Source organism: Rhizobium sp. WYCCWR 11146, from assembly GCF_013591995.1.
Lineage (GTDB): Bacteria > Pseudomonadota > Alphaproteobacteria > Rhizobiales > Rhizobiaceae > Rhizobium > Rhizobium indicum.
On record NZ_JACCEY010000022.1, the window covers coordinates 272240 to 326619 of the forward strand.

Below are 54380 nucleotides of genomic sequence, written 5' to 3' on the forward strand. Positions count from 1 at the left end.
GGGTATGCCCTTCGCCAATCGCCTCTGCCCTGACGAAAACCTGCTCCGGCAGAATGCTTCAATCTAACCCGGAAAGGCTCTAGCCCTGATCGCGTGCGAGTGAGGCTGCATTTGTCTGGCACTTCGTCTGCGACATCCGCGCAGCCACCAGGCTTGAATTCGTCGCATCGCAACACTACCTCGTGACAGACCGAAGCGCTTAACCCCTCCGAGCCGCTTCGGTCCGATGGACAGCCCTCCTCCTCCCAGGCTGTCGGTCACTATCGAAGCCCGGCGCACCTCTCCCGCGCCGGGCTTTTGTCATTCTGGCAATCGCCGCCGGACGGGCAACGATTCCTCCTTTTCCATTCGTGTCGATCCGGTCCTGGCGAGATGTGCCGACATCGGGGTATCCGGGGCCGGCGACTGGTTATCTGTGTCGCCAATTTGTGCCGCGACGGCGGCGCCGCCTTCAGCAGTGAGCGATGAGTGCTTGTTTCATGGGATCGCTGGCGAGCATGAGCCAAGGCACTGCCGATCAGCTATGGTGTGGCCGCGGCCGTTTGCTGATCTTTGCCACCGGTCTGAGCGGCGCCTTCCAGGAGGATGTGTCAAATGCCCTGGTCGGATCGCGTCGGCGTCGCGGAAACAGCAGGTCTGCTGTCGGCGCACCGTATCCCGCACATGCGGACCGCAGATTGCAACAAGCCGTCGGCGCTCAATCCCGTCTCGACCTCCGCCGGCGTGGCCGTCGCTCGGATCCTTGACGCCCTTGGTCCGATCATCAAAGATGAAGGCCGGCAAAAATTCAGCAGCAGACTTTCCGGGGTCGGAGAGGGCAGGGCGCAGGTGGCGAGCTTGCAAGGGTCTTTGAGATGGCCAAGTTCCGAGCCGGCTTTTGAGCGCGTTGCCACGCATGCTTAAGAAAGTGCGGCGAGCTGATCGCGTCGATCGAAAGGCAGGATGGCGCCGAGAACATCGAGCTCTTTGGCGAGCTGCGCCACATCGCTCTCGTTCCTCGCGGACGTCAGACAGTCGACTTTCGCGGCGCGGATGGTTCAGACGTCATCATAGCAGAGCGCCCATTGATCGCCGATATACCAGCAGCGTCCTATCCGCGGTTCCGTTTTCCAGAGCAGGCTTTTGACGAACTCGATGCCGCCGCGCCTGAATGCGGCTGTCAGCGCCTCGATCTCGTTGTCGTCGATCGACAATCCACCATTGGCGCAGACGAAATAGGCTGTGCCGATCCAACGCGCCGCAAATCCACTCTCGCCGCGCTCAATCCGAAGTGCAGCGCCATGGGATGCATGACGGCCGCCCTTCGGCGGTCGGTCCTGGCGCGGTACGCCGAGTGGCAGCACCAGGCGCCCTCCAGGCCGAAGCCTTTCGATCCAGGGTTCCGCGGGCCGCGCGACGGCAAAATTCACATAGACCGCATCCACCTGTTGCTGCGGCCATTGGCTGCCGTCGGCGTTAATGACGCTGACATTGGCCCGATCGGCAAGCGCTGTTTGAGCTTGGGCAGCCAGATCGGGATCCATCTCGACGGCGTAGACATGACCGGAAGCGCCGACAAGCTCCGAAAGAATGGCGCTGTAATAGCCGGTGCCGGCACCGATATGGGTTATGCGATCGCCGATTTGTATGTCCAGCTCCGCCAGGAGTCGGGCATGCAGCGAGGGACTACCATTGTTGACACCCTTCTCGGACTGCAGCGCGAATAGCACGTCCTGATAGGCCAGAACCAAGTCGGAGGAGGTGAGGGGGCGATACCCGCCGCCCAGATTGGCGATCTGCCATGGTGGAGCACCGAGAAATTTTTCGCGCGGGACGGTGGCAAAGGCAGCTTCAATCCGCGGGTTCGTCGTTGCGGCGGTTGCCGCCACCTGATGGGCGTAAGCGCGGCGGATCACCGCCAGTTCGTCGGCCGTGAACATCGCAGTCGGCATGGGCAAATCTCCCGGCATGGCTTTGATCCGTTTCTTTTTTACGTCCTTGCGGCTCCAAACCCATCTCTACCCCGAACGGTTGACTCACGGGGAAGGAACTCGTGACGGAAGCTAATTGTCACTTCTCTTCCGTTATGGAAAACTACGTTGTTACTTCATGAGGTTAATATTCCGCAGGCTGTAAAATTCAACTTCGTCGCCGCACATCAAAGTGTAGCTGCAAAGAGGCCGCATCGGCTTGTCGGTCCCTTGCAAACAGGCGACGCTGGGCAAGGCTGAACCGGTCCGGTCCGGTCCTTGGATGCCCAGCGCTCCCGCAGCGCCATCGAACAGGTTTCAGGCGTCGAGTATCGTGTGGTGCCTGGCGTCCACTCTGAAACGCTTCTTGATCCTGTCGACGGGCGTTCCATCCTGAAGCGGAACCTGGACCAGCCGGTCATAGGTCTCGAAGCCCAACTTTGCGTAATAGCCAAGGCCGCTGACATTGTCGGCGCGAATGGTGGCATTGATGAATTCGAGCCCGAGCTCTTCCGCCGCGGCTCGGGTTGCGGGGAAGAGAGCGCTGCCGGCGCCTCGGCTCCTCAGGTTCATGCGGGCAAAGGTCGCGATGTCGGCGAAGCCTTTCGGCGGATCGCCGTATAAGCTGAGCGATTGAAAGCCGACGAGCGACTGATCGTGCTCTGCAACATGGCAGGTAAGAGGAAACTCGCCGTCGATGAACCAGTCCGCGAACTCGGCAGCCGAAAGCGGCGTCTCGAGTGCGGTGGTTCCGCCGGCAAGGATGATTTCATTCAAAAGACTGCTCAGCTCCTCCGCGTCGGCGGAGACGGCTCTTCGAATGTGCATGTCTTGGCTACCTCATCTTGGACGAACAGCCTATCGGCGAGATCAGAGATTACAAGTCTCCAATTCGCTCCGAAGACGAGGAATCATCAAGAACTCCATGCCGTCAAATTCCGGTTCCGCGTTCGACGGACCTGCTGACGCGCCTTGTTCAGGCGTTCAGGCGTTGCTGCGTCTGCCGATCGAAGAAGTGAACCTTGGCCGTTTCGAAAGAAAGCTTTACCGGCTGTTCCGGCACCAGCTCGACACGTTCGCGAACGACCCATGTCAGCTCCCTGCCTTCGAGTTCCACGGCGACATGGGTTTCGGATCCCGTGGGTTCGACCACCTTGACCACGGCATCCACACCGTTTTCGCCACCGAAAGTGATGTCTTCGGGACGGATACCCAGCGTGAGCGGTCTGTTGGTGGAATTGGCTGGAGCCCGCGAAAGCGCTACGCGTGACCCACCCGGCAGCGACAATGCCGGCTTGCCTGCGCCCTCAAGAGTTCCCTCGAGAAAGTTCATCGCGGGGGAACCGAGGAAGCCGGCGACAAACATATTGCGCGGTCGGTCGTAGAGCTCGAGCGGACTGCCGATCTGTTCGACGCGACCGCCGTGGAGCACGACGATCTTGTCAGCCATGGTCATGGCCTCGATCTGGTCGTGGGTGACGTAAACGATCGTGGTCTTCAGGCGCTGGTGCAGAGCCTTGATCTCCGCTCTCATCTTCACGCGCAGTTTCGCATCCAGATTGGAGAGCGGCTCGTCGAAGAGAAAGACTTTCGGATCGCGAACGATGGCCCGGCCCATGGCGACGCGCTGTCGCTGTCCGCCCGACAGCTGAGCCGGCTTTCGATCGAGAAGCGGCTGCAATCCGAGAATTGCCGCAGCCTCACCGACCTTCTGTTCTATTTCCGGCCGCTTGGCACCGGCGAGCTCGAGCGCAAATCCCATGTTCTGGGAGACCGTCATCTGCGGGTACAACGCATAGTTCTGGAAGACCATCGCGATATCGCGATCCTTCGGCTGCAGATTGTTCACGACCCGGCCGTCAATGCTGATTTGACCGGCGGTGATATCCTCGAGCCCGGCAATCATGCGCAGCAATGTCGACTTGCCGCAGCCGGAGGGGCCGACGAGAATGGTGAATTCACCGTCGGCGATCTCGACGTCGACACCATGAATGATATCGACAGTGCCGAAGGATTTCTTGACGTTTCTGATGCTCAAGCCAGACATTTCGTACCCCTTGTCATCTTCTAGCGCTTCCTGCGCACGCGCAGCGCCTGGTACGGCTTGCGCGGAATTTTCACGCCGAAGGCCGCGTCCGGCTTGCCGCCGCGCACGACCGAGCCATGGCGCGTCGGATGCGGAACGGGAGCCGCCACCTTCTCCACCGGCGTGATCGTCATCTCCCAGGTGTCGATGAGATCGACATCATAATCGTCACCGTCCACGGGCAGACCCGTGGACCAGATCACCGGCTGATGCTCGCCGAAATAGATCAGGCGGAAATCGCCGTCGCCGTCGCGCGCGCCCGACACGCGGGACCAGGGCCATTCGCCGATGATGCCCAGCGGCTCGAGGCCGTGCTTGACATCGGCTTCCAGGAGGTCGCGGAGGAAGGCGATGCGCTTCCACGCTTCGCCGCGCAGTTCCCCGCCTTTGGCCCACCAGATCAGATCCTCGGGATGAGAATAGGTTTCGCCATGCCCGGCATAGCCGCCGCGCGCCATCGTAATCCAGAAGCGATGCACGAGCTCCTGCGCATTGAGATTGCCCCATGACTGCAGGATGTCGCCCTCATATTCCGGCTCGTCGTTGACGACAGGCTTGCCGTAGGCATCGCGCCATTCCTGTGTCCGCTTGACGTCAGGGTTTTGAATGCAGGTGTGCGTTACCCACGGCTTGCGATGATCGAAATTCGCCGTCACGTCGCCATTATGGATGGAGCGCAGGTGCTGGTAGGGGTCGTTCTCTTCCAAGATGTGGAAGTAGCGATCCCACTGCTCCATCGGCTTCGTATCGATGAGAAAATCATATTCATTGGCAAGCGACCACCAGACGTTCCGGTAGGCGGCGAGACGAGCGGCCAGATATTCGACATAGCGAAAATCCTGTTCGGCCGACATGTCGGCATAACCCCACCGGTCATAGGGGTGGAAGATGATGATATCGGCTTCGATCCCCAGCTGGCAGAGCGCTGCGACCTGCTTCTCGAAGTGCTGGAACGAGGCGGGGTTCGGACGATCGAAGTCTTCCTTTCCGTCCGCTCCGCGTTCGAAGGAGGCGTGCAGCGGCTCGTTGACGTTGTAGGGATAATACTTCGGAAACACGCCCATCCGCATCTTGTTGAAGCGGGCCTTCTTGAGGGTTTCGAGGGTCTGCTTCTGCATGTCGAGCGGCTGGTGCGTCCAGGCGTAGCAGGTCGTTCCGAAGGATAGGAACGGGGTGCCGTCCGCATAGGCGAAGTGGAATTTGTTGCGCACGCGCACCGGGCCGTGATTGCCGGCCGAAGGCTCGGTCGCGGTCAATGCGCCGGTCTTGCCGTCGAGTGCAGCAGTCTTGGAACGGGTCAGAAACGACCATTCGCCTTCGATGTCCGGCATGAAGCGGATACGGTAGGCTCCGTTGCCGTCATAGAAGCCCGGCACGCGGACTTCGCGGCTCTTGTGGGTGAACACGGCATCGAATGCCACGTCGAGATAGGGATTGCCGCCGGAGGGTCCATCAAAGGAGGCCTCGAACACGCCCCATTTTTCGACTGTTGCATCAGACATAGAATATTCTCCTCGTGAAATGCTTTTCGTGGCCCTAGCCTTTGACGGCGCCAGAGGTGAGGCCAGAGACGAAGTAACGCTGGAAGATGAGATAGACGATCGTTGCCGGCAGGACGGTCATCACGATGGCCGCATTGAGCTGGCCGTAATTGCTCGAGAACTGCCCCTGAAACGACATCAGGCCGAGCGGCAAGGTCCACATGTGCTGATCCTGGAGCAGCACCAGCGCCATGGCGAATTCGTTCCAGGTGGAGACGAAGTCGAGGATGAGCAGTGCGGCGAGCACGGGCAGGCACACCGGCAGAAAGATCCGTCTGAAGATGATGAAGTGGCTTGCACCGTCGATCAGTGCTGCTTCCGACAGCTCCTTGGGAATGCTCTTGAAGAAGCCGTGCAGGATGAAAACCTGATAGGGAACGCCGAAGGCGATGTAGGGAAGGATGACGCCGGGGTAGGTGTCGATCAGGCCGAGTGAATTCACCAGGGTAAAGAGCGGCGCAAGCATCACCTGGAAGGGGATCATCGTGCCGAACACGACGAGCAGCAGCAGGGCCTTGGTGATCTTCAGCTTGATCTTGGCCAGGGCATAGGCGGCCATCGCCGAAATGAACAGCCCGAGCGGCACCTTGATGACGGTGATGATGACGCTGTTGAAGAAGGAGTTTGCGAAGTTGCCGCGGCTCCATGCGGCGCTGTAGTTTTCGAAAGCGAGCTCGGTTGGCGGCACGAAGGCGCCCGTACCCGTCACCGCCGCCGGCGTCTTCAAGGAGGTGAAGACGATGAAGACGAATGGCGCGACCCAGACGAGCGCCACGATGACAAGCGTGATCCAGAGGCCGATCAGAATCGGATCCCGCTTCATCGACGATGGTTCGACCTGCAGATGCACTGCGGTCTGGTCGGTCGGTACTGCTGTCACGATTCAACCTCCTCGTGCTTCTGGGTCCATTTGAGATAGGGAATGACGACGGCCATGGTGATCAGCAGCAGCACGACCGAAATCGCCGCACCTCGTCCGAAATCGAAGATCTGCATCGCCTGCGTGAATGCCCAGAGCGCCAGCATCTGGGTGGACTGCGCCGGCCCGCCGCCGGTCAGGCCATAGACGATGTCGAAGGCCTTCAGGGAGGAGATGACGGAAAGAACGAGAACGATCGTGATCGTCGGGCGCAAGGCCGGCAATGTCACATGCTTGAACACCGCCCAGCGGCCGGCGCCATCGATGCGGGCGGCCTCGACGAGTGTCTGGGAGACGTTCTGCAGGCCCGCCAGGAACAGGACCATCGAGAAGCCAACCGTCTGCCAGAGATAGGCGACGAAGACCGAATAAAGGGCGATATCCCGGTTGCCCAGCCAGTCGTTGATCCAGCCTTGCATGCCCCACGAGGTGAGCAACTGGCTGAAAAGGCCGAAGAACGGATCGTACATCCACTTCCACATGGTGGCCACCGCGATCGGCGCGATGATGACAGGCAGATAGAAGATGGCCCTGAGGCCATTTCGGCCGAATATCTTCTGGTTGAGGCTGAGCGCCAGCAGCAGTCCGACCATCGGCGGGAAGATCAGGCTCATCAAGGTCCAGATCACCGTGTTGCGAAAGGCAACCCAGAACACAGGATCTCTTGTGAAAATCGCCTGGTAGTTCGCAATCCCCACGAATTGTCGATTGGGATCGAGCCCGTTCCATTTCTGAAAGCTCAGGATCACGACGTTGAGCATCGGGTAGAGCGCGAAGACCGCGTAAATCGCGAGTGCTGGCACGAGCAGGATGAGCGCTTGTACGCGCGGATCATGTGTCGATTGTCGAAGTGACATGCTTTCCTCCTGGCAGTGAAGCGGCTGCCAGCTGATGAAAGAATGTGCCGGTCGATCGACAGCTGGGTCGATCGACTGGCACCTCGGGAGGAATCAGGTTCGGCTTGCGATGAAGCTCTGCAGTTGCTTGGCGGCATCGGCCGGCTCGGTGTTGCCGGAAGCAACATCGTTGATGACCCGGAAGTACTCCGTCGTGACGTCGAGCGGGAACGCCTGGTCGCCGTTCATGTACACTTTGCCGTATTTCTGGAAGATCCCCAGCCATTCCGCCTCAAGCGGCTTCTGGTTGGCATATTGTACGTTCTTGTTGACGGAGGTCGAACTCAGCTGGCCGAGCAGGTCCTGCTGGACTTTCGTCGAGAGGAAGTAGTCGAGGAACTTCGCCGCTACGTCAGGGCTCTTGCTCTTGGTGCTGATGTAATTGTACTCGGCGAAACCGTAGAGACGATCGGTGTTGGTCGGGAAGGGGAAAATGCCGTAGTCGTCGAGATTGGCCCCGGAGCCGTTAAGCTGGCTGACCAGCCAGTCGCCTTCGAGCATCATCGCCGCACGGCCTGCGGTGAAGAGGCTATAGGACTGTTTGTTGTCGATGCCCATGAACGGCTGCAGCGTATAGTCCTTCGTCCACTTCGCAAACTCCGCGAAGGATTCCGTCGCACAGGGTTCCTTGGTCCAGTCCAGCGTCATCGCCTTCAGTGCATCGTGTTTCTCAGCACCGCACTTCGTTTCAAGGATGACGTCCATGAGGCGCATGACGTGCCAGTTGACCGTGCCGCCGAAGGTGAAGGCAGGGATGCCGGCAGCCTTCAGCTTATCGGCCGCGGCAAGGAATTCCTCGTAGGTCTTGGGCTCTTCCTTGATGCCGGCCTGTTCGAAAAGCTTCTTGTTGTAATAGACGGCCTCACCCTTGAAGGTGAAGGGGACGCCGTGTTTGCCGCCGGGATAGAGGTCGGCAAAAGCCGCTGCCGAGGGCAGCAATTCGTCGTTCCACTTATACTCGGCATAGTATTTGTCGAGGGGCAGGGACAGACCGGCCTTCACATACTCACCACCGAGACCGAGGCCGGCCCAGCTGAAATAAATATCGGGTCCCTTGTCGGAGCCAGCAGCGACACGCAAGGCGGTCTTGTGCTCGTCGACGGCGCGCTGAACGATCTCGACATGCGTCCCGGGGTTTGCCGCTTCGAAGTCCGTCGCCACCTTCTTCAGGGCCGTATTGGCGGCATTGTTGTCGAAGTTGAGGGTCCAGAGCGTGATGTCTTCAGCAAGAACCGGCGTGGCCGATAGTGACGCCACGGCGATCGCAACGATGCTCGCGGTCTTCAATTTCGCAGAAAGGGTCAGCATTACCGTCCTCCTCTTGTAAAGCCGGGCCCCTTGTTGCAGATAGTCATTGACATGTCAACTGGTATGATGAGCTAACCATCGTGGTGCTGAGCAAATTTGGCCATCGCGGCGATGATGATGACGGCCGAGGCGGAGCCGGGATCGATGTGCCCGATCACACGGTCCCCCAATCGCGAAGCCCGTCCCTTGGCCGCCGTCATGCTACTGGTCGCTTCGCAGCCCGTGCGCGCTGCCCGCTCGGCCGCCTCGAAGCATTGGGAGAGGGGCTTTCCTGACTGCCGGGCAGCGAGTGCTGCGTCAGCCGCGGGCCTCCAGGCGTCAACCATCGTCTTTTCACCAGGCTCGGCCTTTCCGCGTTCCTGGATTCCCTGTGCCATTGCCGCAAAGACACGCAGGAAATCGTCATCGCTCAATGTCTGCTTGTCTTTGGCGGCTGCTCCGGCGCGCATGAAGGCCGTGGCGTAGAGCGGGCCGGACGAAGCGCCGACCGCATTCAGGAATGCCTTAGCCGCGACGTTGAATGCGGTTGTTGGGGCAATCCCGGCGTCGAGCTCGCCGACCGCTTTCGCCGCGGCCTGGCAGCCTGCATCCATGGCAAGGCCATGATCTCCATCGCCGATGGCGCCGTCCAACGCGCAGAGATGGTCGCTCTCTGCCGCAATATCCTCGGCAATCCCGGCAAACATGCGCTGCAGGTCTTCGGTCGTAAACGTCATCGATTACCTCGCAAACATCGCGCAATCACAGGGGTGGTCGATCAATCGCTGAAGCTCGTCGTCGAGATGCATGATCGTGATCGACGCGCCTGCCATTTCGAGAGAGGTGCAGTAGTTTCCGACAAGCGATGTATGGATGACGAGCCCGGCATCGTCGAGCCGGGACTTCACGCGCCGCATCATGATGTAGAGTTCCATCATCGGCGTCGAACCCAGCGAATTGACGAGCACGGCGACACGATCGCCCCGGTCTGCTTTCATTTCGCTAAGAATGCTGTCCATGAGTTCGTCGGTCACCGCGTCGGCCGGCCTCAGAGGTTCGCGAGCCACGCCAGGCTCCCCATGGATGCCCATTCCGATCTCCATCTCCCCTTCGCCGATCAGGAAGTTTGGCCGGAGGGTCTGGGGCAGCGAACAGGGCGAGAGCGCCACACCCATCGTGTAGGTTCGCGCATTGGCATGGCGGGCCGCGCGCTCGACATCGTCAAACGAATAGAGAAGATCGCAGGCCGCGCCGGCGGCCTTGAAGATGAAGACGTTGCCCGCCACGCCCCGCCGCCTGTCTCGCTGATCGGCAGGGGCGGACGCCACATCATCCGTGGTGAGGACGGTGCGCACCTCGATCTCGTCAAGCGCCAGCATTTCGGCGGCCATGTCGAAGTTCATCACGTCGCCGGCATAGTTGCCATACATGAACAGGACACCGACGCCACCGTCGACCGCCATGGCGCAGGCGACAATCGGATCGGGCGGCGGCGAGGCGAAGACGTTGCCGATTGCGGCCGCGTCCGCCAGCCCCTTGCCGACAAACCCCAGAAATGTCGGTTCGTGCCCGGATCCACCACCGATGACCAGCCCGACCTTGCCCCGCCGTGGTCCGTTTCTGGCAATGATCGCGCGGGGCATGTCTTCTACCGCGTAGAGATGGCGTGGATGCGCCGCCAGGATCCCCTGCAGCATCTCATCGACGGCATCTGCGCCTGAATTGATAAGCTTCTTCGTCTTCACATCGATCCTCCCAAGAGCGAGTTCCGATCGCATAGATGCAGCTGCTCTGCTGGAGGTCAATCCGCCAGCGCGTGGTGTTCCAGCGGCAAGACGGCGACAGCCAATGGGTCAAGCAGCAGATCCCCGCTTGAGTCCTTCCCGGTCGGCCCGCATGCGCCGCAATCGACCTTTCGTTTTTCGCTCGTCAGATTGACGACGTAAAGCCTGGCGCCTGTAGTATCCCTTGCAACGAAAGACAGGACCTCGGAGGGAGAGGAGGAGACGCATTCCCGCCAGGTTGCACCAGCCAATTGACACAGTGTCCGCACGGTATCGAACAGCGGACGACGCCTGCCCGGTTCGATCGGTTCCCCCGGACCAGCGATCAGGCCGAACGGACCGGTCAAGGCTGATAACGTCAGGCATTCCAGATCGGCATCCAGCACTCGTATTGCATAACCGAACGCGAAGGCCTGTCCGAAGCGTCCATTATGGCGCGGGTCACGATTGGCCATCGGGATGCGTGCGCCCACCGGATTGTCCATCGTGCGGCTGCCATAGGGGTTCTGCCGCATCGGGATCGTCGACGGGCCGATCCGGTAGGGTTTGTCGCCGTAGATCGCACGCACCGACCGCGTGATGAAGGGCAGCGCTTCCAATGTCTGCATGACGCTGAGATCGTCGGCGGCGTGCACGATCGGATTGGTGCAGTGGCTGACGAAGTCGAGCTGCCCATCCGGGACGCGCTTCCGGTTGAGTTCGGTGAAATAGCTCAGCATGCCGCCGCCGATGCGAATGCCGGGAAAGGCGGCGCGGGCGGCGGTATAGACTTCATCCAGCGGCGGGCATTCCGGCCATTTGCTGCCGGGCGGCGTCGATTGCCGGTCGACGGATGGCGATATCATGATCGCATCGGGCCTGAATTCCGCGAGCTGCATCTGGCGGGCAATCTCGGAGGTCTCGCTCGCCGGGACCGATTTGCAGGGAAGGGCGATCTCCAGCGTCGAGCGGCCGCGATGGAGTGTGGCGATCGCAGCAAACCGCCTGAACGCCTCGACGCCGTGCCCGGCATCGGGATCGAAATGGAAGAGGAGTTCCTGGGGAGCGATCTCCGTCAGGACGGACTTTGCCGAGAGGCTCGCATCGGCCTCTTCGGGTGTAATGATCACGCCGATATCAGGCATGGTGCCGGTGCAGGACCCAAGTTCAAGTTTTATGGCGCCGCCTGACACCCCAGGAGAATGCCGTGTCGAGCCGCCGATATCCCTGATAACAAGCGACGTTTTCTGCCGGACAGGCTGATTGGCGGCAATCTGGTAGGGCCAGGGCAGGGCGAGCGGCCTGACATAGGTCTTATAGGATGCGTCCGACCAGTTCCTTTGATCTTCCATTTCAAAGGTGTCGCCCTCCATCCGGCATTCCGCCTGAACATCAGGCATGACCGTATGGGTGATGGCGCGCATGTCCTTGAACGGCTGCCAGGGCTCGATGACATCGGGAAACCGTGTCGCCACGATCTGCCCGCCGACATGCTCGACCGTCGCGAGTGAACCCGCCACGCCGACGATCGGATGCAGGATACAGAAGCCGCAGCGATTGGTCTCGAAGCCGGTTGCGGCGACGGCTTCGGCCTCGAAGTCGAGCCGGTCCGCATATCCGGTGATGCGAACATCGATGATGAGTTTGGTATCATCCGGTCCCTCGCAGCTGGCCCGATAGGCGACCGCGAAACGATCGTCACTCTGCTCGATCCGGAGATCAACAATTTCAGGGTTGTAGGTGCCCCAGTCCCGGTCGCGAACGAGGTATGAAATCGCTCGCAGCACCTCGGTCCCATCGTAGCGGATGGTGCGGAGGTTGCCGTTGGTGAGATCGGCTTCCAATTTTCCGGCTCTCAGCCGAACGGGCGGCGTTTCGGCGAAGCGAGTGCCGTAGAGCTGGAACGCATCGATCGTCATCGCAGCATGGCTCCGACGTCGATCGTCTGTCCTCTGGCCGCACTGTCATAGGCAGCCTCGACGAGCGCAAAAGTTTTCAGATTGTCGGCCCCTGACGTCGAGTGTTCGGCGCCGCGCTCCAACTGATCGACCCAATGCTGCTGGATCGCGTAGACGCTCTCCTGGATGTTGTGCCAGGGCCGCGAGGCCCATGACAGCAGCTTCGGCGACACGTCCGTGGTGATGGTGCCCCTGGCGTTGGTGATTTCCAGGCGGTAACCCTGGGTCAGACGGATCGTGCCCTCAGAACCGTCGAGCTCGATCAAGGTCTCGGGGAATGGCTCCCTGGAAAGCCTGGTGGCGTAGCTGACGTCGACGACCGATGTGGCGCCGTTTTCATGATCGAGCAGAATGGTCGCGACATCCTCGCCCTTGATTCCGGGATTGACCCGCTTGGTGCGGGCCGTGAGCGAGCGAACGTCGCCTAGGATATAGCGGGCGATGTCGAGCGTATGGATGCCGAGGTCTTCAATGATGAACCGCTCGCCCTCGGCCAGATAGGGCTGGCCGGAAAATACGTCGTAGGCCGAACGGAAGGAGAAGCGCCCCCAGAAGGGCGTGCCGATGCCATCCTCCTCGAGCGCCTTCCGCACCGCCTGGATCGGCGTCTGCCAGCGAAAGTTCTCGTGCACCATCAGCGGTATGCCGGCATTGCGACACGCCTCGACCATGGCCTTCGCGTCCGACAAGGTCTTGGCGAACGGCTTCTGGCAGATGGCCGGCACCTTGTTCCGAGCCGCCATTTCGACGAGAAAGCGATGGCTTTGGACCGTTGTGGCAATGTCGACGAAATCAAAACCGCCATCGGCGAACAAAGCCTCGGCATCGCCGTAGCGACGATCGATGCCGAACTGATCGCCGACGATCTTCAGCCGCTCCGGATCGCGATCGCAGATCGCGACGATGCCGGCGCCCCGAACGTCGTTCCAGGCATGCATCTGGTTGATCGCAAAGAAGCCGCAACCGATCAAAGCCCCTTTCAATTCCGTCATCTCAACCTGCCTTTGCCATCTGCATGAGGGTAACGCGCTGCTGCAGGCGGCGCTGGGCCTGGTCGACGACGACAGCAATGATGATGACGAGGCCCTTGATGACCATCTGCCAGAAGGAGGAAACGCCCATCATCACCAATCCGTCGGAGAGGATGCCGATGACGAAGGCGCCGATGATCGTGCCGCCGATCGTGCCGCGTCCGCCCGACATCGAGGTGCCGCCAAGCACGGCTGCGGCAATCGCATTGAGTTCGAAACTTTCACCGGTCGCCGGATGGGCTGCCATCAGTTCGGAGGAGATGATGACGCCGACGATGGCGGCGCAAAGTCCGGAGAACATGTAGACGAAGATCTTCACGACATCGACCCGGATACCGGACATGCGCGCGGCCCGCTCATTGCCGCCGACGGCGAAGATGTGACGGCCGATCGGCGTCGAGCGGGCGACATAGGCGGCCAGCAGCGCAAGCACGATCAGAATCCAGATCGATACCGGCAGACCGAGGATGCGCCCCGCGCCGAAGAAATCGAAGCCGGTCGTGGCATATTCAGGCCGGCCGACAAGGTTCGGAAACGTCTGGCCGTCCGACGACAGCAAAGCGAGGCCGCGGGCGATATAGAGCGTGCCGAGTGTGGCAATGAAGGGCGCGACGTTGAGCTTGGTGATCAGCAGGCCGTTGATCAGACCGATAAGCAAGCCGATCGACAAGGTGATCAGCACGATCTCGAAGAGATTAAAAAAGATCGTGTAGCCGATCGGCAATTCGATGCCGTAAAGGATCAGGCCGCCGGCGACCATGCCGCAAAGCCCGACGATCGATCCGACCGAGAGATCGATGCCGCCGGTGATGATGACGAAGGTCATGCCCATCGCCAGGAAGGCGTTCAGCGCCACATGCTTCGACATCAGGATCATGTTCGCCGTCGAGGTGAAGTTCGGGGCGAAGATCGCAAAGAAGATGATGACCGCGAATAGCGCGATGAACGTCCTGAGCTTCATCAGCGTCAGAAGCGCTGAGCCGTTGGCGCCCTTCGGCGCAAGAGTGGTTGATGTAGCCGCCATCATGACGCGAGTTTCCCTTGATGTCCGTGTCCCTTGGCCGAAGCCGCGATAATGGCTTCTTCCGTGGCCTCGTTGCGGTCGAAGACGGCGATCAGCTGGCCGTTGCTCAAGACCGCGATGCGATCGGAAAGCGCCATGACCTCTTCGAGGTCGGAAGTCGAAAACAGAATGGCGAGCCCGTTTGCCGCCAGCCGCCGCATGGTGCGAAAGACGTCGGCCTTGGCACCGACATCGATGCCACGGCTCGGCTCGTCCATCAGAAGCACCTTCGGATTGGTCATCAACGCCTTACCGATGACGACCTTCTGCTGGTTGCCGCCCGACATCGAGGTCACCTCGAAATCCGGGTTCGGCGCCTTGATCGAAAGATCGCGGATTGCATCGCGAATGGCACTCTTCTCCGCACCCCTGTTGATATGGAAGAGCCGGGTGAAGCGGCCAAGACTCGCCAGCGTCAGGTTGGAGGCGATCGAGAGCACCTGGACCAGACCTTCCCGCTGCCGATCTTCCGGAATGAGCGCAAGGCCACGGCGGATGCGCCGCGTGGTGTCGCGGGCGCGAACATGCTTGCCGTCGATGAAGATCTTGCCGGTCGAGTGTGTGTGCCGCCCGATCACGCATTCGAAGAATTCGCTGCGCCCGGCCCCCATCAGGCCGTAGATGCCGAGGATTTCACCTGCCCTGACCGACAGCGAGACATCGTTGACAGAAAGCCCACCCGTCGGCCGCGGCAGACTGATGTTTTCGGCGCGAAAGACCTCGGCTCCGACGGCGTGGTCCACGGATTTTGCAAAATCCTTGGCATCCGAGCCGATCATGGAGCGCACGATCCAGCGCGTGTCGATGTCGCGGACCATCGCCTCGCCGGTGACCTGGCCGTCACGCAGCACCGTGATGTAATCGCCGATCCGCATCAGCTCTTCGAGCCGGTGCGAGATATAGACGATTGCCACACCCTGGGCCTTCAGTTCCGCGATCACCTTGAACAGGATCTCGACTTCGGCTGCCGAAAGCGCCGACGTCGGCTCGTCCATGATCAGGATCCGGGCATTCAACGACATCGCCTTGGCGATCTCGACGAGCTGCTGCTGGCCGATCGGCAAATCCTCGACCATCGTGCCGGCCTCGATGCCGGCATCGAGACGCTTCAAAAAGGCATTGGCCTTTTGCACTTGTGCCTTGTGATCGATGCCGAGGATGCCGCGTGTGATCTCACGCGTGGTGAAGATATTCTCAGCGACCGACATGTTGGCGAAGAGATTGAGTTCCTGGAAGATCATGCCGATGCCGTGCGCCTGCGCGTGCGCCGGGCTGTCGAAGGATATGGGCTTGCCGTCCAGAATGATGCGGCCGAGCGTTGGACGTTCGACACCGGCGATGATCTTCATCAGCGTCGACTTGCCTGCACCGTTTTCGCCGACAAGGACGTTCACTGCGCCGCGGCGAAGCTCGAGATTGGCGCGCTTGACGGCGACGATGCCAGAATAGACCTTCGACACCTCGTCGAGGCGCAGGATGATGTCGTCCTTTTGTGCCTCTCCCGTGGTCATGGGCCGACCTTCAGTTCCGAGGGCGTGACGAGCGGCAGCTCGCCGCTTTTCGGCAGCGGAAAAGCGCCGATCGCGGTCACCGTCTTGCCGGCGAGGCCCTCACGCGGGATGGCGGAGAGAAAGGTGGTATTGGCCTTCTCGTTGAAGGCTTTGCCGAACTGCGCCCATTCGATCTGGTTCTTGAATTCGTTGAAATTGACGAACTCCAACGTGTCGCGCAGCGCCGTGCCGCGCAGCGCCGGGCCGATCTGGACCTTGGCGTCGGCCTTGCCGTCGCCATCGGCGTCGACATCGAGCGTTGCCGCGCGCGAGCCTGTATCGGCCGCGACAACCTTGCCGGTGATCTTCACCGCATAGGTCCATGGCGAGCTGCTCTGCTTGCGGGGATTACCGTATTTCTCGCCTGCGGCGTCGGGGCTGGAGGCGGCCAATTGCATGACGTCCTTGAGGTCGCCGGCGCGCTTTTCGAAATAAGGCACCGCCTCGGACTGCCAGATTGCCTCGACCTTGGCATTCGGATCGAAGGCGGTCTTGGCCGCTGCCGCCGCCTTTTCCTCAGCCGTCGGCGTCTTGATGATCTTGCAACCGGGCAAGGCGGCCGCCACGACGGCAGCGAGCAGGGCGCCCTTCACTCTCAACATGCTTTAAACCTCGACGTCTTGCAAAATGCATTACGGAGGGCGCAGCGCTGCGCCCTCCGCAATTCGCGGCTGATCAGTTCGTCAGGGCGAAGGTTTCGAGCTTGCCGGCATTGTCGGCATTGATGAGAACGCAATCCATCAACTGCTTCTCTTCCTTTGGCGTCGTCTTGTTCTTGATGTAGGCATCTGCCTGTTCCACTGCCAACTGGGCCTGCGCATAGGCGGGCTGCAGGACCGTTGCCTTGATGCCGCCCGACTTGATGGAGTCGCGCACGTCGTTGGAGCCATCGAAGCCGACGACAATCACGTCCTTGCGGCCGGCGGCCTGCAGCGCAGCGATCGCGCCCATGGCCATGGTGTCATTGCCTGAAATGACGCCCTTGATGTCGGGATTTGCCTGGAGGATGGTTTCCATCTTCGAATAGGCTTCCGTCTGGCTCCAGTTGGCCGACTGCTTGGCAACGGACTTCAGATCCGGATAGTCGTCGATGACGTCATGATAGCCTTGCGAGCGGATGCCGGCATTGGTGTCGGACTCCTTGCCCACCAGTTCGACGTAATTGCCCTTCTCGCCCATCAGCTTGACGAATTCCTGCGCCCCGAGCTGGGCGCCCTGATAGTTGTTCGAGACGATCTGGGCGACGGCAACGCCGGTCGCGTTGATTTCGCGGTCGATCAGGAAGGAAGGGATGCCTGCATCCTTCGCCTTCTTGACGGCGGCGACGGAGGCATCGGCTCCGGCATTGTCGAGGATGATCGCCTTGGCGCCGCGCCCGATCGCCGTGTCGATCATTTCGGACTGCTTGTTGGCGTCGTCGTCATGCGTCATGAGCAACGTCTCGTAGCCGAGCTCTTTCGCCTTGGCTTCGGCGCCGACGGCTTCGGCCTTGAAGAAGGGGTTGTCGTGCGCCGGCGTGATGATGGCGATGAGATCGGCCGAAAAGGCCGGAAGAGCCGTTCCAAGCGCCAGTGCGCCAGCAAAAGCTGCAAGTGTCAGTCTGCGCGTCAGTTTCATATTTTCCTCCCTGTTGTGACTAAAGCCCCTTCTCCCTGGGGCGGTTGAGGGGGAGGGTTTACCTCCCCAAGCCGGTTCAGGTGATGCGCCGGATGCTTTCGGCGATCTCCTGCGGTTCGAATACCTTTTTCCAGTCGTCGCGCATCAGCGCCGGGATGCCGAACTCGATCGCCTTGTTGCAGGCATCCGAAAACACGCCGTCGACTTCCTTGAAGATGACCGCGCCGAGCACGTTCATATGGCCGAGCAGGAAGTCGCGGGCGGCCTGTTCCGGCACGCCGCGTGCCACGCATTCATCCATGGCCTGCCGCATGACGACGAGCAGCGATGCGCAGACGGTTTCCGACAAACCCGGTTCGAGCATGGCAAGCTGATCGACCGTGACCCGGTGCGAGCGCATGACCGGGGCCCAGATCAGCTTGGCGATCTCCTCACCGAGCGCGTAGGCGCTTTCCGGACCCTGCATGAGCGCCGAAACGATATGCTGCTTGGCGAAGAGGCCGCCGAAGTGGTCCTTCTTCGCCTGCATGTCCGTCTCGTCGTTGAAGATCGGCGGATGGCAGGGATGGGTGACGAAATAGGTGAGATCGTCACGCTTCGGCAGGTGGCCGGCAAAGGGAGCCGCAGCGTCCAGCGCGATCACCATGGTGCCTGATGCGAGCTTGTCAACGATGCCTGCCGCGACTTTGCCGATCGCCGTGTCCGGCACGGCCAGGATCACCACGTCGGCGCCGTCGAGCCCGACATCGACTGGTACGCAATCGACACCGAGATCATTCTTCAAACGGACCTTGCCTGCGTCGCTCACCTCGACATGGCGCACTTGGAAACGCGAGCCTTTGAGATTTTTGGCGAGCCGGTATCCCATTTTCCCGCCTGCGCCGAAGAGGGCAATCTTAGTCATGTTTTCCTCACCTTTTCCGTTTCTGGATAGGATCATATACTGGTATGATGAGTCAATCACCATATCACTTAATTCATATGATCCACACGTTTTTCTGCGCCAAGCCGGATCGGGGAAACCATCAGTGTTTCCTTCCATCGCGGATCTGCGTGAAATAGCCGTCCGTCCCGACCTGACCGCCTTTGAGCGCGATCTGCAGGCCGTTGGTCGGCTGATAGTCGCCATGCGCAAGGCAAAGCGGAGAACCCGGCGTCTGGGGCAGCGGAAGAAGCGTCGTCAGCGCGTCGATCTTCAACTGTCTCAGTGCGTGACTGGATGTGTCGCCGCCGGCGACGACCGCACGTGAAAGTGCTTCGCTCTCGACCAGGCGGCGCAAGATCGTGCCGAGCGCGCTGCCGAGCCGGTGACGCGCACCCGGAAGCCTGTCGATGTCGGTGCCGCGGTCTGCGGACGGTCCAAGCGCGGTATAGAGGATGACGCTCTTGCCTTGCCGGAGCATCTGGATGCCGGCCTCGACCGCCGAATCCACCGCGCCTTCGCCGTGCTCCGAGACCAGTGCAAGCGGATCGAGCGCGATACTCTCGAAGCCGTTCTCGACAGCCGTCCGGATCTGGCGCTCGGTCGTTGGCGATACGCTGCCCGAGACGACGGCGAGGCGATCGACCGGGCCGATATCGGGAAACTCGGCGCTGTTCGCGCCGATGAAACCGCTCCGCCGCCACGCGCTGAGCAGGGCATATTCGACACCCGAGGAGCCGGCGACGAAGCTTCCGGAACGGCCGGTGGCACGAAGCAACTGCCGACCCGCGGCCTCCTGCGTCGCGTCGGAATCGACATCGATGAGCAGGATCCCTTCCGAACCCGACGCCAGTTCGTCGATCCGCGTATCTGCGTCCGTCGCGGTGATGGCGATAAGATCGGCGACCAGGACGGGGAGGCGGGTCTGCTTCGACAGGTGCACCGCAAGGTCCGCCTCGTCCATCGGGGTGACCGGATGGCGGCTCATGACAGGATGGCGGTCGATGCGAAAGATCCGGCCCTGGTAAGCGGCAAAGAGATTGCCGAATGCCGTGTAGCGCTTCAATTGCGGCGCGCCGACGATGACGGGCACGACGGATTGCCCGAATACCGATCGGCCGATTTCAATCGCCTTGCCGATATTGCCGATTTCGGGGCTGGAATCGAAGGTCGAGCAGACCTTGTAGTGGCAGATGTCAGCGCCAAGCGAATTCAGCCACTCGAAAGCGCGCGCAAGGTGTTCTTGCATCCATGCGGGGGTCTCGCTGCGGCTTGTTCCGGCAATGCCGATCGCGCGGCAATCTTTAAAGCGCACAATCAGTTCCGGCGTGGGAACGTCGAGGAAGAGCACGGTCGACACACCGTTCGAGGCCAGCGCCTCCATGACATCGGTGGAACCGGTAAAGTCATCCCCGTAATAGCTGACGAGAGGTCCATCCATCGCGGTCACGCGCCCTTGCCGTCGCTGAATTTTGCAATCGAAGCTGCAAGCTCCGGATGATCTTTCGCGTAGGTCTCCAACGGGATGTCCGCGACTGCGGCCTGCCAGGCCTGCTGCACGGCCCGAACGCCGGCCGCCGGGCCGCCGGGATGGCTGACGATGCCGCCGCCGCAGAGATAGAGAAGATCGACGGTGCGGCCGGTCCGCTTGTAGGTCTCCGGCGCTTGTCCTCCCCACTGACCCGAGCCGGCAACCGGAAGCGGGCAATCGGAGGCATTAAACAGCGGCGTGCTGACGGCCTTGAAGGACGAGACGAAGCTGTCGTCCGGTTCCCAATACTTGACCCTGATACCGTTGATCTGAAACTGATCGACCCCGAGCAGCCGCCAGAATTGCTGGTAGACCTTGAAGTCCATGCCGGCGCCCGGATCGCGCGTCAGCACATCCCAACCGTTTCGATGCGCGTGCAGCACCAGATTGGAGCGCTTGCGCAGAAAGCTCATGCCGCCGAAGCCGATCGAGTTGATATTGACGACGGCGCAGTTGCCGCCGGCCGCAGCCACGATGTCGTGGTTGCGCATCATCTCGTCGGGGTCGGCATGTGAGATGCCGAAGGCATACATGACCTTCTTGCCGGTCTTCTGCTCGTGATCGAGAATGCGCGGCATGATCGCCGCAACGCGGTCCTTGAGCGGCGAATAGGCCGGGCTCATCAGTTTTTCGTCATCCTTGATGAAGTCGACGCCGGATGAGATCAGCTCGCCGACGAGTTCAGCCGTTTCGTGCGGTCTGAGGCCAAGCGCCGGCTTGACGATCGTTCCGATGATGGGCCGGCCTTCGACGCCGGTGAGGCGGCGGCTTCCAGGGATGCCGAACTGCGGTCCGGGATGCGCGCTTTTGAAGGCGTCGGGCAGCGTCATGTCGACGATGCGGATGCCGGTCATGCCCTTGATGGAATAGACGCCACCGATCGCAATGGTCATCAATGCCGCAAGGTCTGTCCCGATCGCGTCCAGTGGAAAGGCGATGTCGACATCGGCGCGATGAAGCAGCGTGCCGGGAGCGACCTCGGGCCAAGTCGGATGACGGGCGCCTTCGAGCGGACGGATCGCCAACACGCGGGCGGCGACACGCGATTTCAGCTCTTCGGTCTCGCCGGGGACGGGCACGAAGGTTCCGGTCGACTGGTCGCTCGCGACCTTTTCCGCCATCGCCTCGACGCTGCCGGGTGTTTCAATACGATAGGTCAGGGTGATCATCATGAAACTGGCGGTTGCTCCTCTCGCCACGCAGATTGCCATGGCGTCAACTCGTGATCTGGTATAATGAGTATTCCAACTGATGAAAAGTAGAATCTTCGGATCCGCAAATTTTCGCCGACAGCTTTGTTCTCGACACGGAAACTGTTAGGAGAAAACATTTTGAGCCAGCGAGATGTGATGACCCAGCCCCTCGAACAAATCGTCCGCCGGAAACTCTCTGACGAAGTGTTTGATCGACTTGAACGAATGATTACCTCCGGCGAGCTTCAGCCCGGCGACGAAATGCCCTCCGAGCGGGTGCTGATGGAACGCTTCGGCGTCGGCCGGCCGGCGATCAGGGAGGCCATGCAATCCCTTGCCAACAAAGGTCTGGTCAGCATTTCGCATGGCGAGCGGGCGAAGGTCCTCCGGCTGACGGCAAAATCGATATTCCGCCAGGTCGATCTCACCGCCAAGATCATGCTGTCGCAATCGTCGGACTCGCTGGAATATTTGAAGAGCGCGCGCATCTTCTTCGAGCGGGGCATGGCGCGCGAGGCCGCGCAGCGCGCCTCCGCAAATGACATCGCCGACCTCAGGAACGTTATCGAACGCCAGCGAATGTCGCTTGGGCGGGCCGAAGAGTTCATCGACGCGGACATGGAGTTTCACACCCGCATCGCGCAGATATCAGGCAACCCGATCTACATCGCCGTCAGCGAAGCCATGCTTGCCTGGCTGAAGGAATATCATACCGAGATGCTGATCTGGACCGGCAAGGAAAAATTCACGCTCGCCGAACACGACGAAATCGTCGACCGCCTGGCCGCAAACGACGTCGATGGCTCGGAAACGGCACTCCTCAAGCATCTCGAGCGCTCGCGTGCGCTTTACGCGAAGTAACCTTCACGATCTCGGTCGCCACTGGCCGGCACGCCTGGCCATCACTCACTTCCTGACTCTGCCTCACCCTTGATCCTTGGTCGCGACCGGGCTCCAGAGCCTATGGGATGTTTGTAAGCAGAAAATGCGGAACAATGAGGTGTCGGCGAGGTTCTGCCTGATCACGCAAAGATCCCAAGGAGGACATCAGGATGCGTATGAAACTCATAGCAGCTTCGCTTCTCGCCATCGGCATGGCCACGTCTGCTTTCGCCCAGTCCAATCCGGCACCAGCCGGCGCCACGATCGATAAAAACCAGGCCGATCAGGGTAGCGGTGCAAGCGGCGATATGAAGGCCAAAAAGCCGATGGCGACCGATACCACCACGACCGGCTCCACGACTACCGGCACAATGAAAGCCGACAGGCCCAAATGCCCCAATCCGGTCAACAACTCCGACAATCTTCAGACGCAGGGCGGCACAAGCAACGCTACGCCGATGGATGAGGCCTGCGCCGCGCATAACAACTGATTATTCCCTTCGCGAAGAACCCCGCCTCAGCGGGGTTTTTTGCATGCCTGCTCGGCCTATGCTGCGAACTCTCGTTTTGAGTTTATGCGGCGGATTGACGCACAACTCCTCCGGTGATATCTATGCCTGAATTGGTCAGGCCAGTTGACCAGCTGCGCGCTTGAGGAGAAGCTCGTCTAGGGAGGCCACGATGTTTTCGCCTGTTGAATCGCGCCGTCTTTATAGGCAGGTCGCGGATCAGATTCGCTTGATGATCGCAAGCGGCGAGCTTGCCGTCGGTCAGCGGCTGCCGGCCGAGCGCGACCTTGCGGAGCAATTGTCGGTTTCACGCCCGACCGTCCGCGAGGCGCTGATCGTCCTGGAGGTGGAAGGCCTCGTCAACATCCGCATGGGATCCGGCATCTATGTGGTGCGCCAGCATGCTGCGGCCGTCACTGGGGCCGAGCGCGAACCGGTGGAGGGGCCGTTCGAGCTGCTGCAGGCGCGCGCCCTCATCGAATGCGCCATCGCCGAAGAAGCTGCCGGTCGTGCCAAACCGGACGATATCGCTCTGCTGGATGAAGCTCTGACGCGCATGGGTGGCGTGGTCAACGATGCAATCGCAGTGCTCGATGCCGATCGCGCCTTCCACACCGGCATTGCCGCCATCATTGGGAATGCGACATTGATCCGCGTCACGGGCGAAATGTTCGACATGCGCATGACCCCCTATTTCGCAAGACTTGCCAGCCACTTCGAGGGGCCAACGACATGGCGCAGCGCCCTGGACGAGCATCGCGCCATTCGCGACGCGATCGCCGCCGGCGATGCCGCTGGCGCCAAGGCGGCCATGCGCGCCCATCTCACAATGTCGCAGAAGAGGTTTTCCGAGAGCTTCGGGGAGGAGTTTTCGGGGGAAGAGGAGCGCGGACGCAACAAGCGGCCGTCGAAAGGAACTGCCAAGACTTAACCCAAGCTCGGGAGGAGAGAGCAATGAAAAGCAGACTGGCAACGATACTTTGCACTGCAGCCGCGATCATGGCGAGCAGCGCGATAGCGCAGGCCCAGACAGTGCTGAAATGGGCGCATGTCTATGAAACGTCAGAGCCCTTCCACACGGATTCCGTATGGGCGGCAGAAGAGATCAACAAGCGCACCGACGGGCGCTACAAGATCGAGGTCTATCCGGCGTCGCAGCTCGGCAAGGAAGCCGACATCAACCAAGGCCTCAAGCTTGGGACGGTCGACATCATCATCTCGGGATCGAGCTTCGCGGCCCGCGACTACAAGCCGATCGGCGTGACTTACTTCCCCTATATCTTCCGCGGTCCCGATCACCTGATCGCCTACACCAAGAGCGATGTCTTCAAGCGCCTAGCCAAAGGCTATGAAGACAAGACCGGCAACCACATCGCCGCCGTCAGCTATTACGGCACGCGCCATACGACATCAAACAAGCCGATTGCCAAATGCGCCGATATGCAGGGCTTGAAGATCCGCGTGCCTGACGTTCCGGCCTATCTCGCCATGCCGCGCGCCTGCGGCGCCAACACCACACCGATCGCCTTTGCCGAAGTCTATCTCGCTTTGCAGAACGGCACGGTCGAGGCACAGGAAAACCCGCTGACGACTATCGAGGCGAAGAAGTTCTACGAAGTCCAGAAGAACATCATCCTCACCGGCCACATCGTCGATCACCTCAACACCGTGGTCTCGAAGACGCGGTGGGCGAGCCTTTCAGACGAGGACAAGAAAATCTTCGGCGAGGTCATGCAGGAGGCCGCCGAGCGCACGAGCAAGACGATCGCCGGCAAGGAAAACAGCCTCATTGCGACCTTCAAGGAAAAGGGTCTTAACGTCGCCGAGGTCGACAAGGCCGATTTCGAAAAGACCGTGATGGAAAACGTCAAGTTCGAGGATTTCGGCTACGAGAAAGCCGATTGGGAAGCAATCCGCGCGATCCAGTAAAGCCTGGCAACTACGGTTGCCCCTCACCCTAACCTTACCGGGGTCGAGCCACTCGTCTCGACCCGTCCTTCGGACCCCCGTAAACGGGGAGAAGGTGGCGGCAGCCGGATGAGGGGCAGGCGCCGCCGAGCGCAAGACGATGTCGACACGAAGGGCACGCGCCCCACACGCCGCGCCCTTCTTCCCCAACTGAAACAGGGCCGATCATGTCGCAAGAAATTCATACGCAAATCACGGCCGAAGAAATCGGTCACGAGTTCGAAGGGCACGCGCCGACGGCAAACGTCTCGGATTATGCCATCGAAGACTGGATCACGCTGATCGTTTTCTGGCTGATGGCGGGTTGCGTCTTCCTGCAGTTCTTCACGCGCTATGTGCTGAACGACAGCTACGCGTGGACCGAGGAGATTGCGATCAACTGCCTGATCGGTGTCGTCTTTCTCGGTTCCGTCATGTGCGTGCGCACCTCGCGGCATATCCAGGTGGATGTGTTCTATCACTATATGCCTGCAGGTCTGGCGCGCGTGCTCGCCACTTTCGTCGATATCGTCCGCATCGGCTTTTTCGCCTATGGCTGCCACCTGATGTGGCGTTACGTCGACATCGTAGCGGACGAGCAGATGGTCACCATCGACCTGCCGCGCAACATCGTCTTCTACACCGTTCTCGTCGCCTTCGTGCTGATGCTGATCCGAGCGGTTATCGTCTTCATCGCCAACATGCGCCGCGGCTACTCCGTTCTGGAGCGCCCCGAAGAATTCCAGACCATCGAGGGTTGATCAGATGCTGCTGCTTCTTGGTTCGTTTCTGGTGCTGATGATGATCGGGGTGCCCGTCGCCATTTCGATGGCGGTCGCATCCGTGCTCTACATCGTCCTTTATGGCGTCGCGCCGGACATCATCGTCGCCCAGCGCATGATCGCCGGCGTCGAAAGCTTCCCGCTGCTCGCCGTGCCCTTCTTCATCCTCGCGGGCAACCTGATGAACTCGGCCGGCGTCACCGGCCGCATCTATTCCTTTGCCGTCGCTCTCGTCGGCTGGATGAAGGGCGGTCTTGCGCAGGTCAATATCATCGGTTCGGTGATCTTCTCCGGCATGTCCGGCACCGCGCTTGCCGATGCGGCCGGCATCGGCACGATCGAGATCAAGGCGATGAAGGATCACGGCTATCCAGTCGAGGCCGCGGTCGGCGTGACGGCGGCCTCGGCAACGCTCGGCCCGATCTTCCCGCCGTCGCTGCCTTTCGTGATCTACGGCATGATGGCGAACGTCTCGATCGGCGCTCTTTTCATGGCGGGTATCCTGCCCGGCATCGTCATGACGCTGTTGATGATGATCACGGTCGCCGCCTTTGCTTATAAGAAGCGGTGGGGTTCGGATGCGCCGTTTAATGTCAGAGAGCTCCTATCGGCGGGGATGGAAATCGTCGTCGTCCTGGCGGTGCCACTGGCCATCTATCTGATGATGCGTGCCGGCGTATCGATGAATGTTGCGGCGGGCATTGCTCTTGCCCTGCTTCTTGCCCTCGACTGGTATTTCCGCTTCTCCGCCGTCATGGCGCTGATGACGCCCGTCATCCTGATCGGCGGCATGACGATGGGCTGGTTCACGCCGACGGAAGCCGCCGTCGCAGCCGTCCTCTGGTCTCTATTCCTCGGTCTGGTGCGCTACCGCACGATGACGCCCTCGACGCTCGCCAAGGCAAGTTTCGATACGATCGAGACGACGGCGTCCGTTCTCTTCATCGTCACCGCGGCATCGGTCTTCGCATGGTTGCTGACGGTGAGCCAGGCGGCCCAGCTGCTGTCCGATGCGATCCTGTCGATCACCGACAATAAATGGGTTTTCCTGATCCTCGTGAACCTGCTGATGCTCTTCGTCGGCTGCTTCCTGGATACGATCGCGGCCATCACCATCCTCGTGCCGATCCTTCTGCCGATCGTCCTGAAATTCGGGATCGATCCCGTCCAGTTCGGTCTCATCATGACGCTGAACCTGATGATCGGCCTGTTGCACCCGCCGCTCGGCATGGTGCTTTTCGTGCTGTCGAGGGTCGCGAAACTCTCCGTCGAACGCACGACCATGGCGATCCTGCCCTGGCTGGTGCCGCTCTTCCTGGCGCTGATCCTGATCACCTTCGTGCCCGCTATATCGCTGTGGCTGCCGCAGCAACTCGGGCTGCTGAGATAGGAGCGGAAGATGCGGACACGTGTGGCACGGCTTTACCAAAAGGGCGATCTGAGAATCGAGACCGCCGCGGTTGCGGCCCCTGGTCCCGGCGAGGTGCTTCTCAAAATGGCGGCCGCAGGCATCTGCGGCTCCGACCTGCATTATTATCAGGACGGCGGCTTCGGGCCGGTCCGGGTTCGCGAGCCGATCATACCCGGCCACGAGGCCTCGGGGACCGTGAGCCAAGCTGGCGATGGGGTCGACTTGGAGGCCGGGACGCTGGTGGCGGTCAATCCCAGCCAACCCTGCGGGCATTGCGAATATTGTCAGAAAAACATGCCGATCCACTGCCTGGAAATGCGCTTCATGGGCAGTGCGATGCGCCTGCCGCATGAGCAGGGCATGTTCCGGGAATGGCTGGTAGTGCCGGCCAAGCAATGCTTTGCGGTCGGACCTGCGACAACCGCCGCGGAGGCGGCCTGCAGCGAGCCGCTCTCCGTCTGCCTGCACGCGGCATCGCGCGCAGGAGATATCACAGGCAAACGCGTGCTCATCACCGGAGCCGGCCCGATCGGCACCCTGGCGGTTGCCGTCGCCTCCTATCATGGCGCAAGCGAGATCGTGGTGACCGATCTCGCGGATGCGGCGCTGGACCGGGCCAAAGCGATGGGCGCCAGCCGCACGATCAATGTTTCCAAGAATGCCCAGGCGCTTGCGGAATATGAGGCGGGAAAGGGCTATTTCGATCTCGTCTTCGAATGCTCAGCCGCCGCCCCGGCAATCCGCGGCGCGATTGCCGCCATCAGGCCACGCGGAACGATCGTGCAGGTCGGCGTCACCGGAGACGTCTCGATCCCTCTCAACGCCATCGTCGGCAAGGAGCTTCAACTCCACGGAACGCAGCGCTTCCACGAGGAGTTCGGTACTGCCGTCAACTTGATCTCCAGCCGCAAGATCGATGTGCGGCCGATCATCAGCCACAGCCTGCCGCTCGAAGAAGCCGCCGCAGCCTTCACTCTCGCCGGCGATCGCGCAGCCGCCTGCAAGGTGCAACTGACCTTTTAGAGCGCGTGCCGAATTCATGGCTGTTGCCGGATGGGCCGATGAGCAATCGAGGTCGCCGGTCGCCTTGCCGACGCAGCATTCGCTACGCGTGAAGGCAGTAACTTTTCCTGACCCGAACCTGCTTTCTCGCTGACTGGGCGAGCGGATTCGATTCCGGAGTCTCAAGAAATTCTTGACGTCTATCTTATGTCTACATAATGTCTTCCAAAAGGATTATGAGATGGACGATGACATTCTCTCCGAAATCGGCAACCCCGACCGCAAGGCCAACCTGGGTCTTGCGCTCCGCAGACGCATCCTGACGATGGAGCTGTCGCCGGGTGCGGTGTTGGACGAAGTGGCGCTGAGCGAGGAGTTCGGGCTATCCCGCCCGCCGGTTCGCGAGCTGATGCGGCAGATGGCTGGCGAAGGTTATATCGAGCTGGAAGCCAACCGGGCGGCGCGTGTCAGTTCGATGAGTTACCAGTCGCTGCGCGACTTCTTTCTTCTTGCGCCAATGATCTACATCACCGCCAGCAAGCTGGCGGCCGAGAATGGAACGCGCGGGCAGCTCGACGTGCTGAAGCAGGTTCAACAATCATTTCGAAGGGCCGTCGACAATTGCGACGTCGAGGGGCGCGTCTTCTACAACGACCAGTTCCACCGACAGATCGGCGAGATGGCGCACAACGTCTATCTGGTTCCGAGCCTGCGGCGACTGCAGATTGACCACGCGCGCATCGGCAAGGTCTTTTACAAGCACCCGAACACGCCTCGCATGCAGGAAGAGCTCGAACTCGCCACGCAACAACATGACGAGATGATCGACGCCATCGAGAAGCGCGATCCCGACGCAGCCGGAGAACTGGCGCGGTTTCACCTCGAGCTTTCACGACGAAACATGGCCATGTACTCGGCCCCAGAGGGTCTGGAGACGCCGACCCTCTAGGACCTTTGGCTCGACCCTTCGGCAGCCTAACGCAGGACACCAAACGAATGTCTGACTTCCAGTTTCCAAGCCTGAATCTTGCCATTACCACGCCGTTCGACGATGCCGGACGCATCGACTACGGCAGGCTCGAATACAACGTCGAGCGCTACCTCTCAGCAGGCGTCAGAAGCTTTCTGTTCAGCTCCGGCACCGGCATGCACGTCTACCTCTCCAAGGACGATTCCGAGGAACTGATCCGGCGCGGAGCGCGGATCGTCAACGGAAGAGCGAAGGTGATTGCGCAGACCTCCGCGCTTCTGGTGGAAGACGTCGTCGAACGCACCATCCGCGCGCGCGACGCCGGCGCCGAAGGCGTCATGGTTCTTCCGCCCTTCTTCGAAGGGCCGACCGACGACCAAGGCATCGTCGATTTCTACAGCGAGGTTGCGAAGGCCGGTCTGCCGGTGATCGGCTACAACGTTCCCCAAGCGGTCGGCGTCGCCGTTACGCCGGAACTTCTCGACAGGCTGAGCGAAATCCCCGGCTTCTGTGCCGTCAAGGACAGCAGTGGCGATCTTGGAAAGCAGGCAGCACTTATCCGCACCGGCCGTTTCGTCATGAACGGCGCTGATCCTCTCGTTCCCTATGCGCTCTATGCCGGATGCGACGGCCTGATCTGGGGTGGGGCGAACTTCGCTCCGAGAACCTGCGTCTCCCTCGTCGAAGCCGCCGCCGAGCACAAGTGGGACGAGGTTCGCGCGCTCTGGAAAATCTTGGAGCCGTCGATGGGGCTGATCTGGGAAGGTGATTACGTGCAGTCCGTCTATGCGGCCGCAGATCTGGTGGGCTACGGCGCCGGCGTTCCGCGAAAACCACTGCGCGGGCTTGCCCCAGAAAAGCTTCCGGCCATCCGGCGTTCCCTCGAAACGCTTATGGAGCGGGAAGCGATCTGACGTGACCCAGGCCGCAAGGAACGTCTTCGTTGCATCCAGGCTGCCGAAACGCGCAGGCGTTTCGGGCTGGGTGGCCATGCTTGCGCCACGCACGCCACGGCCGGCGCTGACCGGACCTGTCATTGCCGACGTCGCGATCATCGGCGGTGGTTTCGCGGGCCTCTCCGCGGCCCGGCGCATCTCACGCCTGGACCCGACCGCGCGGGTCGCCGTCCTTGAAGCGGGCGTCGTCGGCGAGGGGCCTACGGGCGCGAATTCGGGCTTCATCATCGACCTGCCGCACGAGGTCTCGTCTGACGATTTCAGCGGAGAGTCGGAGGCCAGGTTCAGGCAATCCGTGCTCATTCAGCGCTCGGCCATCGCTCTGGCGACCGAGATGGCGACCGAAAACGGCTGGGGCAGAGAGGTGTTCGATCCCTGTGGCCGATACAGCGTCGCCATCAGCGCGGAAGGCGACAAGCACCTCGATGACTATGCGCAGCAGCTTACGAAAATGGGCGAGGACCATCGGCTCTTGAGCGCCGGGGAAATCGAGGCGGTAACGGGATCGCCGGTTTACACCTCCGGTCTGTTCATGCCCGGCACTGTCATCGTGCAGCCCGCCGCCTACATTCGCGCGGTCGCCGACTGCCTGAAGGAGCCTGTCACCCTTTACGAGCGCACGCCGGCGCTCTCGTTCGAGCGCTCCGGTACGGGTTGGCTGGTCAAGACGCCGCAGGGTTCCGTGCAGGCGGCGAAGATCATCATGGCAAACAATGGACATGTGGAGAGCTTCGGCTTCTTCCGGGGACGCCTGCTCCACGTCTTCACCTACGCCTCCCTCACCGAGGCGTTCAACCCCTCGCGCCTCTGTGGAGAGCGGAAGTGGGCCGCCACTCCCGCCCTGCCGATGGGAACAACTGTCCGCCGCATCAGCACCGGCGCCGGCGACCGAATTTTGGTGCGCTCGCGCTACAGCTACAATCCGAGCATCGCAGTCAGCGATGCCGCGATCCAGCGGGCCGGCCGCCGCCACGACGGCAAGTTCTCCAAACGCTTCCCCACCCTTAGCGGCGTCGGGATGCAGTATCGCTGGGCCGGCGCGATGGCGCTCACACGCAATCATGTTCCGGCATTCGGTGAAATCGACCGCGGCGTATTCGCGGCATGCGGCTGCAACGGCCTTGGAGCGTCGAACTCGACAGCTTCAGGGATCGCGGCTGCGGAACTGGCGCTCGGACATGATTCCGAACTCGGCCGCGTCTACGCGCGCCTCTCTGCCCCGACGGCATTGCCGCCGCAGCCTTTCACGACGATCGGCGCAAAGATCCACCTCGCCTATCGCGAGTGGAGTGCAGGATCCGAGTGACGAGTGACGACATCACCATTATATCACCCGACGGCTCATCCGGCCGGACGGCGAGCCGTTCCGGCAATGCCGAATCGATCGGTTCGCTATAAATAAACGCTATAGCGGCAGAGTGGAGTTGTGTTGGCCAGCGACGCTTCCCTGAACCTACTGTGACGGTGTCAGCGCTGGGCTGACGCGATAAGAACCGCGGAAAGCGGTCAGGAGTACGCTGGGCCATATGCCCAAGCGTTTGCACCCGAGAACATGGAGTGGGAACATGAAACTTACCGTAAGCCGCAGAGTACTTTTCATTTCTACAGCAGTCCTTTCGCTGGCAGTGACCGTCTCCGGCCTGCCGGCTATCGCGTTGGCAGCGGACGGGACGATCAAGCTCGGACTTGTTGCGCCGATGAGCGGCCCGAATGCGCGCTACGGCGCATTTTCGATGCACGGAGCCGAACTCGCCGTCAAAGACATCAATGATGCCGGCGGCATCGACGGGATGAAAATCGAACTCCTCAACGCCGACAGCCAGGGCACGCCGGTCGAAGGCGTCTCGGCCGCCCGTCGTCTGATTGACCAGGATGGCGTCGACTTCATCATCGGCGATGTTTCCAGCTCGGTGACGCTCGCCATCCAGCCCGTCGCGGAAGATGCCGAAGTTCTCCTGCTGAATGCGGCATCATCCAATCCGAAGATCACCTACCAGGCCGGTGTCGGCGGCTTCAAGTGGACCTATCGCAACTATCCGACAGATGAGAACCGGGCGCTGATCGTCGCCAAATATGCTGCGGAGCAGCGCGGTTTCACCAAGTTCGCCGTGCTATCGGTCGACAGCGACTATGGCCGCTCAGCGATCACCTTCACGAAGAAGTACCTGCCTGACTTCAAGGGAGAGATCCTCAGCGAAGATTATTACAAGGAAGGCGAAGTCGACTTCCGCAGCGTTCTCGCCAAGATCCGCGACAATGGCGCCCAGGCGATCATCATGTACGGCCTCGCCGATACGACGCCAATCATCGCCCGCCAGATGATCGAACTCGGAATAGCCGGCAAGGTCACGCTGATCGGCAATGGCGAGTTCAACACGGAAAAGACCATCAAATCAGCCCCGTCGGCGCTCGAAGGCGCCGTCGAAGCCGCCGCATGGCTGCCGCAGTTTGACTCGCCCGAAAGCAAGGCTTTCGTCGAGAAGTTCACGGCCACCTACAACGAAGCCCCGAATAACCACGCCTATGTTCACTGGGATACCGTCAATCTCCTCGCCGCGGCGATCAAGCAGGCCGGCAGCGCTGATAAGGTGAAGGTTCGCGACGCACTCTCGAAGATCAAATATAAGAGCCCGGTTGGCGAGGTTACCTTCGACGACCACAACCAGGCCCGCCTGCCGATGATCCTGCTGCAGATCGAGAACGGCAAGCCGAGCATCAAGGGTGCATATACGGCGGACATTCAATATCCTGCCAACTAATCTGCCGGGAGGAGTACGCCCATGCTCTCGACCATAGTTGAGCAATCTGTGAATGGAATCGTTACTGGTTCCGTTTACGCCATCGTCGCCGTCGGCATGACCATGATTTTTGGGGTGCTGAGAGCCATCAATTTTGCTCACGGCGAGTACTACATGCTCGGCACGTTCGGGGCGTGGTTTTCGATCGACTATCTCGGCTTGTCCTATGAAGCGTCGATTGTCGTGGGAGTTCTTGCGACAATCGCCGTCGCCTATGTGGTCGGGCAACTCGTCATGCGCCGGATGGTCGGCGCGCCCGCGGAGTCGGGCGTGCTCGCCACCCTCGGCATCGCGCTGATCCTGCAGAACACCATCATTCTCGTCTTCGGCGGAGGCTACAAATTCTTCGCCGGAGGTTATATCGAACCGGTTTCCATCCTGGGCTTCAGTCTGGCCCAGCAGCGCATTCTCATTCTCGTCGTCTGCCTGTTGGTGTTCATCGGCCTTGAGCTGATGGTCAGCTACACCCGCCTCGGAATGGCGATGCGCGCCGTTTCCCAGAACGTCGAATGCTGCAGCGTCGTCGGCATCGATGTACCGCAGGTGGTGCTTCGAACCTTCATGCTGGGGGCGGCCCTCGCGGCACTTTCAGGTGTTCTGACGGCGCCGGTCAATGTCAGTGTTTATGGCGGCATGGGCGAACTGATCACGTTCAAGACGCTGCCGATCATTATCATGGGCGGTTTGGGGAATGTGCGCGGCACTTTCGTCGCGGCGATGATCCTTGGCGTGGCCGAGAGCCTGGTCGCGACGTATGTCGGCCTGCAATTCCGCGACACTGTCGGCTTCGCTACGCTGATCCTGATGCTGATGTGGCGACCGCATGGGCTCTTTTCGACGCAGGCGCGCTTCTAGCAGCTGCGCCCGCCGACCTTTCTCGAACGACCGAGGACTCGACATGTCTCTGACGGAAACCGCTCAACAGGCACGCAGACGCGACCTTCGCATACCGCTCGCCGCAGTCCTGGTCGTCCTAGCACTCGCCGCGCCGTTCATCGGCAGTCGCTACATCACCCATTCCCTGATCATCGCCCTGATTTTCATGCTTCCGGCACATGGGCTCAATCTGCTTGTAGGGTATACCGGTCTTCTGTCATTGGCCCAGGCCGCGTTTTTCGGCATCGGCGCCTATACGGCAGGACTTCTCGCCGTCACCTACGGAACGCCCTTCTACGTCAATCTCATCGCTGCAGGCGCCGTCTCAGGAGCCCTTGCTCTTCCGCTCGGCATTCCCGCCTTGCGTCTGCGCTCGACGTCCTTCGTGATGTGTACGCTCGGTTTCGTGATCATCGGTCAGGCCATCGCCAAGAACTGGATCTCGCTGACGCGCGGCGACATGGGTCTATCGAGCATTCCAAAACCCTATTTCGAACTGGGCCCGCTTTCTTTCACGGTGTCCGGCACGACGAACTTCTACTATCTTGCCCTGATCATTGGGACCCTCGCCACCCTCGCTGTCTGGGCAATCGTCCGCTCGCCCGCCGGGCGCAACATGGTGGCGATCCGTGAGAACGAAACGCTTGCCGAATCTCTCGGCGTTCCCACCTGGCACTACAAGCTGATCGTCTTTATGATCAGCGCCGTGTTTGCCGGGGTTGGCGGCTGCCTCTACGCCTATTACCTGACAGTCGTCAGCCCGCTGACCTTCCAGATGTACTATTCGACCACGATGCTGATCATCGTGCTCGGAGGCGGGGCCGGGATGATTTCCGGCACTGTCTTCGGAAGCCTGCTCTTCGTCGGGCTGACGGAGGCGCTGCGCATTACCCCCGAACTGCGCATGATCGCCTATGGCGTCTGCCTTCTCGTCCTCGTCTTCTGGTTCAAGAAGGGCTGCGCGCCGCTGATCAATCGCTTCTGGAATGCGATCGGAGGCGCGAAATGACCAGTCATCTTCCGCTTCTCGAAATCAGGAATCTCAGCAAGTCCTACGGCGCGGTCAAGGCCGTCAACGATGTCAGTATTCACATCGACCGAGGTGAGATCGCAGGCCTGATCGGGCCGAACGGTTCCGGCAAATCGACCTTCTTCGATTGCAGCACAGGCCTTGCGAAGCCGGACGCCGGCACGGTCGTCCTTGACGGACAGGACATCACCGGCTGGTCCCTGAACCGCATCGCCAGGGAAGGCCGTATGCTGCGATCTTTCCAGAAGACCGTCACCTTCAAGTCGCTCGATGTCGAGGAGAACCTGGTCATCGCCGGTCAAATGTTCACCTTCCCGTCCATTGCATCGACCTTCGGCCTCGGAAAGATGTCCCGCCAGCGCATCGATGGTCTCAGGGAGAGAGCCCGCGACCTGATCAAGATGGCGGGTCTCTGGGATGTGCGCCACCAGCCGGCGGGCAATCTGTCGGGCGGACAGCAGAAGCTTATCCAGTTCGCGTCCATGCTGATGCCCGAACCAAAGCTCATCCTGCTGGATGAGCCGATGGCCGGCATCAATCCGAAGATCATCGAACGCGTCGTCGACACCATCCTCTATGCCAACAAGTCGCTCGGCGTGAGCTTCCTGGTGATCGAGCATAATATCGATGTCGTTACGAGCATCTGCCAGCGCGTCATCGTGCTCGACCAGGGAGCCAAGCTCGTCGAAGGCTTGCCGGGCGACATCATTCAGGATCAGCGCGTCAGGGAGGCCTATCTTGGAGGGTAACTCGCAACTTTTGATCCGCGACCTGCGCGCAGGTTACGGCAATCTGGATATTCTGAACGGCATCGATTTAGACGTGCCCGCCGGACAGTTCGTGGCGCTCATGGGGCCGAACGGAGCGGGCAAGTCCACTCTTCTCAAGACCCTCTACGGCATGACCACGATCAAGCAGGGAAATATCGACTGGCGCGGCAAGAATATTGCCGGCAGCAAGTCGCGGGCCATTCTGGGCGAAGGGATTTCCTTCGTGCCTCAGGGGCGCTGCAATTTCCCCGTCATGAGCGTCGACGAAAATCTTCAGATGGCGGCCTATACCCTCCGCGACGCCAAGGTGAAGGCCGACCGCGATTACGTCTACGACCTCTTTCCGATCCTCAAGAAACGCCGTGCGACGCTTGCCGGCAATATGTCCGGCGGCGAGCAGCAACTGCTCGAAGTGGCGATGGCGGTGCTGCAGCGGCCGAAGGTGCTTTTGGTCGACGAGCCGTCGGTCGGCCTGTCGCCGGCCGCGATCGGTATCGTGTTCGACGAGCTTCTTCGACTTCACGCGGACGGCATGACGATCCTGCTCGTCGAGCAGAACACCAAGAAGGCCATGGAAGTGGCGGAGCGCGCGGTCATCCTGAGACTTGGCAAGGTCATCTGGGACGGCTTGCCGAAAGACATCACCCATGACGAGCTCGGCGAACTGTTCCTGACCGGGAAAATGCGCGGCGAAACCGAAGCCGTTCACTGAGCCAATCCGTCTCTCCAGAAACGAGGAAATCCCAATGAGCACTTTCGTGCCTGCATCGCGTGTGTCCAGAATCAAAGTTTCGCCGAGCACGGCTGCGGCAGCCCGTGCTCGCGAACTGAAGGCGGCGGGTCGCGACATCGTCGATCTGACCGTCGGCGAGCCGGACTTCGACACGCCAGATAACATCAAGGCCGCGGCGCACGCAGCCATCGACAGGGGCGAAACGAAATATACCGCCGTCAACGGCACGCCGGCGCTGCGCAAGGCAATCATCGGCGATTTCCAGCGCCGGCTCGGCCTCAGCTACGCGGACAACGAAATCTGCGTGGGCGGCGGCGCCAAGCAGATTCTGTTCCTGGCGCTGATGGCGAGCGTGGAAAACGATGCAGAGGTGATCATTCCCGCACCATACTGGGTTTCCTATCCCGATATGGTCATTGCCAACGAAGGCAAGCCGGTCATCATCGAATGCCCGCAGGAAGCAGGCTTCAAGCTCACGCCGGAGGCTTTGGAAAAGGCGATCACGCCGAGGACCTTGTGGCTGATCCTCAACGCGCCGTCCAATCCGACGGGCGCGGCATATGACAGGAGCGAACTCGAAGCCCTCGGCAAGGTGCTGCTGCGCCATCCCCACGTCTTCGTGCTCTCCGACGATATCTACGACCAGATCTGGTTCAAGGACGAGCCGATGACGACGCTGGTTGCTGCCGTCCCGGAACTGAAGGAGCGTGTTCTGCTCACCAACGGCGTCTCAAAGTCCTACGCCATGACCGGATGGCGTATCGGCTACGCGGCGGGTCCGGCCGCCCTGATTGCGGCCATCAACAAGCTGCAATCGCAGATGTCGTCCTGCCCGTCGTCGGTCAGTCAGGCCGCAGCCGCCTATGCGCTGTCTTCTGACCAGTCATTCGTTTCGGAAAGCGTGAAGGTCTACAAGGAGCGCCGCGATTATGCGTGCTCACGGCTCAATGCCGTGCCCGGCCTCTCCTGTCTCGTACCTGACGGCGCTTTCTATCTGTTTCCGAACTGCGCCGGTGTCATCGGCAAGAAGACCCCCGAAGGCAAGACAATCGAGACAGACCTCGATTTCGTGCTCTATCTGCTGGATGGCGTCGGGGTCGCGGCGCTGCAGGGTGCCGCCTACGGGATATCGCCGCATTTCCGCCTCTCGATCGCGACGTCGATGGAGGTGATCACGCAAGCATGCGATCGCATCGAACGGGCCGTTGCCGACCTGTATTGACTGCAAAGAGGCCGGTGGGACTTGCGCCCCACGGGCCGCAGGCTTTACCTTTTTTCGTGAAACAAGAAGCCGGTGGCCATGAGCGTCGATTTCCGAAAACTGAAGAGCTTCGTCAAGATCGTCGATACGGGCAGCGTATCGCGAGCGGCAAGCCTTCTGCGGACGGCCCAGCCGGCGCTGTCGCAGCAGATTGCCGCTCTCGAGGCGCATTTCAAACACAAGCTCCTCATCCGCAGCAATGTCGGCATTACGCCGACCGAGGCGGGGCTGATCCTCTATCGGCACGCGCAATTGATGTTGAAGCAGATCGAGCAGGCGCAGGTCGACATCGATCAGTCCGCCAAGTCGGTGGCCGGCCGCGTCTCGATCGGGCTTGCGACCTATTCCTCGTCAAGCGCCTTGTCGCTGCCGATCCTCAAGGAGATGAAGGCGAGGCATCCCCACATCGTCGTCCACATCAATGACAGTTTCGGGCAGATCCTGAGCGAACTGATCATGACGGGCAAGATGGATATGGCGCTGATCTATGCCGCTGCCCCGATCAAGGGCGTCACCCTGCAGCCATTGTTTCGCGAGGAAATGTTCCTGGTCTCGCCGCCGGGCATCGAACTCCCCGGGGATAGCAGCGCGCCGCTTCCCCTTTCTGCCCTCCAGGACATCCCGCTGCTTCTTCCCAGCAAGGCACATCTGCTCAGGCGGTTGATCGACGATGCCCTGGCGAGAGCCAGAGCCAGCCCTGATGTCGTCTCGGAAATCGAATCCGTTCCGGCTCTCAGCGCGGCGGTTCTCGACGGGCTTGGATCGACCATTCTGCCGGCTTCGGTTGTCACGGAGACAGCGATCTTTTCAGGCGCGCAGGTAAGGGCGCTGACGAAGCCGGTGATCGATGCGACCGTGTCCCTCTGCGTCGCCGATCATCTGCCCCTGTCGGAACCGGCCATCGCTGCACGGTCGGTTCTCCTCGATGTCGTGGGCAAGCTCATGAGCAGTCATCATCCCGGAATCAGGCCGGCTTAGCCGGCGCCGATCCTCGCAACGGCAGTCCGACGGCGTATCTCCGCTCCGCCATAAGCAAACCCTATAGCGGCAGACTGTAGTTGTGTTAGCCAACGCGGCGGGCATTCCCATAACCTCCAAGCAGACACCGGGTCCGGGCATCGGATCCGCATTGCGGCGCCTGCCGCGCCGAACAGTCGCTTCGAGGACAACATGGCAAAACTGGCTTTCGACACGGGCGGTACATTTACCGACTTTGCGCTCCTGGACGACAAGGGCGACCTTCACCTTCACAAGGTCCTGAGCACGCCGAAGAACCCTGCAGAAGCAGTCGTGCAGGGTGTGTCCGAATTGCTGGAAAAATTCGCTGGCACCATCGCCGTCGATGACCTTCAGGTGCTGGGCGCCACCACCGTCGTCACCAATGCGGTTCTCGAGCGCAAGGGTGTCGAGACCGGGTTCGTCACCACCGACGGCTTTCAGGACATGCTACGTATCCGCAACGAAGGACGCTACGACCTCTACGACCTGAACATCAAATATCCCGACCCGCTGGTTACCCGTGCAAACAGCTTCGGCGCCAAGGAGCGTATCGCAGCCGACGGTTCTGTCATGACCGAGCTCGAGGAAGAGACGGTGCGCGAAATCGCCGGCCGCCTGAAGGAGAAGGGCATCCGCTCCGTCGCCGTCTGCCTTCTCCATGCCTACAAATATCCGCAGCACGAGCAGCGCGTCGCAGCGCTGTTGCGCGAGGAAGACCCTGATATCTTCGTCTCGCTCTCGTCGGAAGTCTGCCCTGAGATGCGTGAGTTCGACCGCGCGTCGACGACTGTTGTCAACGCCTATACCAGGCCGCAGATGGCCGGCCACGTCGCTCATCTCCAGCGTGAGTTCGCTGCGAGGGGCATCGATCGCCAGGTCCTCTGGATGACGTCCTCGGGCGGGCTGGTGCCGAGCCGGCGTGCCGCAGAACTGCCGGTGCGCCTGATCGAGTCAGGCCCAGCGGCCGGCGCCGTGGCCGCTGCCGAGTTCGGCCGCACGGCCGGTGAGGCGAGCGTCCTGTCCTTCGACATGGGCGGCACGACCGCGAAGCTTTGCCTGATCCCGGATGGTGAGCCGAATGTCGGCACCGATCTCGAGGTCGCTCATTTTCATCGTTTCCGCAAGGGATCCGGTTTCCCGCTGAAGATCCAGTCGATCCAGATGATCGAGATCGGTGCGGGTGGCGGTTCGATCGCCGCTAAGAACCCTCTCGGCCTGCTCGACGTCGGCCCCCACTCCGCAGGCGCGCTGCCCGGCCCGGCCGCCTATCAGCGTGGCGGCACCCAGCCGACCGTCACGGATGCCGACATCCTGCTCGGATATATGGGCACCGAATCCTTCGTCGGCGGCTCGTTCAAGGTATCCAGAGAGGCCGCTCACGAGGCGATGGACAAACTTGCCGCCTCGCTCGATGTTTCGGTCGAGCGCTGCGCATGGGGCATCCATGACCTCGTCAACGAATCCATGAGCAAGGCGGCCGCCATGCATGCGACCGATCTCGGCGTCGATCCTCGTTCGCTGCCCATGGTCGCGTTCGGCGGCGCCGGTCCGGTCCACGCTTATGGCATCGCCCGCAAGCTCGGCATTTCCCGTATCATCTGCCCGACCGGTGCAGGCGTGAGCTCGGCGATCGGCCTGTTGATCGCTCCGGTGGCGGTCGATCTGTCCGCAAGCCATCCGATGGCACTCGACGCCTGGAATATGGACGCCATGAACCGTCTGCTGGACGAACTCTCCGCCCAAGGTGCCGAAGTCGTGTCGGCGGCGGGCGTGCCGAAAGATACCATCAGCAACCGTCACACCGTCGACATGCGCCATGTCGGCCAGGGCCATGAGATCACCGTGGTTCTGCCTGACCGGACCCTGCCGAAGGAGGAATTCCTCAGTGAGCTCCGCGGCAATTTCTTCAAGCTGTACCGTGAACTGTTCGGCCGTACCGTTGCCGCGCCGCTGGAGGTCATCACCTGGCGCCTGCGCGCCGGCGGCGAAAAGGATCAGGTCACGCGCCCGCACGAGACCGTCGTTGCCGAGGCGAAGAAGGGCAGCCGTCAGGTCTACTTCCAGGAGATTGGCGGCTTTACCGAAACTGCGGTCTACGACCATTACAAGCTTCCTGTCGGCGAAGAGGTCAAGGGTCCGGCAATCGTCGAGCAGCGGGAATCGACTGCGGTCGTCGGGCCAAGCGGCGTCTTCCATGTGGATGCCCATGGCAACCTCGTGATCAATATTCACTAAGGGGTACTCAGATGTCGAAACCCGCCACCGATTTCAACGACCCGATCAACCTTCAGGTCATGTGGAACCGCCTGATCTTCATTGCAGACCAGGCTGACAACGTCCTCGGCAAGACGGCATTCTCGCCGATCGTCCGCGAGAACCACGACTACGTCACCGTCCTGCTGGACAGCAAGGGACGGGCGCTGGCGCAATGCACCTGGTCGATCCCGGTCTTCATCACCTCGCTCCCGGCCGCGGCCCAGAATTATTTCCTGCCGAAGTTCCCGGCAGACAGGCTCGAAGAGGGCGATGTGCTGGCGACCAACGATCCGGAGATCGGCACCGGCCATCTTCCCGATGTCACGATGATCACGCCGATCTTCAAGAACGGCAAGGTCGTCGCCTATGCCGGCTCCATCGCCCATCTTCCCGATATCGGCGGGGCGCCTTTGCATTCCGAAGCGAGCGACATCTATGAGGAAGGCATCCGCTTCCCGATCGTCAAGCTGCTGAAGGCCGGCGTTCCGAACCAGGACGTCTTCGACATCATCGAAGCGTCGGTCCGCCTTCCGACCGAAGTGCGGGGCGATCTCGAGTCGATGATCGCCGCCAACAACGTCATGGGCCGCGAACTCGTCAAATTCCTGGATGAGTACGGTCTCGACGACGTCGAAGGCCTGGCGACCGCCATCCATTCTCGCTCCGAAGCGCAGACCCGCAAGGCGATCCGCGAATGGCCGAACGGCAGCTACGCCGCCGAGGTTCTGCTCGACGGCTACGATGTAGACGTGACGCTGAAGGCTTCGGTTATCATCAAGGACGACTCGATCCATGTCGATTACACCGGCACCTCCGACCAGGTTCTGCACTCGATCAATTGCCGGACGAATTACCGTTATGCCCATTCCGTCTATGCTCTGAAGTGCCTGCTCGACCCTGAGACTCCGAATAACGAGGGCTGCATCGTCCCGATCACCGACGAGGCTCCGCTCGGCTGCATCCTCAATCCGCAGCATTGGACGGCGGGCAATTCGCGAAACCTGATCGGGCACGTCATTCCTTCGCTGATCTTCAAGGCGCTCGAAGGCGTGGTGCCCGACAAGGTCATGGGCGACAGCGGCGGTGCTCCGATCTGGGCTGCCAATTGCGTCGGCCAGCGCAATGACGGCACGCAATATGGCTCGGTCCAGAATTTCCACGGCGGGCAGGGCGCGCGCGCGGAGCTCGACGGTCTGGACACGCTGAGTTTCCCCTCGAACTGCAAGGTAACGGCCATCGAGATGTTCGAGGTTGCCGTTCCCGTGCTGACCGAGCGGAAGGAACTGATCGCGGACTCGGGCGGAGCAGGCAAGCATCGCGGCGGTCTCGGCCAGCGTGTCGTGCTGCGGAACCTCGGCAAGAACCCGATGAACATCTACCTCGCGTCCGAGCGTGTCCGCCATCCTTGCTTCGGTGTCGTCGAAGGCCAGAGCGGATCGGCTGGAAAGGTCATGAAGGACGGCAAGCCTCAGTTCCCGAAGGGCAAGGTGGTCCTGAAGACAGGCCAGCGCCTCGAGGTCGAGACTCCTGGCGGCGGCGGTTGGGGAGCTGCGAGCGATCGTTCGCGCGCACTCATCGAGCAGGATCTTTCCGAAAACCTAATTACGGCGAAGGCTGCGAAGGAAATTTACGGCTATTCTGGCCCGATCGCTGCTGCGGCCGAATAGGGGAAAGACATGGGACTTCTTGAAGGAAAAATCGCTCTCGTGACGGGAGCTGGCTCCGGGATCGGTCGCGAGACCGCCGTGCTGATGGCAAAAGACGGCGCCACCGTCGTGCTGACCGGGCGGCGGATCGAACCGCTGCGCGAGGTGGCGGCCTTGATCGAAAAGGCTGGGGGAAAGGCCATCGCGCGCGCGCTCGACATCGAGACGCGTGAAGAGATCTTTGCGGCTGTGAAGTGGATCAAGGACAGCGTCGGACCCGTCGACATCCTGGTGAACAATGCCGGCAGCGCAAGCAAGGTGCTGAACGCGCGTTTTCTGAGCGAGGCCGAGTGGACCTCCACCATCAACGTCAATCTGACGGCCGTCTTCAACCTGACCCAGGCGGTCCTTCCGGACATGATCGCAAGCGGCGAGGGGACGATCATCACGGTCTCGTCGCTCGCGGTGATCAACCCCAACCTGCTCGGCGGAGCGGCCTATGGTGCGGCCAAGGCCGGCGTGAAGAATTTCATGAGCTTCCTGCACAACACCTATCGCAATCAGGGGATCCGGGCGACGACGATCCTGCCCGGCGAGACGAATACGCCGATCATGGACAATCGCGCGCGGCCGCCTCTGGAGGAGGAACGTGCCGTCATGATGGATCCTCATGACGTCGCCCGTGCGATCGTCCTCTGCGCCAGCCTGAGCAAGAGCGCTGTGATCCCCGAACTTCACATCTGCCCGACATTCATGAGGGACACGTCGGCCGACATCGAAATTGCGCGTTGGGTCGGAGCGCCGGCCAATACGCCGGATATGCCGAAAAAATAGAACCGGGAGGATATTGATGAACGGAGCCAAATTGCGCGCCAGGCTGTTGGCCGGCGAGGCGATCACCATGTATACGCCGCACCACGCGTCGTCGGGCCTCGCAGCCCGGTTGGTGGAACTCGGCGCCGATTCCGTCTTCGTCGACTGCGAACACGGAACCTGGAGCTTCGACGATGTGCGCATGACTGCACAGATTGTCCGTTCTGTCGGCGGAGCGGCGATCGTCCGGCCACATTCGCACGAACGCCCGATCATCATCAGGTATCTGAATGCGGGAGCTGACGGCATCATGGTGCCGATGGTGGACACGGCCGAGCAGGCGCGCGCCGTCGTCGATGCCGTCCGTTACGCTCTTCCGTCCGACTTCGACAAACGCCTGGTGGTGGTGATGATCGAGACGGTGGATGCCATCGACAATCTCGACGAGATGCTGAAGGTCGATGGCATCGACGTCTTCTTCATCGGACCTGGCGATCTCTCGCAGAATATGGGTTATCCGCCGGCCCCGCCTTTCGGCGAGCCGCGTCCTGAAGTGGTCATGGATAAGGTCGCGGTCGCGGTCGACAAGATCCGCGCGGCAGGCAAGGTTGCAGGCACGCTGGCCACCGCCGATGAACTGCCTCATTGGCTTGAGAAGGGGGTGCAGTTCTTCTACATCCACACTGATCCCTTCCTGCGTGGCGGGATTGCCGGCATCAGGCAGACGCTGGCGCGATAGCAGGCGGGGCGGGTTTCCACTTTGATCCTCCGTCGCAAATACTTTTAAGGGCTTGGTGCGGAAGATCCGTCACTATTCCTCTCCCCGCCTTAAACCCTGGAGCAGACGGAGAGAGAATTGTTTGGCGTAGGAAATTCACCCCTTACTGGCAGGCGGTCAGGCCGCCCGGATTTTGAATGGGGGCGAAACCGACGCCGTCGATCGTGTTGTCGTTGCGGGCAATGAAGCAGTAATTGTCATTGGCATGGGGAGCTGCGACGATGCAGGAGTTGGCCCCGGCCGGAATGACGTAGGTGTCCAATCCGTTGATCGCGAATACCGAGGCTGTTCCATTCGGATGGGGCACTGGCTGCTTGGTGAACAGGATCGCATTCTGCGGTGGTGCGACCACGATGGGCTGATGGTTCCGGCAATCGGACGAAAAGACGAGCTGTGCGGCGGCGGGTAACGCGGTTGCGAGGATAGAGACGGTGGCAATGGCAAGCCCGGCAGCGATCTTACCGAGACGTGCTGTTTGGCCAGCGAATTTCAACCTGATGCGTAACATGGCTATGCTCCTTTGATTGCAGGGTGAGGGATTTGTTCAAGCGTCGGTGATGATCTGAATTTCTGGATCTATGGTCCTCCTGTCGCCGAAAACGTTCCGTTGGCGTTGTAAGTCACCGTGTAGGTGGCGTAGCCGGTGGTGAAGTCGCAGCAGGCCGCGTTGCTCTCGTCATAAGCCACGGTGCTTCCGACCGGCTGGTAGCCCGTCTTCACGAAAAAGATCTGCGTCGGTGTGCAGCTCATGATGGCGTTGGGGGCAGGAGCGACGAAGCTCGACAGAATGATCGCTTGATCGTTGTTCAGCGTGGCGACGCCGCAATAAAGTTCCGGAAGCGGCAGCGGCGTATAGGACGGCACGTTCATGGCGAACGCTCCGATCGCAACGCCGGCTTGATTGGCGGGCACGGAAAGTCCCAGCGGGTTGAGCGTCAATGTCGTGCAATTGTCCGGTGAGCCGCTGGCTGTAGTGAGCGCAACCGGTCGGGCCGCCGTGGTACTGCTGACCACGGATCGCGTCGCGGTATTGAGCGCGATAAGCGCGATAAGCTGCGAGGGCGGCACCGCTTGCATGGTGCTAAGAGCGCCTGCGTAGACCTGGCGGTCCAGACCGAAATTGATCTGCGCTCCCGAACTTGTGTAATTGCCAACATTTTGGCAGCCGAGGCTGCTGGTGAAAATGGAAGGGCTCGTCAAAGACGGAAAGGTAGCCTGCTTCTGAAAGACATAAAAATACTGCGTGGTTTGCGACAGGTTCCGAACGATGATCTGGTAGGACGAACTGGTCATGGCGTGCGACACTCCCGTCTTAGATCCAGCCTATCCGTCGCCCGGGCGGGCGGCAGCAATCGCGCGGATGACCTAGGTTGCGGGTGAAGAGGGGACTGTTCTCACCCGCATCCCCGGGACGAGGCTTACTGGCGCTGCACGCTCCAGGTGCCGTTAGCGTTCAGGGTGACGTTGCAGACGGTGTAGCCGCCGGTGAAATCGGAGATCGCCGCGTTCACGCTCGACTGTGTGAAATCCATGACGCTGCCCGGCGTATAGGAGCCGGTCTGGACATAATATTTCAGGATCGGCTGGCAATCGGTATTGCTGAACGGATTTGCCTGCACGAAGTTGGAGAGCACGATGCCGCCATTGACGTCGACCGCGGAGCCGACATTGAAATAAGGCGGCGAGGTAAAGCTCGGTGTGGTGATGCGGAAGGCGCCAGATTGCACGCCTTCCCCATAGGCCGGTGCGGAAAGACCAAGCGGGTTGACGGTTGCGGTCGTCCAGTCGGCCGGCGAACCGCTGCCGCCCGACTTTGGAGCGAGGTCGATGGCGCGGCTGGCCGATGCGTAGCCGGAAGCGGCGCCGATCGCCGGCGGCGTGTTCGCCTGCTGGATGCCGGCGTAATATTGCAGGTTGACCTGGAAGGTCAGGATCGAGCCCGAGGCATCGTAGTTGGCGAGCGATTGCGAAAAAAGGCTGTTCGAGTAGACTTGCCCGCCACCGGTATAAATGGCCGGCTGTTGGAAGAAGTAGAATTCTTGCGTCTGGGGCTCGTAGTTTTTCACATTGATGGTCAGCAATGTAGGCATGGTCAACAACCCTTCTGCGTTGAGAGTGAAACAAGGGTTTCGCCGCGGCGAGGGCAGGTGGGCCAGCCTTCCTGCCGACGCTGTCATTGAAACCCTAACTAGAAAGATCGTTTATACCATCCATTAGAGCAACCTAAAGCTGTTGAGTGCAAGGTGAAAAAATCGCGCGAAATTGTGCTTAGCGTAACGCGTGCTCCGGAGGGATGGATTCGAGCAGCCCGATGAGATTGGACTGGGCGGCCGCAGACCGGCCGCGCAGCGCCATAACCCACAGCAATTCCGTCGCGGAGATTGCGCTGTTCCTATGCCCGTCCATGGTCCCTCGCCCTAAGAGCAACCAGTCGAGGGAAACATCCAGCAGGCGCGCGAGCGCGCAGGCGCTTTCCAGGGACGTATGGCCGCCATTTTGCCAGCGTGAGACGGCAGCGACGGATACATTCAATTCGGCTGCAAGAGCGTGCACTTTCCGGATCTTGCCCCGAGATATTGCTTCCCGAATACGTTTGCCGCGCGTCGGATCGTAGGTCATGAGCGTTCTTCCTTTGGTTGCGTTGAATTGGCAGCCACAGCGACCTTTGATCGGTCAAACATCAGAAATTTCGTCCGAAAATGAATGGCAAAGCGAAACACCGGTCAATCTGGGGAAATATCCAGATTGCTTCGGATCGACCTCCCGTTGTGAAACGTCAATGCACCAGGAGGGCCAGATATGTTGCGGATACTCACCAGAGACATGCTTGAGACCGATCGGCATGCTTTCGATGAAATGTTTCGGGCGCGCGCCGCCGTTTTTCGCGATCGACTGGGATGGCAGGTCGATGTCAAGGACCAGTGGGAAAGGGACCGATATGACGAGGCGGAAGATCCCGTCTATCTCGTGACGCAACGGCCTTCAGGCACACTGACGGGTTCGTTGCGCCTGTTGCCGACCACGGGGGCGACGATGCTCAAAAGCGAGTTCCGGCATTTCTTCGATCAGCCCATCGACGTCGATAGCCCGACGACCTGGGAATGTACTCGCTTTTGCGTTCATCCGCTTGCCGGTCACATCGATCAACATTCGTCGCGCGCAGTCGCCACGGAGCTGCTCTCAGGGCTTTGCGATCTCGCCCTCGACACCGGTATCGAAAGTATCGTCGCTGTCTATGACGTCGCGATGATCGGTGTGTACCGCAGGATCGGCTGGAGACCGACGCCGCTTGCCCGATCCCGGCCCGAGATCGGCAACCTCTACGTCGGCTTATGGGACGTGACGGCAGACAATTGTCGGACACTTCGGGTCAACCTGTCTCGGCTTCTGGAGCAAGCGCCTTCCAATCCTGCCAAAGCCCTTGTCGATGGCAGAATGCGGTAAGCACAGTCGCCATCTCGCTGCCCCGCAGTGGGATATGTCGTAGCAAGCCTTAACTCAATCTTCACATCGCGCTATAGTTGCTTTAGAATAATCTGTTCGCGGCAACCGAGAAATGTTACCGGTGCGAGTAGTCAGGGAAACACACAATCACGAGTCCATCTCATGCTGAGCAGTTCTCGTTTTTTCGACTGTCTTGACCGGATCTCTGCATCGCCGACATTGCATGATCTGGAAGCAACGCTGGATGAGGTCCGCCACATCTATGCAATATCGCACATGGTTCTGCATGTGACCCGCTCCTCGGGGGCGGCAGCCAACAATCCGCTGCTTATGCTGACCTATCCGCCCGAGTGGGTGAAACAATATCTTGCCCGGGATTATTTCAGCATCGATCCCGTCGTACGCCTCGGCCGGCGCGGCTTTCTGCCCGTGGAATGGTCCGCGTCAAAATGGGATTCAGGCCGGGCATATGGCTTCTTCAAGGAGGCAATGGCCTTCGGTATCGGCCGGCAAGGCGTTACCCTGCCGGTGCGAGGACCTCACGGGGAGCGATCGCTGTTTACGGTCACCTCCAATCATCCCGACGCCTACTGGCGACAGTTCCGCATGGACAGCATGCGCGACCTCCAGTTTCTCGCCCACCATCTCCACGACAGGGCGATGGTTCTGTCGGGCATGCGAAAAATTGCGGATTTTCCGCAATTGTCGCGCCGCGAACTGCAATGTTTGCAGATGACCGCCAATGGCCTGCTGGCGAAGCAGATTTGCGCTCGCCTGTGCATTTCGGTAAGCGCAGTGCAGCTTTATCTCGCCTCGGCGCGCCGGAAACTGACCGTCGCCACGACCAGCGAAGCGGTCGCCAAGGCCACGGCGCTCGAATTGATATAGGCTTGATGATCGCGGTTCAGCGCCTGCCCCTCGTGCGCGTTGCCAGAACATTGCGGATCGAGAAGCTGGAATGAATCCTGAGGACACCGGGTAAGGTCGAAAGGATCTCTTTGTGGATCCGCTCGAACTCGCCCGCATTGGCGACCTCCACGCGCAGCAGATAGTCCGAACCGCCCGTCATCAGAAAACATTCCCGGATCTCGGGATGCCGGCGGACCGCCGCCTCGAGGCGGTCGAGATAGTCCTCCGTCTGGCGCTCTAGGGTGATGTTGATGATCACGGCGATCATCTCATCCGCATTGCCGGTGTCGACCAGCACCGTATAGCCGCGGATCACGCCTGACTTTTCCATGATCTTGATGCGTCTGAGGCAGGCCGAGGGAGAAAGACCAATCTCGGCGGCGAGCTTGGCATTGCTCATGCGGGCATCAAGGCGCAGCAGTCTCAGGATATTGCGATCGATCGCGTCGAGAGCAGGCATAGTAGATCATTCCAAATTTTTATCGATTATGCGGATAACAGGCGGATCATGCAATAATCAACTACGGAATGATCGGCAATTTCGCTCATTATTTCATAAACTCCCTGAGATCGAAAAGGGGTGGATATGGATAGCGATATTTTGGTTTCCCGAACACGCATTGCGACGACCACGCAGGGAGCCACCGGCTATCTGACGATCGATCTTGCCGCCCTCGGCCGTAACTATCGCAAGCTCGTATCGATGCTGGCGCCGGTCCGCGCCGGCGCCGTCGTCAAGGCCGACGCCTATGGCCTTGGCGCTGATCGGGTCGGAAGAACGCTCTACGGCGAAGGTTGCAGGCATTTCTTCGTCGCCCAATTTGTCGAGGCCGTGAGGCTCAGACCGGCCCTTGCGCAGGACGCCCAGATTTTCGTGCTGAACGGTTTGCAGCCGGGTAACGAGATCGCCTGCGCCGAGATAGGCATTGTCCCGGTTCTCAATTCGCTGGCGCAGTGGCGGCAGTGGTCAGCGGCTGCGCGCATTCTGAAGCGATGCCTGCCTGCTGTCCTGCAATTCGACACCGGGATGTCGCGGCTCGGTTTTCCCCGGGAAGAGCGAGCAGATCTGGCGGCGGCTCTTCGCGATGGCACCAATGTCGAAATCCTGTTCATCATGAGCCATCTGGCTTCGGCCGATGACATGGACAGCGAACAGAACAGCGAACAGTTTGCCGAGATGTCCCGCATCGCCGACCAATTTCCCGGCTTCGATATTTCCTTCGCCAATTCCGGCGGCGTTTTCCTGGGCGACGCCTATCACGGCGTGCTCGCCCGCCCCGGCATCGCGCTCTATGGCGGCGCTCCGAACGCCGGTGAGAAGAACCCGATGGAGCCGGTTGTCAGCCTCAATGTCGCCGTCGTGCAGACGCGCACCGTGCCGGCGGGGGCGAAAGTCGGTTATGGCGGCGCGCATCTCACGCAAGGGGAAACACGTCTCGCCACCATTGCCGCCGGCTATGCAGATGGCCTGCCGCGATGCCTCAGCGACCGCGGCGCCGTCTATTTCAAGGGCATCCGCCTGCCGATCGTCGGCCGCGTGTCGATGGACAGCGCGACCGTCGACGTGTCAGCACTGCCCGAAGGCGCGCTGACCTTTGGCAGTCTCGTCGAAGTGCTTGGTCGCCATCAGACGCTCGAGGACATCGCACGCGACGCCGGCACGATTTCTTACGAAATCCTAACCGGCCTGGGCGATCGTTACGACAGGCAATATCGCTAAGAGCCGGCGGCTCCATCATTGGGAACATCATGAAAGTCATCGTTCTAGGAGCCGGCATCGTCGGCGTCACATCCGCTTATCAGCTCGCCAAGGCCGGCCATGAGGTCACGGTCGTCGACCGGCAGCCGGGTCCGGCGCTGGAGACCAGCTTTGCCAATGCCGGCGAAGTCTCCTTCGGCTATTGCTCGCCATGGGCAGCGCCCGGCATTCCCATGAAGGCCATGAAGTGGCTGTTCATGAAACATGCGCCGCTCATCCTGCGCCCGAAACTCGACATGGCCATGCTCTCCTGGATGGCCAGGATGCTGTCGAACTGCACCTCCGAGCGTTACGCGATCAACAAGAGCCGCATGCTGCGCCTCGCCGATTACAGCCGCATCGCGCTGGCCGAGCTTCGCGCCGAGACCGGCATCGCCTATGATGAACGCATGCAGGGGACCCTGCAGCTGTTCCGCACCCAGCAGCAGCTCGAGGCCTCGGCAAAGGATGTCAAGGCGCTGGCTGCCGACGGTATTCCCTATGAGGTGCTGGACAGGGACGGCTGCATCCGCTTCGAACCAGCGCTGAAGCATGTGCGCGACAAGATTGTCGGCGGTCTATTGACGCCGAAGGACGAAACCGGCGACTGCTTCAAGTTCACCAATGCGCTGGCGGCCAAAGCCGAGGCGCTCGGCGTCCGTTTCGCTTACGGGACGACGATCAAGGCGCTGGATGTCGAGGCCGGCCGGGTGCGCGGGGTCATCACCGATCGTGAGCGGATGAGCGCGGAGGCGGTGGTGGTCGCGCTCGGCAGCTATTCGCCGCTGCTGCTCGCGCCGCTCGGCATCAGGCTGCCGGTCTATCCCGTCAAGGGCTATTCGCTCACCATCCCGATTGCCGATGCGTCACGCGCGCCGGAATCGACCGTCATGGACGAGACCTACAAGATCGCGATCACCCGGCTCGGCGATCGCATCCGTGTCGGCGGCATGGCTGAAATATCAGGCTACACCAATGATCTCGGCCTGGCCCGCCGCAGCACGCTGGAATATTCGGTCACCGATCTTTTCCCCGGCGGCGATATTTCCAAGGCCTCCTTCTGGTCCGGCCTGCGTCCGATGACGCCCGATGGCACGCCGGTCATCGGCCCGACAAAGGTCGCAGGTCTCTTCCTCAATACCGGTCACGGCACGCTCGGCTGGACGATGAGCACCGGTTCGGCGCGGCTCATCGGCGATCTCGTCGGCGGCCGCCAGCCGGAAATCGACGTGAGGGATCTCGCCATCAGCCGCTACGGCTGAAACCGCCCCGGGGCAACACAAAAAAAGAGGGATGAACATGATCGCGCAAATCCATTATCACTTGTGTTCCTCGTCTTTCGAGGTCACGAATGTCCGTTAATTCTCATATACATAACGATGGCAGCCTCACCCCACAGATGGCAGTGCAGAGCATGTTGTTTCGGGAAACGGCGCACAGCGGAACGGACCCGGATGAACTCTCGGAAATATTGTCGACGCCAACCTCCCCGATCAAGGTTGCGGCGGAAGGCAATATGCCGATTGCATATCACTGCAATTTCGTCTCCGTGGGAGAAGAGGTAACGGTAGCCGACTGTACCTACGAAGGCACAATCCTGATCAGGCGGGAGGCGCCCAGCGACAGGATGATCGTTTTTCTGCCGATGGCAGGGAACGCATCCTTCGAAGGCATGCGGGAGCAAATCTATTCCGTTCCCGCGCGTGGCACGATCCTTGAGGCAGGTCGTGCCGCGGGTGCTCGCCTGTTTGGGCCCCGCCGTCATTTCGGCCTGTTCGTCGATCAGGCGAAGATCACCAGCCACCTGACGCATATGTTCGAGAGAACGATCAGCGGCGACGTCGATTTTCATCCTCACATCGATCTGACGACCGGTCCCGGGCTTGTATTCCAGCAACTTGTCTCGGGCCTCCATCGCGGCCTCAGCGGGAACGGACCGCTGCAGCGGTCGCCGCTGGCCGCCAGCTCGCTCTGCGACGCGGCGATCTATCTGCTTCTGGAGACCTGCCCCAATCGTTATTCGAACGAGCTTGCGCTCCCTGCTCCGGCGCCGGCCCCACGCCATGTGAAATGGGCCATCGACTTCATGGAGGAACACATCGCTGAGCCGATTTCGCTCAACGATATCGCGATGGCAGCCAAGGTAAGCGTTCGTACTTTGCAACAGGGTTTTCGGCAGTTCAGGGGTACGACCCCGATGGCCTACCTGCATGACCTTCGGATGGTTGCCGCCCATCGCGATTTGCTCGAGTCTGACGCGAAGCAGGGCATCGCCGACGTCGCGCTCAGATGGGGATTTACGCATCTGGGGCGGTTTGCAGCAGAATACAGGAAACGCTTCGGCCAGTTGCCGTCACAGACCTTGAAACGCTGAGCTTCGTCTCGGTGTGCCGGATGGTTCCGTCGACGATGGACCAGACGTCCGATCGCCGACGGGAGCAGCAGGCGGGATGCGGATCTATGCCGCGCGCTTCAGGGCATCACCGAGGATCGAAACGATCGTGTCGATCTGGCTTTTCTCGATAATGAGCGGCGGGGAGAGGGCGATAATGTCGCCGGTCACCCGGATCAGCAGGCCCTTGTTGAAGCAGTCGACGAAGATATCGTAGGCGCGGGTTCCCGGCGCGCCGTCACGAGAAGCCAGTTCGACTGCGCCGACCAGTCCGAGATTGCGGATGTCCACCACGTTGGGCGAGCCTCGCAGCGAATGGAGAGCCTCCTGCCAGTATTCGGCGAGCTCGGATGCGCGGGTCAGCAGCCCTTCCTCCTCGTAGATCTCGAGCGTCGCGAGCCCGGCCGCGCAGGCGACCGGATGGCCGGAATAGGTGTAGCCATGAAAGAGTTCGATCACGTTATCAGGTCCGACCATCAGGCCGTCATAGACCTTGCGGCTGGCAAAGACCGCGCCCATCGGGATCGTGCCGTTGGTGATGCCTTTTGCCGTGGTGATCAGGTCGGGCACAACGCCGAAGTAGTCGGTCGCGAAAGGAGTGCCGAGACGGCCGAATCCGGTGATGACCTCGTCGAAGATCAGGAGGATTCCATGCTTGTCGGCGGTTGCGCGCAGCTTCTCCAGATAACCCTTCGCAGGCAGCACCACGCCCGCCGATCCCGACATCGGCTCGACGATGACGGCGGCGATGGTCTCGGCGCCGTGCAGCTGTACCAGCCGCTCGAGATCGTCCGCTAATTCGACGCCGTGGGCGGGAAGGCCCTTCGAAAACGCATTGCGCTCAATGTCGAGCGTGTGGCGCATGTGGTCGGCCGGTATTTGCGGGAAGACCCGCCTGTTGTTGACGAGACCGCCGACGGAAATGCCGCCGAACCCGACGCCGTGATATCCCTTCTCGCGCCCGATGATCCGCGTGCGGGTGCCCTGGCCGATCGCCCGCTGATAGGCGATCGCGATCTTCAGCGCCGTATCGACCGATTCCGAGCCCGAGCCGGTGAAGAAGATCCTGTCGAGCTTGGCTTCTGGACCGCCCGGTGCGTTCGCAGCCAATTTCGAGGCGAAGTCGAAGGCGATCGGATGCCCCATCTGAAAGGTCGGCGCATAGTCCAGCGTTGCAAGCTGTCGCTCGACGGCATGGGCGATCTTCTTGCGGCCGTGGCCGGCATTGCAGCACCAGAGGCCGGCGGTGCCGTCAAGCACCTGATGTCCATCGATGTCGGTGTAGTACATCCCCTCGGCTGCTGCGAGAAGCCGCGGCGTGGCCTTGAATTGCCGGTTCGCGGTGAACGGCATCCAGAAATTTTCAAGTACGGGTGCGTTCGTTTTGCTGAGCTGGTCCATCCTGGCCTCCTTTTGGAATGGCGCCGAGAATGACAATTTCTCCTTTTCAAACAAGTCCTTTTCTTTGTCGGTGCAAGCTATTGAAATACAATGGTTGGAGAGATATTAATTTGGATATTCTGGACAACATAAACGAACCACATCATGTCAGTCGATATCGGCAGCCGCCTTCGCCATCTCCGTATCGCCCATAAGCTTTCCCAGCGCGAGCTAGCCAAGCGCACCGGAGTGCCCAATTCGACAATCTCGCTGATCGAATCGAACGCCTCCAATCCGTCGGTCGGGGCCTTGAAGCGAATTCTCGACGGCATCCCCATCGGTCTGGCGGAATTCTTCGCCTTCGAACCCGAGCGTCCAAGGAAGGCCTTCTATGCGGCCGAGGAGCTGGTGGAGATCGGCAAGGGTGCTATTTCCTACAGGCAGGTTGGAGAAAACCTGTTCGGGCGTAGCCTGCAAATACTCAAGGAATGTTACCAGCCGGGCGCCGATACTGGAAAGGTTCCCCTTGTTCACGAGGGGGAAGAAGGCGGGATCGTTTTGTCGGGAAGGCTCGAGGTGACGGTCGATGACGAGCGGCGTATCCTTGGAGCGGGTGACGCCTACTATTTCGAAAGCAGGCGCCCGCACCGCTTCCGCTGCGTCGGACCGGTGCCCTGCGAGGTCATCAGCGCCTGCACGCCGCCGACTTTCTAGAGCCTTTCCGGGTTAGATTGAAGCATTCTGTTGGCTCAAACGGAGTCGGATGGTCGACCGGCCGGCGCGCGTCGTAGC

The 54380-nt window shown here is 60.8% G+C and carries 51 protein-coding genes; 27 read left to right on the forward strand and 24 right to left on the reverse strand.

From position 1 onward, the window contains the following. Positions 1-1037: 1037 nt before the first annotated feature. The 18 genes from HX899_RS17325 to oiaX all read right to left on the reverse strand — a co-directional run bounded on the left by HX899_RS17325 (position 1038) and on the right by oiaX (position 21285). Positions 1038-1949, reverse strand: a complete 912-nt coding sequence (locus tag HX899_RS17325) for a protein-L-isoaspartate O-methyltransferase (RefSeq protein ID WP_181292926.1) — start codon at positions 1947-1949, stop codon at positions 1038-1040. 318 nt (positions 1950-2267) lie between these two features. Then, the gene (locus HX899_RS17330) at positions 2268-2777 is read right to left on the reverse strand and encodes a GNAT family N-acetyltransferase (protein WP_181292927.1); all 510 of its coding nucleotides are present in this window, start codon (positions 2775-2777) and stop codon (positions 2268-2270) included. Positions 2778-2925: 148 nt separating this feature from the next. After that, positions 2926-3996: an ABC transporter ATP-binding protein gene (locus tag HX899_RS17335; protein WP_181292928.1), complete on the reverse strand. Its 1071-nt coding sequence runs from the start codon at positions 3994-3996 to the stop codon at positions 2926-2928. A 20-nt stretch (positions 3997-4016) separates the two neighbouring features. Continuing rightward, positions 4017-5537, reverse strand: coding sequence for a DUF5060 domain-containing protein (locus tag HX899_RS17340; protein ID WP_181292929.1), 1521 nt, complete (start codon positions 5535-5537; stop codon positions 4017-4019). A 34-nt stretch (positions 5538-5571) separates the two neighbouring features. After that, positions 5572-6456 (reverse strand): carbohydrate ABC transporter permease, encoded by an 885-nt coding sequence (locus tag HX899_RS17345; RefSeq protein ID WP_181292930.1) that lies wholly within the window; start codon positions 6454-6456, stop codon positions 5572-5574. After that, positions 6453-7352, reverse strand: coding sequence for a carbohydrate ABC transporter permease (locus tag HX899_RS17350; protein WP_011649152.1), 900 nt, complete (start codon positions 7350-7352; stop codon positions 6453-6455). Before HX899_RS17350 ends, HX899_RS17345 begins: the two co-directional genes overlap by 4 nt. Before the next feature lie 93 nt (positions 7353-7445). Then, positions 7446-8699, reverse strand: coding sequence for an ABC transporter substrate-binding protein (locus HX899_RS17355; protein ID WP_130728166.1), 1254 nt, complete (start codon positions 8697-8699; stop codon positions 7446-7448). Between the two features lie 71 nt (positions 8700-8770). Further along, the gene (gene dhaL, locus HX899_RS17360; RefSeq protein WP_181292931.1) at positions 8771-9415 is read right to left on the reverse strand and encodes a dihydroxyacetone kinase subunit DhaL; all 645 of its coding nucleotides are present in this window, start codon (positions 9413-9415) and stop codon (positions 8771-8773) included. Positions 9416-9418: 3 nt separating this feature from the next. After that, positions 9419-10423, reverse strand: a complete 1005-nt coding sequence (locus tag HX899_RS17365; protein ID WP_181292932.1) for a dihydroxyacetone kinase subunit DhaK — start codon at positions 10421-10423, stop codon at positions 9419-9421. Between the two features lie 56 nt (positions 10424-10479). Beyond that, positions 10480-12360, reverse strand: a complete 1881-nt coding sequence (locus tag HX899_RS17370) for a hypothetical protein (protein ID WP_181292933.1) — start codon at positions 12358-12360, stop codon at positions 10480-10482. Continuing rightward, complete coding sequence (locus HX899_RS17375) at positions 12357-13391, reverse strand: Gfo/Idh/MocA family protein (RefSeq protein ID WP_181292934.1); 1035 nt, start codon at positions 13389-13391, stop codon at positions 12357-12359. The genes HX899_RS17370 and HX899_RS17375 overlap by 4 nt, the downstream gene beginning before the upstream one ends. A gap of 1 nt (position 13392) precedes the next feature. Next, positions 13393-14457: an ABC transporter permease gene (locus HX899_RS17380; RefSeq protein WP_138330804.1), complete on the reverse strand. Its 1065-nt coding sequence runs from the start codon at positions 14455-14457 to the stop codon at positions 13393-13395. Next, positions 14454-16004, reverse strand: coding sequence for a sugar ABC transporter ATP-binding protein (locus HX899_RS17385; protein WP_181292935.1), 1551 nt, complete (start codon positions 16002-16004; stop codon positions 14454-14456). The genes HX899_RS17380 and HX899_RS17385 overlap by 4 nt, the downstream gene beginning before the upstream one ends. Next, on the reverse strand, positions 16001-16645 hold the full coding sequence (locus HX899_RS17390; RefSeq protein ID WP_138330806.1) for a DUF2291 family protein: 645 nt from the start codon (positions 16643-16645) through the stop codon (positions 16001-16003). Before HX899_RS17390 ends, HX899_RS17385 begins: the two co-directional genes overlap by 4 nt. Positions 16646-16718: 73 nt before the next feature. Further along, on the reverse strand, positions 16719-17660 hold the full coding sequence (locus tag HX899_RS17395) for a D-ribose ABC transporter substrate-binding protein (protein ID WP_003550404.1): 942 nt from the start codon (positions 17658-17660) through the stop codon (positions 16719-16721). Between the two features lie 76 nt (positions 17661-17736). Continuing rightward, positions 17737-18564 carry a phosphogluconate dehydrogenase C-terminal domain-containing protein gene (locus HX899_RS17400; RefSeq protein ID WP_180196106.1) on the reverse strand — a complete coding sequence of 276 codons (828 nt, stop codon included), beginning with the start codon at positions 18562-18564 and terminating at the stop codon, positions 17737-17739. Between the two features lie 121 nt (positions 18565-18685). Then, a complete protein-coding gene (locus tag HX899_RS17405) occupies positions 18686-20023 on the reverse strand; it encodes a four-carbon acid sugar kinase family protein (protein WP_181292957.1) in 1338 nt (445 codons plus the stop codon). Positions 20024-20028: 5 nt separating this feature from the next. After that, on the reverse strand, positions 20029-21285 hold the full coding sequence (gene oiaX / locus HX899_RS17410) for a 3-oxo-isoapionate-4-phosphate decarboxylase OiaX (protein ID WP_181292936.1): 1257 nt from the start codon (positions 21283-21285) through the stop codon (positions 20029-20031). A 177-nt stretch (positions 21286-21462) separates the two neighbouring features. Here oiaX and HX899_RS17415 point away from each other — a divergent pair, with 177 nt between their 5' ends. From HX899_RS17415 to HX899_RS17515, 21 genes are all read left to right on the forward strand, one after another. After that, the gene (locus HX899_RS17415) at positions 21463-22167 is read left to right on the forward strand and encodes a transcriptional regulator NanR (protein ID WP_180196130.1); all 705 of its coding nucleotides are present in this window, start codon (positions 21463-21465) and stop codon (positions 22165-22167) included. A gap of 191 nt (positions 22168-22358) precedes the next feature. Beyond that, positions 22359-22679 (forward strand): hypothetical protein, encoded by a 321-nt coding sequence (locus HX899_RS17420; protein WP_180196104.1) that lies wholly within the window; start codon positions 22359-22361, stop codon positions 22677-22679. A 190-nt stretch (positions 22680-22869) separates the two neighbouring features. Then, complete coding sequence (locus HX899_RS17425; protein WP_181292937.1) at positions 22870-23628, forward strand: FadR/GntR family transcriptional regulator; 759 nt, start codon at positions 22870-22872, stop codon at positions 23626-23628. A gap of 23 nt (positions 23629-23651) precedes the next feature. After that, positions 23652-24626: a sialic acid TRAP transporter substrate-binding protein SiaP gene (locus HX899_RS17430; protein ID WP_094087986.1), complete on the forward strand. Its 975-nt coding sequence runs from the start codon at positions 23652-23654 to the stop codon at positions 24624-24626. Between the two features lie 206 nt (positions 24627-24832). Then, complete coding sequence (locus HX899_RS17435; protein WP_062940955.1) at positions 24833-25405, forward strand: TRAP transporter small permease; 573 nt, start codon at positions 24833-24835, stop codon at positions 25403-25405. A 4-nt stretch (positions 25406-25409) separates the two neighbouring features. Further along, positions 25410-26816: a TRAP transporter large permease gene (locus HX899_RS17440; protein WP_181292938.1), complete on the forward strand. Its 1407-nt coding sequence runs from the start codon at positions 25410-25412 to the stop codon at positions 26814-26816. Between the two features lie 9 nt (positions 26817-26825). After that, entirely contained in the window at positions 26826-27860 is a 1035-nt protein-coding gene (locus HX899_RS17445) for an L-idonate 5-dehydrogenase (protein ID WP_181292939.1), read from the forward strand. A gap of 220 nt (positions 27861-28080) precedes the next feature. Then, complete coding sequence (locus tag HX899_RS17450; RefSeq protein ID WP_181292940.1) at positions 28081-28788, forward strand: GntR family transcriptional regulator; 708 nt, start codon at positions 28081-28083, stop codon at positions 28786-28788. Positions 28789-28835: 47 nt separating this feature from the next. Continuing rightward, positions 28836-29723, forward strand: a complete 888-nt coding sequence (locus HX899_RS17455) for a dihydrodipicolinate synthase family protein (RefSeq protein ID WP_181292941.1) — start codon at positions 28836-28838, stop codon at positions 29721-29723. A gap of 1 nt (position 29724) precedes the next feature. Beyond that, complete coding sequence (locus HX899_RS17460; RefSeq protein ID WP_181292942.1) at positions 29725-31071, forward strand: FAD-binding oxidoreductase; 1347 nt, start codon at positions 29725-29727, stop codon at positions 31069-31071. Positions 31072-31330: 259 nt separating this feature from the next. Further along, positions 31331-32524: an ABC transporter substrate-binding protein gene (locus HX899_RS17465; RefSeq protein ID WP_181292943.1), complete on the forward strand. Its 1194-nt coding sequence runs from the start codon at positions 31331-31333 to the stop codon at positions 32522-32524. 21 nt (positions 32525-32545) lie between these two features. Continuing rightward, positions 32546-33418: a branched-chain amino acid ABC transporter permease gene (locus HX899_RS17470; RefSeq protein WP_018444573.1), complete on the forward strand. Its 873-nt coding sequence runs from the start codon at positions 32546-32548 to the stop codon at positions 33416-33418. Between the two features lie 43 nt (positions 33419-33461). Further along, positions 33462-34448 carry a branched-chain amino acid ABC transporter permease gene (locus HX899_RS17475; protein ID WP_180196098.1) on the forward strand — a complete coding sequence of 329 codons (987 nt, stop codon included), beginning with the start codon at positions 33462-33464 and terminating at the stop codon, positions 34446-34448. After that, positions 34445-35218 (forward strand): ABC transporter ATP-binding protein, encoded by a 774-nt coding sequence (locus tag HX899_RS17480; protein ID WP_003550376.1) that lies wholly within the window; start codon positions 34445-34447, stop codon positions 35216-35218. Before HX899_RS17475 ends, HX899_RS17480 begins: the two co-directional genes overlap by 4 nt. Further along, on the forward strand, positions 35208-35951 hold the full coding sequence (locus HX899_RS17485) for an ABC transporter ATP-binding protein (protein ID WP_180196097.1): 744 nt from the start codon (positions 35208-35210) through the stop codon (positions 35949-35951). The genes HX899_RS17480 and HX899_RS17485 overlap by 11 nt, the downstream gene beginning before the upstream one ends. A gap of 34 nt (positions 35952-35985) precedes the next feature. Next, complete coding sequence (locus HX899_RS17490; protein WP_181292944.1) at positions 35986-37194, forward strand: aspartate transaminase; 1209 nt, start codon at positions 35986-35988, stop codon at positions 37192-37194. 78 nt (positions 37195-37272) lie between these two features. Beyond that, positions 37273-38211: a nitrogen assimilation transcriptional regulator NAC gene (nac, locus tag HX899_RS17495; protein WP_180196095.1), complete on the forward strand. Its 939-nt coding sequence runs from the start codon at positions 37273-37275 to the stop codon at positions 38209-38211. Positions 38212-38403: 192 nt separating this feature from the next. Then, positions 38404-40467 (forward strand): hydantoinase/oxoprolinase family protein, encoded by a 2064-nt coding sequence (locus tag HX899_RS17500; RefSeq protein WP_181292945.1) that lies wholly within the window; start codon positions 38404-38406, stop codon positions 40465-40467. Between the two features lie 11 nt (positions 40468-40478). After that, entirely contained in the window at positions 40479-42155 is a 1677-nt protein-coding gene (locus HX899_RS17505; RefSeq protein ID WP_180196093.1) for a hydantoinase B/oxoprolinase family protein, read from the forward strand. Positions 42156-42164: 9 nt separating this feature from the next. Continuing rightward, positions 42165-42968, forward strand: a complete 804-nt coding sequence (locus tag HX899_RS17510; protein ID WP_180196092.1) for an SDR family oxidoreductase — start codon at positions 42165-42167, stop codon at positions 42966-42968. Between the two features lie 16 nt (positions 42969-42984). Next, complete coding sequence (locus tag HX899_RS17515; RefSeq protein WP_181292946.1) at positions 42985-43686, forward strand: HpcH/HpaI aldolase/citrate lyase family protein; 702 nt, start codon at positions 42985-42987, stop codon at positions 43684-43686. Between the two features lie 142 nt (positions 43687-43828). Here the strand turns inward: HX899_RS17515 and HX899_RS17520 are convergent, their stop codons facing one another. From HX899_RS17520 to HX899_RS17535, 4 genes are all read right to left on the reverse strand, one after another. After that, positions 43829-44233, reverse strand: a complete 405-nt coding sequence (locus HX899_RS17520) for a hypothetical protein (protein WP_180196090.1) — start codon at positions 44231-44233, stop codon at positions 43829-43831. A 68-nt stretch (positions 44234-44301) separates the two neighbouring features. Continuing rightward, positions 44302-45018 (reverse strand): hypothetical protein, encoded by a 717-nt coding sequence (locus HX899_RS17525; RefSeq protein WP_180196089.1) that lies wholly within the window; start codon positions 45016-45018, stop codon positions 44302-44304. A 125-nt stretch (positions 45019-45143) separates the two neighbouring features. Further along, on the reverse strand, positions 45144-45815 hold the full coding sequence (locus tag HX899_RS17530) for a hypothetical protein (protein WP_180196129.1): 672 nt from the start codon (positions 45813-45815) through the stop codon (positions 45144-45146). A gap of 178 nt (positions 45816-45993) precedes the next feature. After that, complete coding sequence (locus HX899_RS17535) at positions 45994-46344, reverse strand: helix-turn-helix domain-containing protein (RefSeq protein WP_181292947.1); 351 nt, start codon at positions 46342-46344, stop codon at positions 45994-45996. A 180-nt stretch (positions 46345-46524) separates the two neighbouring features. Between HX899_RS17535 and HX899_RS17540 the strand changes: the two genes are divergently transcribed. Next, positions 46525-47169, forward strand: a complete 645-nt coding sequence (locus HX899_RS17540) for an acyl-homoserine-lactone synthase (protein ID WP_181292948.1) — start codon at positions 46525-46527, stop codon at positions 47167-47169. Positions 47170-47331: 162 nt separating this feature from the next. Continuing rightward, positions 47332-48057: a LuxR family transcriptional regulator gene (locus HX899_RS17545; RefSeq protein WP_180196086.1), complete on the forward strand. Its 726-nt coding sequence runs from the start codon at positions 47332-47334 to the stop codon at positions 48055-48057. A gap of 16 nt (positions 48058-48073) precedes the next feature. On the opposite strand, the gene HX899_RS17550 is transcribed toward HX899_RS17545, so the two are convergent. Beyond that, positions 48074-48538: an Lrp/AsnC family transcriptional regulator gene (locus HX899_RS17550; protein ID WP_003550368.1), complete on the reverse strand. Its 465-nt coding sequence runs from the start codon at positions 48536-48538 to the stop codon at positions 48074-48076. Positions 48539-48664: 126 nt separating this feature from the next. Between HX899_RS17550 and alr the strand changes: the two genes are divergently transcribed. The 3 genes from alr to HX899_RS17565 all read left to right on the forward strand — a co-directional run bounded on the left by alr (position 48665) and on the right by HX899_RS17565 (position 52190). Next, complete coding sequence (gene alr, locus HX899_RS17555; protein ID WP_181292949.1) at positions 48665-49798, forward strand: alanine racemase; 1134 nt, start codon at positions 48665-48667, stop codon at positions 49796-49798. Positions 49799-49827: 29 nt separating this feature from the next. Further along, positions 49828-51078: a D-amino acid dehydrogenase gene (locus HX899_RS17560; protein ID WP_180196084.1), complete on the forward strand. Its 1251-nt coding sequence runs from the start codon at positions 49828-49830 to the stop codon at positions 51076-51078. An 89-nt stretch (positions 51079-51167) separates the two neighbouring features. Next, positions 51168-52190, forward strand: a complete 1023-nt coding sequence (locus HX899_RS17565; protein ID WP_180196083.1) for an AraC family transcriptional regulator — start codon at positions 51168-51170, stop codon at positions 52188-52190. An 84-nt stretch (positions 52191-52274) separates the two neighbouring features. Here the strand turns inward: HX899_RS17565 and HX899_RS17570 are convergent, their stop codons facing one another. Continuing rightward, the gene (locus HX899_RS17570) at positions 52275-53609 is read right to left on the reverse strand and encodes an aspartate aminotransferase family protein (RefSeq protein WP_181292950.1); all 1335 of its coding nucleotides are present in this window, start codon (positions 53607-53609) and stop codon (positions 52275-52277) included. A 144-nt stretch (positions 53610-53753) separates the two neighbouring features. On the opposite strand from HX899_RS17570, the gene HX899_RS17575 reads away from it, so the two are divergent. Continuing rightward, positions 53754-54302 (forward strand): cupin domain-containing protein, encoded by a 549-nt coding sequence (locus tag HX899_RS17575; RefSeq protein ID WP_003550363.1) that lies wholly within the window; start codon positions 53754-53756, stop codon positions 54300-54302. Positions 54303-54380: the final 78 nt, after the last annotated feature.

Bases quoted from the DNA above. Each gene is read 5' to 3' on its own strand.
- HX899_RS17325 (WP_181292926.1), bottom strand. From the start codon at position 1,949: ATGCCGGGAGATTTGCCCATGCCGACTGCGATGTTCACGGCCGACGAA.
- HX899_RS17330 (WP_181292927.1), bottom strand. From the start codon at position 2,777: ATGCACATTCGAAGAGCCGTCTCCGCCGACGCGGAGGAGCTGAGCAGT.
- HX899_RS17335 (WP_181292928.1), bottom strand. From the start codon at position 3,996: ATGTCTGGCTTGAGCATCAGAAACGTCAAGAAATCCTTCGGCACTGTC.
- HX899_RS17340 (WP_181292929.1), bottom strand. From the start codon at position 5,537: ATGTCTGATGCAACAGTCGAAAAATGGGGCGTGTTCGAGGCCTCCTTT.
- HX899_RS17350 (WP_011649152.1), bottom strand. From the start codon at position 7,352: ATGTCACTTCGACAATCGACACATGATCCGCGCGTACAAGCGCTCATC.
- HX899_RS17355 (WP_130728166.1), bottom strand. From the start codon at position 8,699: ATGCTGACCCTTTCTGCGAAATTGAAGACCGCGAGCATCGTTGCGATC.
- dhaL (WP_181292931.1), bottom strand. From the start codon at position 9,415: ATGACGTTTACGACCGAAGACCTGCAGCGCATGTTTGCCGGGATTGCC.
- HX899_RS17370 (WP_181292933.1), bottom strand. From the start codon at position 12,360: ATGACGATCGATGCGTTCCAGCTCTACGGCACTCGCTTCGCCGAAACG.
- HX899_RS17375 (WP_181292934.1), bottom strand. From the start codon at position 13,391: ATGACGGAATTGAAAGGGGCTTTGATCGGTTGCGGCTTCTTTGCGATC.
- HX899_RS17380 (WP_138330804.1), bottom strand. From the start codon at position 14,457: ATGATGGCGGCTACATCAACCACTCTTGCGCCGAAGGGCGCCAACGGC.
- HX899_RS17385 (WP_181292935.1), bottom strand. From the start codon at position 16,004: ATGACCACGGGAGAGGCACAAAAGGACGACATCATCCTGCGCCTCGAC.
- HX899_RS17390 (WP_138330806.1), bottom strand. From the start codon at position 16,645: ATGTTGAGAGTGAAGGGCGCCCTGCTCGCTGCCGTCGTGGCGGCCGCC.
- HX899_RS17395 (WP_003550404.1), bottom strand. From the start codon at position 17,660: ATGAAACTGACGCGCAGACTGACACTTGCAGCTTTTGCTGGCGCACTG.
- HX899_RS17400 (WP_180196106.1), bottom strand. From the start codon at position 18,564: ATGACTAAGATTGCCCTCTTCGGCGCAGGCGGGAAAATGGGATACCGG.
- HX899_RS17405 (WP_181292957.1), bottom strand. From the start codon at position 20,023: ATGGATGGACCTCTCGTCAGCTATTACGGGGATGACTTTACCGGTTCC.
- oiaX (WP_181292936.1), bottom strand. From the start codon at position 21,285: ATGATGATCACCCTGACCTATCGTATTGAAACACCCGGCAGCGTCGAG.
- HX899_RS17415 (WP_180196130.1), top strand. From the start codon at position 21,463: ATGACCCAGCCCCTCGAACAAATCGTCCGCCGGAAACTCTCTGACGAA.
- HX899_RS17420 (WP_180196104.1), top strand. From the start codon at position 22,359: ATGCGTATGAAACTCATAGCAGCTTCGCTTCTCGCCATCGGCATGGCC.
- HX899_RS17425 (WP_181292937.1), top strand. From the start codon at position 22,870: ATGTTTTCGCCTGTTGAATCGCGCCGTCTTTATAGGCAGGTCGCGGAT.
- HX899_RS17430 (WP_094087986.1), top strand. From the start codon at position 23,652: ATGAAAAGCAGACTGGCAACGATACTTTGCACTGCAGCCGCGATCATG.
- HX899_RS17435 (WP_062940955.1), top strand. From the start codon at position 24,833: ATGTCGCAAGAAATTCATACGCAAATCACGGCCGAAGAAATCGGTCAC.
- HX899_RS17440 (WP_181292938.1), top strand. From the start codon at position 25,410: ATGCTGCTGCTTCTTGGTTCGTTTCTGGTGCTGATGATGATCGGGGTG.
- HX899_RS17445 (WP_181292939.1), top strand. From the start codon at position 26,826: ATGCGGACACGTGTGGCACGGCTTTACCAAAAGGGCGATCTGAGAATC.
- HX899_RS17450 (WP_181292940.1), top strand. From the start codon at position 28,081: ATGGACGATGACATTCTCTCCGAAATCGGCAACCCCGACCGCAAGGCC.
- HX899_RS17455 (WP_181292941.1), top strand. From the start codon at position 28,836: ATGTCTGACTTCCAGTTTCCAAGCCTGAATCTTGCCATTACCACGCCG.
- HX899_RS17465 (WP_181292943.1), top strand. From the start codon at position 31,331: ATGAAACTTACCGTAAGCCGCAGAGTACTTTTCATTTCTACAGCAGTC.
- HX899_RS17470 (WP_018444573.1), top strand. From the start codon at position 32,546: ATGCTCTCGACCATAGTTGAGCAATCTGTGAATGGAATCGTTACTGGT.
- HX899_RS17475 (WP_180196098.1), top strand. From the start codon at position 33,462: ATGTCTCTGACGGAAACCGCTCAACAGGCACGCAGACGCGACCTTCGC.
- HX899_RS17480 (WP_003550376.1), top strand. From the start codon at position 34,445: ATGACCAGTCATCTTCCGCTTCTCGAAATCAGGAATCTCAGCAAGTCC.
- HX899_RS17490 (WP_181292944.1), top strand. From the start codon at position 35,986: ATGAGCACTTTCGTGCCTGCATCGCGTGTGTCCAGAATCAAAGTTTCG.
- nac (WP_180196095.1), top strand. From the start codon at position 37,273: ATGAGCGTCGATTTCCGAAAACTGAAGAGCTTCGTCAAGATCGTCGAT.
- HX899_RS17500 (WP_181292945.1), top strand. From the start codon at position 38,404: ATGGCAAAACTGGCTTTCGACACGGGCGGTACATTTACCGACTTTGCG.
- HX899_RS17505 (WP_180196093.1), top strand. From the start codon at position 40,479: ATGTCGAAACCCGCCACCGATTTCAACGACCCGATCAACCTTCAGGTC.
- HX899_RS17510 (WP_180196092.1), top strand. From the start codon at position 42,165: ATGGGACTTCTTGAAGGAAAAATCGCTCTCGTGACGGGAGCTGGCTCC.
- HX899_RS17515 (WP_181292946.1), top strand. From the start codon at position 42,985: ATGAACGGAGCCAAATTGCGCGCCAGGCTGTTGGCCGGCGAGGCGATC.
- HX899_RS17520 (WP_180196090.1), bottom strand. From the start codon at position 44,233: ATGTTACGCATCAGGTTGAAATTCGCTGGCCAAACAGCACGTCTCGGT.
- HX899_RS17525 (WP_180196089.1), bottom strand. From the start codon at position 45,018: ATGACCAGTTCGTCCTACCAGATCATCGTTCGGAACCTGTCGCAAACC.
- HX899_RS17530 (WP_180196129.1), bottom strand. From the start codon at position 45,815: ATGCCTACATTGCTGACCATCAATGTGAAAAACTACGAGCCCCAGACG.
- HX899_RS17535 (WP_181292947.1), bottom strand. From the start codon at position 46,344: ATGACCTACGATCCGACGCGCGGCAAACGTATTCGGGAAGCAATATCT.
- HX899_RS17540 (WP_181292948.1), top strand. From the start codon at position 46,525: ATGTTGCGGATACTCACCAGAGACATGCTTGAGACCGATCGGCATGCT.
- HX899_RS17545 (WP_180196086.1), top strand. From the start codon at position 47,332: ATGCTGAGCAGTTCTCGTTTTTTCGACTGTCTTGACCGGATCTCTGCA.
- HX899_RS17550 (WP_003550368.1), bottom strand. From the start codon at position 48,538: ATGCCTGCTCTCGACGCGATCGATCGCAATATCCTGAGACTGCTGCGC.
- alr (WP_181292949.1), top strand. From the start codon at position 48,665: ATGGATAGCGATATTTTGGTTTCCCGAACACGCATTGCGACGACCACG.
- HX899_RS17560 (WP_180196084.1), top strand. From the start codon at position 49,828: ATGAAAGTCATCGTTCTAGGAGCCGGCATCGTCGGCGTCACATCCGCT.
- HX899_RS17565 (WP_180196083.1), top strand. From the start codon at position 51,168: ATGTCCGTTAATTCTCATATACATAACGATGGCAGCCTCACCCCACAG.
- HX899_RS17570 (WP_181292950.1), bottom strand. From the start codon at position 53,609: ATGGACCAGCTCAGCAAAACGAACGCACCCGTACTTGAAAATTTCTGG.
- HX899_RS17575 (WP_003550363.1), top strand. From the start codon at position 53,754: ATGTCAGTCGATATCGGCAGCCGCCTTCGCCATCTCCGTATCGCCCAT.